General features: G+C 53.2%; 59 protein-coding genes (1 of these 59 only partly in view). 22 read left to right on the top strand and 37 right to left on the bottom strand.

Annotated elements, in window-relative coordinates:
* From QNN86_RS09020 to fkpA, 9 genes are all read right to left on the bottom strand, one after another.
* The coding region (locus QNN86_RS09020; RefSeq protein ID WP_004929415.1) for a GTP-binding protein at positions 1-195 on the bottom strand (195 nt) is incomplete at its 3' end.
* A gap of 70 nt (positions 196-265) precedes the next feature.
* Positions 266-2,380: an elongation factor G gene (gene fusA / locus QNN86_RS09025; RefSeq protein WP_182270818.1), complete on the bottom strand. Its 2,115-nt coding sequence runs from the start codon at positions 2,378-2,380 to the stop codon at positions 266-268.
* A gap of 96 nt (positions 2,381-2,476) precedes the next feature.
* Positions 2,477-2,947, bottom strand: coding sequence for a 30S ribosomal protein S7 (gene rpsG / locus QNN86_RS09030; protein ID WP_016154763.1), 471 nt, complete (start codon positions 2,945-2,947; stop codon positions 2,477-2,479).
* A gap of 95 nt (positions 2,948-3,042) precedes the next feature.
* The gene (gene rpsL / locus QNN86_RS09035) at positions 3,043-3,417 is read right to left on the bottom strand and encodes a 30S ribosomal protein S12 (protein ID WP_003023654.1); all 375 of its coding nucleotides are present in this window, start codon (positions 3,415-3,417) and stop codon (positions 3,043-3,045) included.
* 125 nt (positions 3,418-3,542) lie between these two features.
* Positions 3,543-3,830, bottom strand: coding sequence for a sulfurtransferase complex subunit TusB (tusB, locus tag QNN86_RS09040; protein WP_117342444.1), 288 nt, complete (start codon positions 3,828-3,830; stop codon positions 3,543-3,545).
* 6 nt (positions 3,831-3,836) lie between these two features.
* Positions 3,837-4,196 carry a sulfurtransferase complex subunit TusC gene (tusC, locus tag QNN86_RS09045; RefSeq protein ID WP_182270817.1) on the bottom strand — a complete coding sequence of 120 codons (360 nt, stop codon included), beginning with the start codon at positions 4,194-4,196 and terminating at the stop codon, positions 3,837-3,839.
* Entirely contained in the window at positions 4,196-4,582 is a 387-nt protein-coding gene (gene tusD / locus QNN86_RS09050) for a sulfurtransferase complex subunit TusD (protein WP_182270816.1), read from the bottom strand. The genes tusC and tusD overlap by 1 nt, the downstream gene beginning before the upstream one ends.
* The gene (locus QNN86_RS09055) at positions 4,582-5,304 is read right to left on the bottom strand and encodes a transcriptional regulator (RefSeq protein WP_003023643.1); all 723 of its coding nucleotides are present in this window, start codon (positions 5,302-5,304) and stop codon (positions 4,582-4,584) included. The genes tusD and QNN86_RS09055 overlap by 1 nt, the downstream gene beginning before the upstream one ends.
* Positions 5,305-5,469: 165 nt before the next feature.
* Positions 5,470-6,288, bottom strand: coding sequence for an FKBP-type peptidyl-prolyl cis-trans isomerase (fkpA, locus tag QNN86_RS09060; protein WP_182270815.1), 819 nt, complete (start codon positions 6,286-6,288; stop codon positions 5,470-5,472).
* 231 nt (positions 6,289-6,519) lie between these two features.
* Here fkpA and QNN86_RS09065 point away from each other — a divergent pair, with 231 nt between their 5' ends.
* Positions 6,520-6,738, top strand: coding sequence for a protein SlyX (locus QNN86_RS09065; RefSeq protein ID WP_003023639.1), 219 nt, complete (start codon positions 6,520-6,522; stop codon positions 6,736-6,738).
* Between the two features lie 113 nt (positions 6,739-6,851).
* Here QNN86_RS09065 and slyD read toward each other — a convergent pair whose 3' ends face one another.
* The 4 genes from slyD to kefG all read right to left on the bottom strand — a co-directional run bounded on the left by slyD (position 6,852) and on the right by kefG (position 10,130).
* Positions 6,852-7,469 carry a peptidylprolyl isomerase gene (gene slyD, locus QNN86_RS09070; protein WP_115257335.1) on the bottom strand — a complete coding sequence of 206 codons (618 nt, stop codon included), beginning with the start codon at positions 7,467-7,469 and terminating at the stop codon, positions 6,852-6,854.
* Between the two features lie 94 nt (positions 7,470-7,563).
* Positions 7,564-7,764: a YheV family putative zinc ribbon protein gene (locus tag QNN86_RS09075; protein WP_042322806.1), complete on the bottom strand. Its 201-nt coding sequence runs from the start codon at positions 7,762-7,764 to the stop codon at positions 7,564-7,566.
* 9 nt (positions 7,765-7,773) lie between these two features.
* Entirely contained in the window at positions 7,774-9,579 is a 1,806-nt protein-coding gene (kefB, locus tag QNN86_RS09080) for a glutathione-regulated potassium-efflux system protein KefB (RefSeq protein ID WP_414210980.1), read from the bottom strand.
* A complete protein-coding gene (kefG, locus tag QNN86_RS09085) occupies positions 9,579-10,130 on the bottom strand; it encodes a glutathione-regulated potassium-efflux system ancillary protein KefG (protein ID WP_137398838.1) in 552 nt (183 codons plus the stop codon). The genes kefB and kefG overlap by 1 nt, the downstream gene beginning before the upstream one ends.
* 131 nt (positions 10,131-10,261) lie before the next feature.
* Here kefG and QNN86_RS09090 point away from each other — a divergent pair, with 131 nt between their 5' ends.
* Positions 10,262-12,163 carry an ABC transporter ATP-binding protein gene (locus QNN86_RS09090; protein WP_181618441.1) on the top strand — a complete coding sequence of 634 codons (1,902 nt, stop codon included), beginning with the start codon at positions 10,262-10,264 and terminating at the stop codon, positions 12,161-12,163.
* A gap of 109 nt (positions 12,164-12,272) precedes the next feature.
* Here QNN86_RS09090 and QNN86_RS09095 read toward each other — a convergent pair whose 3' ends face one another.
* Positions 12,273-13,763: a nicotinate phosphoribosyltransferase gene (locus QNN86_RS09095; RefSeq protein WP_279277584.1), complete on the bottom strand. Its 1,491-nt coding sequence runs from the start codon at positions 13,761-13,763 to the stop codon at positions 12,273-12,275.
* 14 nt (positions 13,764-13,777) lie between these two features.
* Entirely contained in the window at positions 13,778-14,638 is an 861-nt protein-coding gene (gene prs, locus QNN86_RS09100) for a ribose-phosphate diphosphokinase (protein WP_414210982.1), read from the bottom strand.
* 192 nt (positions 14,639-14,830) lie between these two features.
* Here prs and QNN86_RS09105 point away from each other — a divergent pair, with 192 nt between their 5' ends.
* The 4 genes from QNN86_RS09105 (at position 14,831) to QNN86_RS09120 (ending at position 17,792) form a co-directional block, all read left to right on the top strand.
* On the top strand, positions 14,831-15,550 hold the full coding sequence (locus QNN86_RS09105; RefSeq protein ID WP_181618438.1) for an NUDIX hydrolase: 720 nt from the start codon (positions 14,831-14,833) through the stop codon (positions 15,548-15,550).
* An 81-nt stretch (positions 15,551-15,631) separates the two neighbouring features.
* On the top strand, positions 15,632-16,648 hold the full coding sequence (locus QNN86_RS09110; protein WP_414210983.1) for a hydrolase: 1,017 nt from the start codon (positions 15,632-15,634) through the stop codon (positions 16,646-16,648).
* A 2-nt stretch (positions 16,649-16,650) separates the two neighbouring features.
* A complete protein-coding gene (locus tag QNN86_RS09115; RefSeq protein ID WP_181618436.1) occupies positions 16,651-16,869 on the top strand; it encodes a YheU family protein in 219 nt (72 codons plus the stop codon).
* Positions 16,870-16,922: 53 nt separating this feature from the next.
* Entirely contained in the window at positions 16,923-17,792 is an 870-nt protein-coding gene (locus tag QNN86_RS09120) for a phosphoribulokinase (protein WP_096759302.1), read from the top strand.
* A 93-nt stretch (positions 17,793-17,885) separates the two neighbouring features.
* On the opposite strand, the gene QNN86_RS09125 is transcribed toward QNN86_RS09120, so the two are convergent.
* Positions 17,886-18,293: an OsmC family protein gene (locus QNN86_RS09125; RefSeq protein ID WP_181618435.1), complete on the bottom strand. Its 408-nt coding sequence runs from the start codon at positions 18,291-18,293 to the stop codon at positions 17,886-17,888.
* 309 nt (positions 18,294-18,602) lie between these two features.
* On the opposite strand from QNN86_RS09125, the gene crp reads away from it, so the two are divergent.
* Positions 18,603-19,235 carry a cAMP-activated global transcriptional regulator CRP gene (gene crp / locus QNN86_RS09130; protein WP_000242758.1) on the top strand — a complete coding sequence of 211 codons (633 nt, stop codon included), beginning with the start codon at positions 18,603-18,605 and terminating at the stop codon, positions 19,233-19,235.
* 51 nt (positions 19,236-19,286) lie between these two features.
* Positions 19,287-21,374: a YccS/YhfK family putative transporter gene (locus QNN86_RS09135; RefSeq protein ID WP_181619440.1), complete on the top strand. Its 2,088-nt coding sequence runs from the start codon at positions 19,287-19,289 to the stop codon at positions 21,372-21,374.
* A gap of 95 nt (positions 21,375-21,469) precedes the next feature.
* Here QNN86_RS09135 and argD read toward each other — a convergent pair whose 3' ends face one another.
* From argD to ppiA, 5 genes are all read right to left on the bottom strand, one after another.
* Positions 21,470-22,687: a bifunctional acetylornithine/succinyldiaminopimelate transaminase gene (gene argD / locus QNN86_RS09140; protein ID WP_135911296.1), complete on the bottom strand. Its 1,218-nt coding sequence runs from the start codon at positions 22,685-22,687 to the stop codon at positions 21,470-21,472.
* 85 nt (positions 22,688-22,772) lie between these two features.
* A complete protein-coding gene (pabA, locus tag QNN86_RS09145; RefSeq protein WP_137399884.1) occupies positions 22,773-23,336 on the bottom strand; it encodes an aminodeoxychorismate synthase component 2 in 564 nt (187 codons plus the stop codon).
* Between the two features lie 31 nt (positions 23,337-23,367).
* Positions 23,368-23,970, bottom strand: coding sequence for a putative adenosine monophosphate-protein transferase Fic (locus QNN86_RS09150; RefSeq protein WP_117342456.1), 603 nt, complete (start codon positions 23,968-23,970; stop codon positions 23,368-23,370).
* The gene (locus tag QNN86_RS09155; protein ID WP_115257317.1) at positions 23,960-24,127 is read right to left on the bottom strand and encodes a YhfG family protein; all 168 of its coding nucleotides are present in this window, start codon (positions 24,125-24,127) and stop codon (positions 23,960-23,962) included. The genes QNN86_RS09150 and QNN86_RS09155 overlap by 11 nt, the downstream gene beginning before the upstream one ends.
* Before the next feature lie 107 nt (positions 24,128-24,234).
* Positions 24,235-24,807: a peptidylprolyl isomerase A gene (gene ppiA, locus QNN86_RS09160; RefSeq protein WP_096759295.1), complete on the bottom strand. Its 573-nt coding sequence runs from the start codon at positions 24,805-24,807 to the stop codon at positions 24,235-24,237.
* 264 nt (positions 24,808-25,071) lie between these two features.
* Between ppiA and tsgA the strand changes: the two genes are divergently transcribed.
* The 6 genes from tsgA (at position 25,072) to QNN86_RS09190 (ending at position 32,200) form a co-directional block, all read left to right on the top strand.
* Entirely contained in the window at positions 25,072-26,253 is a 1,182-nt protein-coding gene (gene tsgA / locus QNN86_RS09165; protein ID WP_115257316.1) for an MFS transporter TsgA, read from the top strand.
* 271 nt (positions 26,254-26,524) lie between these two features.
* Positions 26,525-29,068 carry an NADPH-nitrite reductase large subunit gene (gene nirB, locus QNN86_RS09170; protein ID WP_096759293.1) on the top strand — a complete coding sequence of 848 codons (2,544 nt, stop codon included), beginning with the start codon at positions 26,525-26,527 and terminating at the stop codon, positions 29,066-29,068.
* A complete protein-coding gene (gene nirD / locus QNN86_RS09175) occupies positions 29,065-29,391 on the top strand; it encodes a nitrite reductase small subunit NirD (RefSeq protein ID WP_115257314.1) in 327 nt (108 codons plus the stop codon). Before nirB ends, nirD begins: the two co-directional genes overlap by 4 nt.
* A 206-nt stretch (positions 29,392-29,597) precedes the next feature.
* The gene (gene nirC, locus QNN86_RS09180; RefSeq protein WP_181618433.1) at positions 29,598-30,407 is read left to right on the top strand and encodes a nitrite transporter NirC; all 810 of its coding nucleotides are present in this window, start codon (positions 29,598-29,600) and stop codon (positions 30,405-30,407) included.
* 11 nt (positions 30,408-30,418) lie between these two features.
* Positions 30,419-31,792: a siroheme synthase CysG gene (gene cysG, locus QNN86_RS09185; RefSeq protein WP_414210984.1), complete on the top strand. Its 1,374-nt coding sequence runs from the start codon at positions 30,419-30,421 to the stop codon at positions 31,790-31,792.
* 240 nt (positions 31,793-32,032) lie between these two features.
* Positions 32,033-32,200 carry a DUF4223 family protein gene (locus tag QNN86_RS09190; RefSeq protein ID WP_096759289.1) on the top strand — a complete coding sequence of 56 codons (168 nt, stop codon included), beginning with the start codon at positions 32,033-32,035 and terminating at the stop codon, positions 32,198-32,200.
* A 106-nt stretch (positions 32,201-32,306) separates the two neighbouring features.
* On the opposite strand, the gene trpS is transcribed toward QNN86_RS09190, so the two are convergent.
* From trpS to QNN86_RS09250, 12 genes are all read right to left on the bottom strand, one after another.
* On the bottom strand, positions 32,307-33,311 hold the full coding sequence (gene trpS / locus QNN86_RS09195) for a tryptophan--tRNA ligase (RefSeq protein WP_181618430.1): 1,005 nt from the start codon (positions 33,309-33,311) through the stop codon (positions 32,307-32,309).
* A complete protein-coding gene (gph, locus tag QNN86_RS09200) occupies positions 33,304-34,062 on the bottom strand; it encodes a phosphoglycolate phosphatase (RefSeq protein ID WP_181618429.1) in 759 nt (252 codons plus the stop codon). The genes trpS and gph overlap by 8 nt, the downstream gene beginning before the upstream one ends.
* On the bottom strand, positions 34,055-34,732 hold the full coding sequence (rpe, locus tag QNN86_RS09205; RefSeq protein ID WP_096759286.1) for a ribulose-phosphate 3-epimerase: 678 nt from the start codon (positions 34,730-34,732) through the stop codon (positions 34,055-34,057). The genes gph and rpe overlap by 8 nt, the downstream gene beginning before the upstream one ends.
* A 17-nt stretch (positions 34,733-34,749) precedes the next feature.
* Positions 34,750-35,586, bottom strand: coding sequence for an adenine-specific DNA-methyltransferase (dam, locus tag QNN86_RS09210; RefSeq protein WP_414210985.1), 837 nt, complete (start codon positions 35,584-35,586; stop codon positions 34,750-34,752).
* 117 nt (positions 35,587-35,703) lie between these two features.
* A complete protein-coding gene (damX, locus tag QNN86_RS09215) occupies positions 35,704-37,017 on the bottom strand; it encodes a cell division protein DamX (protein WP_414210986.1) in 1,314 nt (437 codons plus the stop codon).
* A 102-nt stretch (positions 37,018-37,119) separates the two neighbouring features.
* The gene (gene aroB / locus QNN86_RS09220; protein ID WP_181618427.1) at positions 37,120-38,202 is read right to left on the bottom strand and encodes a 3-dehydroquinate synthase; all 1,083 of its coding nucleotides are present in this window, start codon (positions 38,200-38,202) and stop codon (positions 37,120-37,122) included.
* A gap of 55 nt (positions 38,203-38,257) precedes the next feature.
* Entirely contained in the window at positions 38,258-38,779 is a 522-nt protein-coding gene (aroK, locus tag QNN86_RS09225; RefSeq protein ID WP_003023552.1) for a shikimate kinase AroK, read from the bottom strand.
* 403 nt (positions 38,780-39,182) lie between these two features.
* Positions 39,183-40,421 (bottom strand): DNA uptake porin HofQ, encoded by a 1,239-nt coding sequence (gene hofQ, locus QNN86_RS09230; protein ID WP_181618426.1) that lies wholly within the window; start codon positions 40,419-40,421, stop codon positions 39,183-39,185.
* Complete coding sequence (locus QNN86_RS09235) at positions 40,333-40,749, bottom strand: HofP DNA utilization family protein (protein ID WP_182270808.1); 417 nt, start codon at positions 40,747-40,749, stop codon at positions 40,333-40,335. Before QNN86_RS09235 ends, hofQ begins: the two co-directional genes overlap by 89 nt.
* Positions 40,739-41,209 carry a hypothetical protein gene (locus QNN86_RS09240; protein WP_181618424.1) on the bottom strand — a complete coding sequence of 157 codons (471 nt, stop codon included), beginning with the start codon at positions 41,207-41,209 and terminating at the stop codon, positions 40,739-40,741. The genes QNN86_RS09235 and QNN86_RS09240 overlap by 11 nt, the downstream gene beginning before the upstream one ends.
* Positions 41,193-41,732 carry a PilN domain-containing protein gene (locus QNN86_RS09245; protein WP_279277578.1) on the bottom strand — a complete coding sequence of 180 codons (540 nt, stop codon included), beginning with the start codon at positions 41,730-41,732 and terminating at the stop codon, positions 41,193-41,195. Before QNN86_RS09245 ends, QNN86_RS09240 begins: the two co-directional genes overlap by 17 nt.
* Positions 41,732-42,511: a DNA utilization protein HofM gene (locus QNN86_RS09250; protein WP_414210988.1), complete on the bottom strand. Its 780-nt coding sequence runs from the start codon at positions 42,509-42,511 to the stop codon at positions 41,732-41,734. Before QNN86_RS09250 ends, QNN86_RS09245 begins: the two co-directional genes overlap by 1 nt.
* A 120-nt stretch (positions 42,512-42,631) precedes the next feature.
* Here QNN86_RS09250 and mrcA point away from each other — a divergent pair, with 120 nt between their 5' ends.
* Positions 42,632-45,184 carry a peptidoglycan glycosyltransferase/peptidoglycan DD-transpeptidase MrcA gene (gene mrcA / locus QNN86_RS09255; RefSeq protein ID WP_279277576.1) on the top strand — a complete coding sequence of 851 codons (2,553 nt, stop codon included), beginning with the start codon at positions 42,632-42,634 and terminating at the stop codon, positions 45,182-45,184.
* Positions 45,185-45,296: 112 nt separating this feature from the next.
* Here mrcA and nudE read toward each other — a convergent pair whose 3' ends face one another.
* Positions 45,297-45,857 (bottom strand): ADP compounds hydrolase NudE, encoded by a 561-nt coding sequence (gene nudE / locus QNN86_RS09260; protein WP_182270804.1) that lies wholly within the window; start codon positions 45,855-45,857, stop codon positions 45,297-45,299.
* 323 nt (positions 45,858-46,180) lie between these two features.
* On the opposite strand from nudE, the gene igaA reads away from it, so the two are divergent.
* The 4 genes from igaA to hslO all read left to right on the top strand — a co-directional run bounded on the left by igaA (position 46,181) and on the right by hslO (position 50,361).
* On the top strand, positions 46,181-48,316 hold the full coding sequence (gene igaA / locus QNN86_RS09265; protein WP_414210989.1) for an intracellular growth attenuator protein IgaA: 2,136 nt from the start codon (positions 46,181-46,183) through the stop codon (positions 48,314-48,316).
* A gap of 61 nt (positions 48,317-48,377) precedes the next feature.
* The gene (gene yrfG, locus QNN86_RS09270) at positions 48,378-49,046 is read left to right on the top strand and encodes a GMP/IMP nucleotidase (protein ID WP_181618420.1); all 669 of its coding nucleotides are present in this window, start codon (positions 48,378-48,380) and stop codon (positions 49,044-49,046) included.
* Positions 49,047-49,056: 10 nt separating this feature from the next.
* Positions 49,057-49,458, top strand: coding sequence for a ribosome-associated heat shock protein Hsp15 (gene hslR, locus QNN86_RS09275; protein WP_146718096.1), 402 nt, complete (start codon positions 49,057-49,059; stop codon positions 49,456-49,458).
* Positions 49,459-49,482: 24 nt separating this feature from the next.
* Entirely contained in the window at positions 49,483-50,361 is an 879-nt protein-coding gene (gene hslO / locus QNN86_RS09280; protein WP_414210990.1) for an Hsp33 family molecular chaperone HslO, read from the top strand.
* Between the two features lie 50 nt (positions 50,362-50,411).
* Here hslO and QNN86_RS09285 read toward each other — a convergent pair whose 3' ends face one another.
* Positions 50,412-52,130 carry a DUF4153 domain-containing protein gene (locus tag QNN86_RS09285; RefSeq protein WP_182270803.1) on the bottom strand — a complete coding sequence of 573 codons (1,719 nt, stop codon included), beginning with the start codon at positions 52,128-52,130 and terminating at the stop codon, positions 50,412-50,414.
* 378 nt (positions 52,131-52,508) lie between these two features.
* On the opposite strand from QNN86_RS09285, the gene pckA reads away from it, so the two are divergent.
* From pckA to nadS, 3 genes are all read left to right on the top strand, one after another.
* The gene (gene pckA, locus QNN86_RS09290; RefSeq protein ID WP_182270802.1) at positions 52,509-54,131 is read left to right on the top strand and encodes a phosphoenolpyruvate carboxykinase (ATP); all 1,623 of its coding nucleotides are present in this window, start codon (positions 52,509-52,511) and stop codon (positions 54,129-54,131) included.
* A gap of 123 nt (positions 54,132-54,254) precedes the next feature.
* Complete coding sequence (locus tag QNN86_RS09295) at positions 54,255-54,572, top strand: type II toxin-antitoxin system RelE/ParE family toxin (RefSeq protein WP_117342464.1); 318 nt, start codon at positions 54,255-54,257, stop codon at positions 54,570-54,572.
* A 52-nt stretch (positions 54,573-54,624) separates the two neighbouring features.
* Positions 54,625-54,921 (top strand): NadS family protein, encoded by a 297-nt coding sequence (nadS, locus tag QNN86_RS09300; RefSeq protein ID WP_003837894.1) that lies wholly within the window; start codon positions 54,625-54,627, stop codon positions 54,919-54,921.
* A gap of 55 nt (positions 54,922-54,976) precedes the next feature.
* On the opposite strand, the gene envZ is transcribed toward nadS, so the two are convergent.
* Both envZ and ompR read right to left on the bottom strand, forming a co-directional pair.
* A complete protein-coding gene (gene envZ / locus QNN86_RS09305; protein WP_096759268.1) occupies positions 54,977-56,329 on the bottom strand; it encodes a two-component system sensor histidine kinase EnvZ in 1,353 nt (450 codons plus the stop codon).
* A protein-coding gene (ompR, locus tag QNN86_RS09310; RefSeq protein ID WP_001157751.1) for a two-component system response regulator OmpR crosses the window boundary here: on the bottom strand, positions 56,326-57,003 show its 3' portion. The gene runs 42 nt beyond the window's last position; the window shows 678 of its 720 coding nt (coding positions 43-720); its start codon lies off the right edge, out of view; the stop codon is at positions 56,326-56,328. The genes envZ and ompR overlap by 4 nt, the downstream gene beginning before the upstream one ends.

Raw genomic sequence — 57,003 nt, forward strand, 5'->3', positions numbered from 1 at the left:
AGTGTTGATGGTGATACCACGTGCTTTTTCTTCCGGTGCGTTATCGATCTGATCGAATGCACGAGCAGAACCGCCGTAGGTTTTAGCCAGTACGGTGGTGATTGCAGCGGTCAGAGTAGTTTTACCGTGGTCAACGTGGCCGATGGTGCCGACGTTAACGTGCGGTTTTGTACGTTCAAATTTTTCTTTAGACACGGCTATATTCCTTACTATAGTGCTCTCCCCTTATAGAGAGAGCACGGGATTTTGGTTTTTAACCTGCGGCTTATTTACCGCGGGCTTCGATTACGGCCTGAGCAACGTTGTTCGGCGCATCATCATACTTCAGGAATTCCATAGAGTAAGATGCACGACCTTTGGTCAGAGAACGCAGCTGAGTTGCATATCCGAACATTTCAGACAGCGGAACTTCAGCATGAATCTGAACACCAGTAGCGTTAGATTCCTGACCTTTCAACTGACCACGACGACGGCTAAGGTCACCGATGACGTCACCAGTGTTCTCTTCCGGCGTTTCTACTTCAACCTTCATAATCGGCTCAAGCAGAACAGGTTTCGCTTTCTTAAAGCCATCTTTGAAGGCGATAGAAGCAGCCAGTTTAAACGCCAGCTCAGAGGAGTCAACGTCATGGTAAGAACCGAAGTGCAGACGCACGCCCAGATCAACAACCGGATAGCCAGCCAGCGGGCCAGATTTCAGCTGTTCCTGGATGCCTTTATCAACGGCCGGGATGTATTCGCCAGGAATTACACCACCTTTGATGTCGTTGATGAACTCGTAGCCTTTCGGGTTTGAACCCGGCTCCAGCGGGTACATGTCGATAACAACATGACCGTACTGACCGCGACCACCAGACTGCTTAGCGTGTTTACCTTCGATATCGGTAACTTTCGCGCGAATCGCTTCACGGTAAGCAACCTGAGGTTTACCGACGTTCGCTTCAACGTTGAATTCACGCTTCATGCGGTCAACGATGATGTCGAGGTGCAGCTCACCCATACCGGCGATAATGGTCTGGTTAGATTCTTCGTCAGTCCATACGCGGAAAGACGGGTCTTCTTTAGCCAGACGGCCCAGAGCCAGACCCATTTTTTCCTGGTCAGCTTTGGTTTTCGGTTCTACCGCGATGGAGATTACCGGCTCAGGGAATTCCATACGCTCCAGAATGATCACGTGGTCTGGATCACAAATGGTGTCACCAGTTGTCACATCTTTCAGACCGATCGCAGCCGCGATATCGCCCGCGCGAACTTCTTTGATCTCTTCACGCTTGTTGGCGTGCATCTGTACGATACGACCAAAACGTTCACGAGCCGATTTCACTGGGTTGTAAACAGTATCACCGGAGTTAACCACGCCAGAGTACACGCGGAAGAAGGTCAGGTTACCCACGAACGGGTCGGTAGCGATTTTGAATGCCAGAGCAGCAAACGGCTCTTCATCGCTAGCGTGACGCTCAGCCGGAGTATCTTTACCGTCGTCCAGAATACCGTTGATCGCAGGTACGTCGACTGGGGATGGCAGGTAATCAATTACCGCATCCAGCATCGCCTGAACACCTTTGTTCTTGAACGCAGAACCACAGGTTACCAGGATGATTTCGTTGTTCAGAACGCGCTGACGCAGAGCAGTCTTGATCTCTTCTTCAGTCAGTTCTTCACCACCGAGGTATTTCTCCATCAGCTCTTCTGAAGCTTCTGCAGCGGACTCGATCAGGTTCTGGTGCCATTCTTCAGCCAGTTCCTGCATGTCTGCCGGAATATCTTCATAAGTGAAGGTTACGCCTGCGTCTTCTTCGTTCCAGTTGATGGCTTTCATTTTCACCAGGTCAACAACACCGGTGAAATGTTCTTCAGCACCAATAGCCAACTGCAGCGGAACAGGGTTCGCGCCCAGACGGGTTTTGATCTGACCAACAACTTTCAGGAAGTTCGCACCCATACGGTCCATTTTGTTAACGAACGCAATACGTGGAACTTTATATTTGTTAGCCTGACGCCATACGGTTTCAGACTGCGGCTGAACACCACCAACTGCGCAGTAAACCATTACTGCACCATCAAGCACACGCATGGAACGTTCTACTTCGATAGTGAAGTCAACGTGCCCCGGGGTGTCGATGATGTTTACGCGATGCGGTTCATACTGCTTGGCCATACCAGACCAGAATGCAGTAGTCGCTGCGGAGGTGATAGTAATACCACGCTCCTGCTCCTGTTCCATCCAGTCCATGGTGGCTGCGCCGTCATGAACTTCACCGATTTTATGGTTTACACCGGTGTAGAACAGAATACGTTCGGTAGTAGTGGTTTTACCGGCGTCGATGTGCGCACTGATACCGATGTTACGGTAGCGCGCGATGGGTGTTGTACGAGCCATTTGATTCCTCGTTTATCTTTTAGGCGTTCAATTTAAGTAGCCCAAAGCGGGCTGCTTACAAGAAGCGCCCGCCTGGTGACTATTACTCCGAAGGGATTACCAACGGTAGTGTGCGAACGCCTTGTTGGCTTCTGCCATACGGTGAACGTCTTCACGTTTCTTAACTGCAGTACCTTTGTTTTCTGCAGCATCAGAAAGTTCGTTCGCCAGGCGCAGAGCCATGGATTTATCACCGCGTTTACGAGCAGCTTCAACGATCCAACGCATTGCCAGAGCATTACGACGAACCGGACGGACTTCAACTGGTACCTGATAAGTAGAACCACCAACGCGGCGAGACTTAACTTCGACAGTCGGGCGCACGTTTTCGAGGGCTACTTCAAAGGCTTCCAGGCCATCTTTACCAGAGCGCTGAGCCAGGGTCTCCAGGGCGCTGTATACGATGGTTTCTGCAGTAGATTTTTTACCATCTACCATCAGGATGTTTACAAATTTAGCCAGCAGCTCTGATCCGAACTTAGGATCCGGCAGAATTTTACGCTGACCAATGACGCGACGACGTGGCATGGGAATACTCCGTTGTTAATTCAGGATTGTCCAAAACTCTACGAGTTTAGTTTGACATTAATATAAAACGTTTGGCCTTACTTAACGGAGAACCATTAAGCCTTAGGACGTTTCACGCCATACTTGGAACGTGATTGCTTACGGTCTTTAACGCCGGAGCAGTCAAGCGCACCACGAACGGTGTGGTAACGAACACCCGGAAGGTCTTTTACACGACCGCCACGGATCAGGATCACGGAGTGTTCCTGCAGGTTGTGACCTTCACCACCGATGTAGGAAGTCACTTCAAAACCGTTAGTCAAACGCACACGGCATACTTTACGCAGTGCGGAGTTTGGTTTTTTAGGAGTGGTGGTATATACACGGGTACATACACCACGTTTCTGCGGGCAGGCTTCCAGCGCAGGCACGTTGCTCTTTGCAACTTTGCGTGCGCGTGGTTTGCGTACCAGCTGGTTAACTGTTGCCATTAAATAGCTCCTGGTTTTAGCTTTTGCTTCGTAAACACGTAATAAAACGACCTCATACAATATGAGGACGCAGAATTTTAGGTCGGTGTCGAAAAGGTGTCAAGAAATATACAACGATCCCGCAATTACCAGGCAATCTGGTTGGGATGCTTCACCGTAAGTCTGACGAAGTCAGTATAGCTAACCCTGACGACACTGTCTGAAATTTGACCACCCAACCCGCGAGCCTTAATGTCTTCTTCCAGTACATAAACCTTAATGGAGGCATTTTGCAGCGTTTCAAGGAAACGGCTGCCTTCTATGGCTGCAGTCACGCCGTCCTGAAGCAATAAAAGCTCATCATCTGCGCCAACAAGACGCAGCAGGGAGGAGAAGTCGGTCAGCCACGCTGAGCGATGTAGAGTATGCAGCATGCGCGTTTAGAACCTCATAATGACGTCATAGTTGCCCAGTTCACGGCGCAGTTCTTCGGGTTCAAGTACCGTCGCATCGACAACGAATTTCATGTCCGTATCAAGGCCACGTTCGCGCAATGAGGCAGCGCACAGCCAACATTGTTCTATATCGTACAGCCCCAACAATTTGAAGGTCGCAATATAGTCCCGTGCCAGAATGAGATCAGGTTTTTGCTCTGGCAGGATTTGGAAGACGCCGTCCCCGATAAAAAAGACGCCGAGATCTTCTGTTAGTGCTGATGTCGCCAGTAGTGCATCCAGACCTTCACGGCCCGATGAGCTCCCGTGAGGCACGGTGGAAAATACAAAAGCAATTCGATTCATTAGAACTGCACCACGCGATCGCACGTCAGGGATGCCTCAGCGAGCGAACCCAGCCCACTAAGGTTAAAACCCGCTTGTAAATTAGCCCCAGCCAACGCCAACCTCTCAGCTTCCGTTTCATCAACCACACCTCGGCGAAGTGCCGCTGCCACGCAGATATTTAGCTCTACGCCATGCTGTTGATTAAGCTGTTGCCAGGCGCGAACCAGATCAAATTCATCACTGGCGGGCGACGTCAGCAGATTGGCGTTATACACCCCTTCCCGATAGAAAAAGACGCGGCTTAACTCATAGCCTTCTTCAATCAATGCGTGAGCAAATTGCAGTGCGCTGCTCGCCTGCTGCGTGCCATAAGCGGGTCCAGTCACGACGATAGCAAAGCGCATTACTTGTCTTGCCCCTGGAAATCGCCGCTTTTGAACTGGCGAATATAGAGGTAGACCGTATGCTTGGAGATGTTCAGGCGGTCAGCAACCTGGTTAATAGCATCTTTAATATCGAAGATACCTTTCTCATACAAGTTCAGGACAATCTGACGATTCTTCGCATTGTTGGAGACGTTACGATCGGCATTCACTTCTTCAATCGTGAACTCCAGCGTCTGGGTAACCAGATCCTCCACTGATGAGGCGAAGTTCACGGCAGAACCCACTTCTGGGGTTTCCGGTGGAATAAAGGTATTCATTATCTGCGAGAAAGGAACATCAAGGTTCATATTGATACACAGCAGACCAATTACGCGATGCTCACGGTTGCGAATGGCAATCGTCACCGACTTCATCAAGACACCGCTTTTCGCACGTGTGAAGTAACACTTCGACACGCTGCTATCCGCACCCGTCATATCATGCAGCATGCGCAACGCCAGATCGGTAATCGGTGAGCCGATTTTACGGCCCGTGTGTTCACCGTTAGCAATGCGAATAGCCGAGCATTTCAAATCCTGCAAAGAGTGCAATACGATTTCACAATGGGAACCAATGAGCATCGCCAACCCGTCCACTACCGCTTCGTAGGATTTAAGGATATCGAAGTCGGTTTGATCGAAAGGACGTTGATCCAGCAAATCTAGCTCACTGGTTTCGTTGGTTAAAAGCGACCTGGACATGAAAAAAAGCACTCCTTTTCAGGAGCCTGTCGTTATGTTGTCAGGGCAGGCTCATCACTATTAGGGGCATCTAAAGTAATACAGCGCACAAGGCGCTTTCCAGTATTAATTATATCCTGTCGATAATAAAAAACCGCCGCCCTGTGGGCGGCGGTTTTAGGTAACTTATTTTTTGCTGCTGTCTGCAGCTTTTTCAGCCGGGGCAACGGTTGGCTGAGCATCCGCTTTCGGTGCTGGTTTGATGTCCAACAGCTCAACATCAAACACCAGCGTGGAGTTTGCCGGGATACCCGGAACGCCGGTTTTGCCGTATGCCAGATCCGGTGGGATGACCAGCTGGATTTTACCGCCTTTCTTAATGTTTTTCAGACCTTCGGTCCAGCCTGGGATAACACCGTCAAGACGGAAAGAGAGCGGCTCACCACGCGTGTAAGAGTTATCAAACTCTTTACCATCGATCAGGGTACCTTTGTAGTTCACTACAACGGTATCGCTGTCCTTCGGCGCAGCGCCAGTACCTTCTTTCTCTACTTTGTAGACCAGGCCAGTAGCAGAGGTTTTAACGCCTTTCTCTTTAGCAAACTTCTCGCGGTACACTTTACCTTTGGCTTCGTTATCAGCCGCGTCTTTTTCCATTTTCGCCTGAGCGGAAGACTTCACGCGCGCTTCGAACGCCTGCAGGGTTTGCTCGATTTCCTGGTCGGACAGTTTGCTCTTATCTGCAAACGCGTCCTGAACACCCGCGATCAGCTGGTCTTTATCCAGCTTGATGCCCAGTTTTTCCTGCTCTTTCAGGGAATTTTCCATGTAACGACCCAGAGACGCGCCCAGCGCGTAAGCAGATTTTTGGTCGTCATTTTTGAATGCAGCTTTGCTGTCAGCAGTAGCAGCTGGTTTCGCAGCCTCGGCAGCTAAGGTGATCGGGGCATGCAGAGCTACGGCCATTGTGGTCGCCAGCAGCGTTACTTTAAACAGTGATTTCATCCATCTCTCCAGGGCCGGGGCATCTCACCCCAGGGTTAACTAACACAAAAATGTACTATAAAGCGTTGTAGAACAAATCAACATACAGGCACGCCCTATTATCACCACTTTTCAGACTCTTTTTGTTTAAATTAGTTTCGTCGCGAAGGAATGAGTGCTGTGCAAACAGGCAAATTTGAGTAGAATTCGCCGCAGTCCGCGATCTGCCGGAAATAACAGAAGAGGTGAATCATGCAGGATACAACGATGGAAACCCGCCTGGCTGAGCTGGAAAGTCGCCTGGCATTTCAGGAAATCACCATTGAAGAACTCAACGTGACGGTCACCGCTCACGAACTGGAAATGGCCAAACTGCGCGATCATCTGCGTCTATTGACGGAGAAGCTTAAAGCAACGCAGCCATCCCATATTGCGTCGCAGTCTGAAGAGACGCCACCACCGCATTATTAAGACGTAAAAAAAGCGGGGTTTCCCCGCTTTTTTTGTGCCGGATGACGACGTAAACGTCTTATCCGTCCTACGGTAGGCCTGATAAGCGTAGCGCCATCAGGCAATCATACCGATTAGTGGCAACCGCAGCCGCCGCCGTTACCTTTGCCTTTACCGCCGCCACCGCAGCAGCCTTCGCCGCCGTGTTCATGACCATGATCGTGGTCATGGCCGTGACCGCCGCAGCAACCATCGTGACCATGTTCGTGATCGTGGTCATGGCCGTTTGCACCGTGAACGTGGCCGTGAGCCAGTTCTTCTTCGGTTGCTTCACGGATAGCGATAACTTCTACGTTGAATTTCAGATTCTGGCCAGCCAGCATGTGGTTACCGTCAACCACGACGTGGTCATCTTCCACTTCGGTAATTTCTACCGGTACTGGACCCTGGTCGGTTTCCGCCAGGAAACGCATACCAACCTGCAGTTCGTCAACGCCCATGAAGACGTCTTTCGGTACGCGCTGCACCAGGTTTTCATCATACTGACCGTAAGCGTCGTTTGCGCCAACAGCAACATCGAATTTATCGCCAACTTCGTGACCGTCCAGCGCTGTTTCCAGGCCAGAAATCAGGGAACCGTGACCATGCAGGTAGTCCAGCGGTGCACTCACCGGAGACTCATCAACCAACACACCGTCTTCTGTACGTACCTGATAGGCCAGGCTGACCACCAGGTCCTTTGCTACTTTCATGATATCTCCTGAGCATGGAAAGAATAGTGGCGCAGATTGTAGCGGAATTCTGCACCTGTGTACCCTCTAGCTTAAAAAAAGCTGCGGCATATCGCTAGTCCGGATGAAAAATCCCTATCACTTGCTCTTCTTTGCGAACGTGATCGCGGGCTTCTTTATCCGCTTCCCGCATCTGATGACCACACTTAACACACTCAACAATATCGATATTATTTTCGCGCCACATCGCCAGTGAATCCTGCGCCTGGCAGGATGGGCATTTTGCACCTGCAATAAAACGTTTACGAATTGCCATGGTTATCCTCTACTCAAATTCATCCCAGCCGTCCGGCTGACGTCGCTCTCGCTGCATTTCACGCTGGAAAATCTCTTCCAGTTCGCGCCTGGCTTCTCGGGCTCGAGAGATTTGTACCGTATCTGTGTGGATAGGGATCAGCTCCCGCAACATGCTCATGTCCAGCCGACGAAAATGCAGCTGGGCACGCTGCGCCTGATGCGGGTGCATCCCCAATGACACCAGCGTTTTTCGCCCCAACGCCAGTGCGCTGGAGAAGGTTTCGCGGGAAAACTGTGTCACACCAGCCTGTATTAACTCATGCGCCTCTACTCGTCCGCGCGCGCGCGCAAGAATATGCAAATGAGGAAAATGCTGTTGGCACAATTCCACTAACTTCATCGTGTCTTCGGGTTCGTTACAGGTAATGACGATCGATTGTGCCGCTTCTGCACCGGCCGAACGTAACAGTTCCACCTGAGTGGCATCGCCGTAATACACCTTATAACCGTATTTACGCATCAGGTTCACCGCGCTGATATCCCGCTCCAGCACGGTAATACGCATTTTGTTCGCCATCAGCAAACGGCCAATTACCTGACCAAAGCGGCCAAATCCCACCACAATCACCTGCGGCTTATCGTCTTCCACCCAGGGTTTTTCATCTTCTTCATCCGGGCCGTTAATCTGGCGGGAGAGCCATTTATCAATCAGCTTCATCAATAGCGGCGTGGTCATCATCGATAGCGTGACGGCCACCAGCAGCAGCGCCATTTGATCGCCCTGAAACAGTCGCTGCGAGGACGCGGTTGAAAACAGTACGAACGCGAACTCGCCCCCCTGGCTTAATACTCCGGCAAACTGCATCCGTTCCGAACTTCTCATGCCATTCAGGCGCGCCAGCACATACAGTACCAGCGCTTTAACCACCACCAGCACAATAACGCTTACCGCCACCCACAGGATATGGGTATACAGCACGCCAAGATTGAGCGACATCCCCACAGAAATAAAGAACAGCCCCAACAGCAGCCCCTTGAAGGGATCGATAGCCGTTTCCAGCTCGTGTCGGTATTCGCTTTCCGCCAGCAACACACCGGCGATAAACGTCCCCAGCGCCATCGACAGCCCCAGCGCGTCCATGAATAAAGCAGAACCGAGCACCAACAACAGCGTGGCGGCGGTGAACACTTCCCGCACGCCGGAATCCGCAATAAAGCGGAAAACGGGGCGCAGCAAATAGCGTCCACCAATCAACATGCCAGCAAAAGCCAGCACCTTCATACCCACTTTGATCCAGTCAAAATGCTCATCGGCAGAGCCAGCCAATAACGGCACCAGCGCCAATGCCGGGATCACCGCCAGATCCTGAAACAGCAGTACCGAAAAGCCCAGCTGTCCAGATTCGCTGCGGTTCATCCCCTTTTCCCGCATTAACTGGAGCGCCATCGCAGTGGACGACATCGCCAGACCAATCCCCCCCACCACGGCTGCTTGCCAGGAGAAGTGGGTCAGCATCAGCAGCCCGGCCAAAATCACCGCGCTGAGCATCACCTGCGCGGCGCCGACGCCAAAGATAGAGCGCCGCAGTTGCCACAGTTTGGCCGGGTTAAGCTCCAGCCCAATAATGAACATCAGAAAGACCACACCCAGCTCGGAGAAATGGAGAATTTCATCCACATCGCTGATGAATCCTAATCCCCACGGCCCAATCGCCATCCCTGCAAGTAAATACCCTAACACCGGGCCGATACCCAGTTTTGACGCCAGCGGCACCGCCGCTACCGCCGCGAAGAGGAACAGCACTCCCGCAGTCAATAAATCAGAACCTTCCATCAGCGGCCTCCCACAGGGATTGGATTTGCCAGCCATTCACCATACGCTTTGGCATGGCTGTCCAGTTCCTGCTTCGTTTGCCGTCTGGCCCAGTAAACGATGATGGGGCTCATCCAATGCATTCGACACATACCGGCCGTCAGCTCAAAGGGGCGTAGCACATCGCTCATTGGATAGCGGTTCAGCGCGTCATAACGGTACGCGCTTTCGGGTTCACCGGTGGTGATGACGCTCCGCCAGTACTTTCCCGCCAGCTGGTTTCCTCCCAACCCGCTGGCAAATCCCCGGCTCAGCACGCGGTCAAACCACTCTTTGAGCAGCGCTGGACAGCTATAGGTATAAAGCGGATGCTGAAAAACAATCACATCATGGTCACGCAGCAGCGCCTGCTCATGCGGGATGTCGATAAAAAAATCAGGATAGTGCGCATAAAGATCGTGCACGGTAACATTACTGAGCTGCATGGCCGGTTTAAGCAGCACCCGGTTCGCGACCGAGTCCTGAGATTCCGGATGGGCATACAGCAGCAAAACTTTCGCTGGCTGGAACATCATCCCCCTCCCGGTTATGTCTTTGTCTATTGTCGGCGTTTTGGGCTACCATTGCGCCTCGGTGCGGCAAACCGCCCACACATTACATTATCATAATGATAAATTAACATAGTCTGAACATACGGCGCCTTATGATTGTTTTCTCCTCGTTACAAATTCGTCGCGGCGTGCGCGTCCTGCTGGAAAATGCCACGGCCACCATTAATCCAGGTCAGAAAGTGGGCCTGGTGGGTAAGAATGGCTGCGGTAAATCTACCCTGCTGGCATTGCTGAAAAATGAAATCAGCGCCGACGCTGGCGGGTTTACATACCCAGGTAACTGGCAGCTCGCCTGGGTAAATCAGGAAACGCCCGCGCTGGCTCAGCCAGCGCTGGAATACGTCATTGACGGCGACCGCGAGTATCGTCAACTGGAAGCGCAGTTAAACGAGGCTAACGAACGTAACGACGGGCATGCAATTGCCACCGTGCACGGCAAACTGGACGCCATCGACGCCTGGACCGTGCGCTCGCGTGCCGCCAGCCTGCTGCACGGCCTCGGTTTTTCTAACGAACAGCTTGAACGCCCGGTCAGCGATTTCTCCGGTGGCTGGCGCATGCGTCTCAACCTGGCGCAGGCGCTGATTTGCCGTTCAGACCTGCTGCTGCTCGATGAACCAACCAACCACCTCGATCTCGACGCCGTTATCTGGCTGGAAAGATGGCTGAAAAGCTATCAGGGCACGCTAATCCTTATCTCTCATGACCGCGACTTCCTCGATCCAGTGGTCGATAAAATTATTCATATCGAACAACAAACGATGTTCGAATACACCGGGAACTACAGCGCGTTTGAAGTGCAGCGTTCCACTCGTCTGGCGCAGCAACAGGCGATGTACGAAAGCCAGCAGGAGCGCGTGGCACATCTGCAAAGCTATATCGACCGATTCCGTGCGCAGGCCACCAAAGCCAAGCAAGCGCAGAGCCGTATCAAGATGCTGGAACGCATGGAGTTGATTGCCCCAGCCCATGTTGATAACCCGTTCCACTTCAGCTTCCGCGTGCCCGAAAGCCTGCCTAACCCGCTGCTGAAAATGGAGAAGGTCAGCGCCGGTTATGGCGAGAACATTATTCTCGACTCCATCAAGCTGAACCTGGTGCCAGGGTCACGCATCGGCCTGTTAGGCCGTAACGGCGCGGGTAAATCCACACTGATTAAACTGTTGGCAGGAGAACTGGCACCTATTAGCGGTGAAATCGGTCTGGCGAAAGGTATTAAGCTCGGTTACTTCGCCCAGCATCAGCTGGAATTTTTACGCGCGGATGAATCGCCCATTCAGCATCTGGCCCGCATGGCGCCACAGGAGTTAGAACAGAAGCTGCGTGATTACCTCGGCGGCTTCGGCTTCCAGGGCGATAAAGTCACCGAACAGACCGCTCGCTTCTCGGGGGGTGAAAAGGCACGACTGGTACTGGCGCTGATCGTCTGGCAGCGTCCGAATCTACTGCTGCTCGATGAACCGACTAACCACCTGGATCTCGACATGCGTCAGGCGCTGACCGAAGCGTTGATCGACTTTGAAGGCGCGCTGGTCGTGGTATCGCACGACCGTCACCTGATTCGCTCCACCACCGATGACCTCTATCTGGTTCATGATAAAAAAGTTGAGCCATTCGATGGTGACCTGGAAGATTATCAACAGTGGCTGAGCGACGTACAAAAGCAGGAAAGTCAAAGCGACGAACCGGCAAAAGAGAGCGTCAACAGCGCCCAGGCGCGTAAAGACCAGAAGCGCCGTGAAGCCGAACTGCGCACCCTGACCCAGCCGCTGCGTAAAGAGATCACCCGCCTCGAAAAAGAGATGGAGAAACTGCAGGCACAGCTGGCACAAGCGGAAGAAAAACTCGGTGACAGCGAGCTGTACGATCAAAGCCGCAAGGCCGAACTGACCGCATGTTTACAACAGCAAGCCAGCGCTAAATCCGGGCTGGAAGAGTGTGAAATGGCCTGGCTGGACGCGCAAGAGCAACTTGAGCAGATGTTGGGTGGGTGAGGTTTTGCCGGATGGCGACGCTGCCGCGTCTTATCCGGCCTACATAAAGCGTCCGGCCTGCTGCCCGTTGGCCGGATAAGGCGAAGCCGCCATCCGGCAAAAGCACAGCTTAGCGTTGCATCGCCAGACGCTGGCGGATATCTTCAAAATGTTCACGGTTAAACAGCTTGCCGTTGAGAAAACGGGTTTTCAGCTCTCCTTCCTGCTCTTGCTCCCACGTTTGTTCATCATGCAGACGCAATTCCCCCTGCTCATCGCGTGCTACGCGAAGCAAACCGCGGGCAGAGCGCTTTAAGCCATTGTCGGTTTTCGGCACTTTGAAAATCGTCCGGCCTTTGCCGTCAACCTCTCCCCAGGTCGCTTTCATCGCGAAGCCAAAGGTATCTCGCGTGTTGTACTGATAAGTAAACGATCCCACCCCGAACACTACGTTTGAGCTGGCAAAACCTTTAGCCTCGAGGCGACGCAAGATTTCATTTGCCCGCGCCAGCGTAATGGAGTCGCCATAAATCAGCCCCACATGCGGGTCGAGCACCTTATACCCTTTGGCGTTTACCGTGCCGCCAAAAATCTCCCACAGCACTTCCACGGAACCTTTTTCCTCTGGTGTACGTTCGGCACGATTATCGTCATCTAGCCCAGTGCCACACAGAATATCGACCGGATTACCGCTGTCCGGACGGAACACCACCCGCCCCTCACGCGCCAGAATAGTATGCTTCAGTTCCCGGGTATATTCCGTCAGCACCTGCCAGTAGTCCCAGGTATCGGAGACTATCGACACAAATCCCTGCGGGTACAGATCGGCAATCAGACGACGGAAGGTTTCGATCTCATGTTCACGCTCGCCCATGCACATCACGCTGTGCTCGGTGGCTGGAATGCTGGCGCCGATGAAATACGCCTCGCCGTCGGTGTAGTAATCACGGGCGTACAGCAGCGACGGAATACTGTCGGTGCCTTTAAAGCTCAGCAGATGCCCGCCGCCCGTCTGCATGGTGTCCTGCAATCCTGACATACCGCGAAACGAAAAGTCATGGCACTGGAAGTCAAGGTGCGTCATATCGCTACAGGTTTTTTCTGCCCAATGCGCACAGATTTTGCGGTAGTGGTGTGCGATGGTGGCATTGGTTGACGCTTTCCACAGCTCAGCCGACAGCACCGTTTCAAGGTAATTTACCAGCCAAAAAAACTCAGGTTGAGTATTGATGATGGTTAATACCGGCACCGCCATCGGCACTTTGCTGCCTTCATCCAGTGCTTTAATGTGCAACGGCAGATAGCCCAGTTGGTGCAGCGCACGAATGTGATCGACCGCCACGGCATCTTTTCCCAGATAACCGTCCATCACCTGCTTGTATTCACTGACCACCTCTTCCTGCGGTCGGGCAAAGAACGCCTCGTTAAACAAATCAACCAAAAACCACTGCAAAAAGCCCTGCAGACCGAAGAACACCAGCTTGCCATCCGGCAGCGGCGACGAGAAAAAGCGATCGCTGCGCGGGGTAAAGTTGGAATAGACCCGGCTGGTGCCCTGCGGATACTGCATGCGGTGAGACACTTTGTAGCCATCAATAGCCAAGATTGGATTCATTTTCATAACAGGTGTCTCCCTCAGGCGCGGTAAATCGCGTCAATGTCGATAAGTTCAAGCTGCGGATGGGCCAACGTCGAGGCCGCTAACGATGTGGTGGTGTAGAGGGCGTCAATGCCGTTGGCAAAAAGGTGCTCAACGCCCTTAGAAAAGATCCCGTGGGTGACGTACAGGCTGACACTGCACGCGCCGGCATCGCGTAAAACCTGGGCAGAGCCAATGAAGGTGCCGCCAGCGTCGCACAGGTCGTCGACAATCAGCACATCACGGTCTTTAACATCCCCGGCAACCAACGCGAAACCCGTCAGGTTGCCGCTGGCGACATCGCGTTTTTTGCTCAAAATGGCGTATTCAGCAACCCCTGCGGCTCTGGCGACAGCATCAATTTTCTTTAATGCTCCGGCATCCGGAGCCACCAGCATCAGCGCATTTTGCTGGAACTGGCGCTGCAAGGTCGCGCTTTGCAGCAGACAGACTTCCTGGGGAAGAGTGATGAAATTATCGATAGCCGCTGCCGCCGCGTCGCTGTGTGGGTCAAGGACCTTCACCTTGTCGAACTGCAACGTATTGAGCTGACGGGCAAAAACCTTCAGCGCAAAGCTGTCGCCCGCCACCATATGTCGGTCCTGGCGCGCCCACGGCAGCCAGGGAAGTTCAAGATGGCTGACCCGTACATCGGTCTGATGGCGCACCGCGTCGACCAACTGCGCCAATAGCATAAAGTCGTTCATATCGCGCATCGCCGTGGCACGAATGCGCATCTGGTGAGCGAAGGATGGCAATGCGTCGGTGACTTTCAACCAGACGGCCCCATCAGGAAAAATGCCGCTGGCAATAGCGTAAGCCTGGTCATCCAGCGTTAAGGTTAATTTTACGCTCATCTCGCTTCCCCTTTAAATTGTGTCCCTTCGACACAATAAATAATGTCCCTAAGACAATTATTAAGCAAGCATAAAATAAAGTATTTTTGAACATACGCTAATCATCTGATAATCAATGGAAAAAAAACGCACCTTGCCCACCGATACCGGACTGGTACACTTGGCAGCGTTGCACATCATCGTGAGTACCTTATGACCACCGAAGCCGACTACCTGAATCAGTACGATGCCCGCCGCTTTCCCTCCCCGCTGGTAACGGTGGATAGCGTGTTGTTTACCGTGCATCAACAGGCGCTGTGCGTGCTGCTGGTCGAACGGGCAAACCAGCCGCAGAAAGGACGCTGGGGATTACCCGGCGGCTTTATTGATATGGCACACGATGATTCCACTCGCGCCACAGCGCTGCGTAAACTCACTGAAAAAACAGGCGTTTCGCCTTCGTGGCTGGAACAGCTGGACACGTTTTCCGGGCCAGATCGTGACCCGCGTGGCTGGAGCCTGACGATCACCTGGTTTGCGCTGATCGCCTGGGTGGACTGCGAACCGCATATTGCCAGCGTCAGCGATGCCCGCTGGGTCCCGGTTGATAAGCTTGCCGACTATCCGCTGGCCTTTGACCACCAGGCGATCATTGATGCAGCCCTGAACCGGCTGCGGCAAAAAACGAAGTATTCTTTACTGCCCGTTTATTGTTTGCCGGATACCTTTACTCATGGTCAGCTACAGGAAGCCACAGAGGTTATCCTCGGCCAGCCGATTCAGCGCAAAAGCCTGATCCGCCGCTTTGAGGCCTCAGATATGTTTGAAGATACCGGTGAAAGCATGGCCACCGGCACGCGGAAAGCCCGCCTGTGGCGACGTAAACCGGGTGTGGATTTTCATCTTTTCTCACGTAACCTGCTGGCTGAATAAGTACAAAATCACATATTGGCTAACCCGCAGGCCCTGCGCGCGGTATAGTTGCTGTTTTCGATGATTAATTGCTCTGGTGTTATGGTTGAAATCACTCCAACAGAAATGAATCTCCCTGCCGATGATTCGCGAGAATTCCGCCCGATGCGCGGGATAAGTAATCGCCATCTGCAAACCATGCTGCCGCGTTTAATTCGCCGTAAGGTGAAGTTCGACGCCCACTGGCAGCGTCTGGAATTACCCGACGGCGACTTTGTCGATCTGGCATGGAGTGAAGATCCGCATCAGGCGAAGCACAAACCGCGTCTGGTGGTTTTTCACGGTCTGGAAGGTAGCCTGAACAGCCCGTACGCCCACGGTCTGATTGAGGCGGCGCAAAAGCGCGGCTGGTTAGGCGTAGTGATGCATTTTCGCGGTTGCAGCGGCGAGCCGAATCGCCTGAACCGCATTTATCACTCCGGCGAGACCGAGGACGGTACCTGGTTTTTACGCTGGCTGGAGCGCGAGTTCGGCCGCGTGCCAACCGCAGCGGTCGGCTACTCGCTCGGTGGCAACATGCTGGCCTGCCTGCTGGCAAAAGAGGGCACCGACATTCCAATTGATGCGGCGGTTATCGTCTCTGCGCCGTTCGTGCTGGAAGCCTGTAGTTATCATATGGAGACCGGTTTCTCCCGCGTCTATCAGCGCTATTTGCTCAATCTGTTGAAAGCCAATGCCTCGCGTAAGCTCGAAGCTTATCCTGGCTCGCTGCCGGTAAGCCTAGCACAGCTGAAGTCCCTGCGCCGCATTCGTGACTTTGACGATCTGATCACCGCCAAAATCCACGGTTTTGCCGATGCGATAGACTATTATCGTCAGTGTAGCGCCATGCCACTACTCAACCTGATCGCTAAACCGACGCTGATTATTCACGCCAAGGACGATCCGTTTATGGATCACCACGTGATCCCCAAACCGGAAAATCTGCCCTCACAGGTGGAATATCAGTTAACCGAGCACGGTGGACACGTCGGGTTTATTAGCGGCACGCTGCGCCATCCTGAGATGTGGCTGGAATCCCGTATCCCCGACTGGCTGACAACGTATCTGGAGGCATAAACATGATCATCCCCTGGCAGGATATCTCCCCCGACGCGCTGGACAATCTGATTGAAAGCTTTGTCTTGCGCGAAGGCACCGATTATGGTGAACATGAACGCTCGCTCGAACAAAAAGTTGCCGACGTCAGACGCCAGCTACAATCAGGTGAAGCCGTGCTGGTGTGGTCCGAACTGCATGAAACGGTCAATATCATGCCGCGGGGGCATCTTCACGAGTAACCTGCTGCCGTTGGCCGACTATAATAAAAATCCAACCTATTTATGGAGTTGTTATGTCTGCCAAACATCCGGTGATTGCGGTAACAGGATCCAGCGGCGCGGGGACCACCACCACCAGCCTCGCGTTTCGTAAAATTTTCGCTCAGTTAAATCTGCGCGCTGCCGAGGTGGAAGGCGACAGTTTTCACCGCTATACCCGTCCGGAAATGGACATGGCGATCCGCAAAGCGCGGGATGCCGGGCGGCACATCAGCTATTTTGGCCCCGAAGCCAACGACTTCGGCCTGCTGGAACAAACCTTCAGCGAGTATGGTCAGACCGGCAAAGGCCAGTCACGAAAATATCTGCACACTTACGATGAAGCCGTACCGTGGAATCAGGTGCCGGGGACGTTTACCCCGTGGCAACCGCTGCCTGAACCGACGGATGTCTTATTCTATGAAGGCCTGCACGGTGGCGTGGTGACGCCTCAGCAAAACGTGGCGCGGCACGTTGATCTGCTGGTCGGCGTGGTTCCGATCGTCAATCTTGAGTGGATCCAGAAGCTGACCCGCGACACCAGCGAGCGTGGACATTCCCGTGAAGCGGTAATGGACTCGGTGGTGCGCTCCATGGACGATTACATCAATTACATTACGCCGCAGTTTTCCCGTACGCATATTAACTTCCAGCGCGTACCGACCGTCGACACGTCAAACCCCTTTGCCGCCAAAAGCATTCCGTCACTGGATGAAAGCTTTGTAGTGATTCATTTTCGTAATCTGGAAGGCATCGACTTCCCGTGGCTGCTGGCGATGCTGCAGGGCTCATTCATTTCCCATATCAATACATTAGTGGTGCCGGGCGGCAAAATGGGTCTGGCAATGGAATTGATTATGCTGCCGCTGGTCCAGCGACTGATGGAAGGTAAGAAGATCGAGTGATGTGGTCTTTTGCCGGATGGCGGCTGATGCCTTATCCGGCCTACGCGTTTATATCATGTAGGCCTGATAAGTGTAACGCCATCAGGCATGGCATCACGCAGCAGCAATCACTTCATAGGAATGGGTAATATTCACCGCTTTTTCCAGCATCAGCGCCACGGAGCAGTATTTCTCTGCGGAGAGGTCAACGGCGCGAGACACCGAAGCGTCTTTCAGATCGTTGCCGGTAACGATGAAATGCAGATTAATATGGGTAAACAGACGCGGCGCTTCTTCACGACGCTCGGAAGTGAGCTTCACTTCGCAGTTGGTCACATCCTGACGACCCTTTTGCAGGATCGACACCACATCAATTGCGCTACAGCCACCCGCAGCCATGAGTACCATTTCCATCGGGCTCGGCGCTTTATCACCGGAGTTACCGTCCATCAAGATTTGGTGGCCTGAGGCGGACTCACCGAGGAAGGTTAACCCCTCAACCCACTTTACACGCGCTTGCATATTTCGTAACTCCAATGTTTCAATTTTCCTGACAGATTACGCGTACATAACAATTCTCGCAACGGAAGGCGACCTGAGTCATGCTGAAGCGAGACACCAGGAGACACACGGCGAAAGCTATGCTAAAACAGTCAGGATGCTACAGTAATACATTGACGTACTGCATGTATGCAGAGGACATCACATTACAGGCTGCAGTTCACTTTTTAGCAGCCCCTTTCCCAGGTAGCGGGAAGCATATTTTTGCAACCCCAGAGGCAGCGTCGTGTTCTGACTCTGGAGACAGCTTATAACAGAGGATAACCGCGCATGGTGCTTGGCAAACCGCAAACAGACCCGACTCTCGAATGGTTCTTGTCTCATTGCCATATTCATAAGTACCCATCGAAGAGCACGCTGATTCACCAGGGTGAAAAAGCGGAAACGTTGTATTACATCGTTAAAGGCTCAGTGGCAGTGCTGATCAAAGATGAAGAAGGGAAAGAAATGATCCTCTCTTATCTGAATCAGGGCGATTTCATTGGTGAATTAGGCCTGTTTGAAGAAGGCCAGGAACGTAGCGCCTGGGTACGTGCCAAAACCGCATGTGAAGTTGCTGAAATTTCATACAAAAAATTTCGTCAATTAATCCAGGTTAACCCGGATATTCTGATGCGCCTGTCTTCTCAGATGGCTCGTCGCCTGCAGGTAACGTCCGAAAAAGTGGGCAACCTGGCCTTCCTGGATGTCACCGGTCGTATCGCCCAGACCCTGTTGAACCTGGCGAAACAACCTGATGCGATGACCCACCCGGACGGCATGCAGATCAAAATCACCCGTCAGGAAATTGGCCAGATCGTTGGCTGCTCCCGTGAAACCGTTGGTCGTATCCTGAAAATGCTGGAAGATCAGAACCTGATCTCCGCACACGGTAAGACCATCGTCGTCTACGGCACGCGTTAACCTCATCGAAATGGCGCGTTACCTGGTAATGCGCCATTTTTGTTTGCACCGATGTGGCGAAGACTGATTTATCACCCAGAGATCAACTACGCACTACGACAAACGCTGGTGCTGTGTTTACCCGTGGCTGTAGGTCTTATCATCGGTCAGCTTCATCTGGGGCTGCTGTTCTCCCTCGTCCCCGCCTGCTGCAACATTGCCGGTCTTGATACCCCGCATAAGCGATTTTTTAAACGCTTAGTTATTGGCGCGTCACTGTTTGCCGGATGTAGCCTGATCATGCAGCTATTGCTGGCAGAAAGCATTGCGCTCCCGCTGATCCTTACCGGCCTGACACTGATTCTCGGCGTGACCGCCGAGTTAAGCCCGCTGCATGCACGACTGCTGCCCGCCTCACTGATTGCGGCAATTTTCACGCTAAGCCTGGCTGGCAACATGCCGGTCTGGGAACCGCTGCTGATCTATGCGCTGGGAACATTGTGGTACGGCGCGTTCAACTGGTTCTGGTTCTGGCTGTGGCGTGAGCAGCCGCTGCGCGAATCGCTCAGCCTGTTATATCGCGAACTGGCCGATTACTGCGAAGCGAAATACAGCCTGCTAACCCAGCACGTCGATCCCGAAAAAGCGCTGCCCCCGCTGCTGGTTCGCCAGCAAAAAGCAGTGGATCTGATCACCCAGTGCTATCAGCAAATGCATATGCTGTCGGCACATCACAACAACGAGTACAAACGCCTGCTGCGGGCCTTTCAGGAGGCGCTGGATTTGCAGGAGCATATTTCCGTCAGCCTGCATCAACCGGAAGAGGTGCAGAAGCTGGTCGAACGCAGTCATGCAGAACAGGTGATTCGCTGGAATGCGCGCACCGTCGCCGCGCGCCTGCGTGTGCTGGCAGACGACATTCTGTATCACCGCTTGCCAACACGCTTTTCGATGGAAAAACAGATTGGCACGCTGGAGAAAATTGCCAACCAGCACCCGGAAAATCCGGTCGGGCAGTTTTGCTACTGGCACTTTAGCCGCATTGCCCGCGTGCTGCGCACCCAGCGTCCGCTGTATGCCCGGGATTTAATGGCCGACAAACAGCGCCGCCTGCCGTTACTCCCGGCCCTGAAAAACTATCTGTCGCTGAAATCTCCCGCGTTGCGTAATGCCGGGCGTATCAGCGTCATGCTGAGCATCGCCAGCCTGATGGGCAGCGCCTTACACCTGCCCAAACCTTATTGGATCCTGATGACGGTCCTGTTCGTCACGCAAAATGGCTACGGTGCCACACGGGTACGCATTCTGCATCGTTCGCTGGGCACGCTTGTCGGGCTGGTGATTGCCGGCGTCACGCTGCACTTTCATATTCCGGAAGGGTTTACGCTGGCGGCCATGCTGGTCATCACCCTCGTCAGTTATCTGATCATGCGCAAAAACTACGGCTGGGCCACCGTCGGCTTTACGGTTACGGCGGTGTATACCCTGCAGTTGCTGACGCTGAACGGGGAACAGTTTATTGTGCCGCGTTTTGTCGATACGGTGCTGGGCTGTTTGATTGCCTTTGGCGGCACGCTGTGGCTGTGGCCACAGTGGCAGAGCGGCCTGCTGCGAAAAAACGCCCACGATGCGCTGGAAGCCGACCAGGAAGCCATTCGCCTGATTCTCAGCAACGATCCGCAGGCCACACCGCTGGCGTATCAGCGTATGCGGGTCAACCAGGCGCATAACACGCTGTTTAACTCACTGAACCAGGCGATGCAGGAGCCAGGATTTAACTCACATTACCTGGCCGATATGAAACTGTGGGTCACGCACAGCCAGTTCATCGTCGAACATATTAATGCGATGACCACGCTGGCCCGGGAGCACACCATGTTGACGCCGGATTTGGCGCAGCGGTATCTGGAATCCTGCGAAATTGCAATTCAGCGCTGTCAGCAGCGGCTGGAATATGACGGGCCGGGAAGCTCTGGTGATGTGAACATTCTCGAGTCGTCGGAAATGCTGTCCCACGGTCCATTAAGTACCCTGGAGCAGCATCTGCAACGTATACTGGGGCATCTGAATACCATGCACACCATTTCGTCGGTGGCATGGCGTCAACGCCCGCACCACGGTATCTGGCTGAGCCGCCGGTTGCGGGATATGAAAGGTTAAGAGATTTGCCGGATGGCGGCGTAAACGCCTTATCCGGCCTACGGAGTAAGGTGTGATTCGTAGGCCGGATAATCGTAGCGCTATCCGGTAATCCATCAACCAATAACTTTCGCTACCGCCTGCGCAAAGCGCTGCATCCCTTCATCGATATCCGCCTCTTCCACCACCAGCGATGGCGCAAAACGCATCACGTCCGGCCCCGCGTTCAGCACCATAACGCCTTCATGGGCGGCGGCGTAGAGGAAATCACGCGCCCGACCTTTGAACTGCGGCTTCAGCTCCGCGCCAATCAGCAACCCCATACCGCGAATATCGCTAAAAATGTCATACTGAGCATCTATTTTCTGTAAATGCGCAACAAATGCCTGACGTTTGACCTGAATACCGTCCAGCACGTCCGGCGTGTTGATAATGTCGAACGCCGTCTCTGCAACCGCACAGGCCAGCGGGTTACCGCCGTAGGTTGAACCGTGCGAACCGACATGGAACGCAGAAGCGATTTCCTGAGTGGTCAACATCGCGCTCACCGGGAAACCGCCGCCGAGGGCTTTGGCGCTGGTCAGGATATCCGGCGTCACGCCGTAGTGCATATAGGCAAACAGGTCGCCGGTACGCCCCATACCACACTGCACTTCATCAAACACCAGCAATGCCTGATGCTGATCGCACAGTTCGCGCAGGCCCTGCAGGAATTCCGGCGTGGCGGCCATAACGCCACCTTCGCCCTGAATCGGCTCGACCACCACCGCGCAGGTGTGATCGTCCATCACCGCTTTTACCGCATGCAGGTCGTTAAACGGGACATGGATAATGTCCGCCGGTTTTGGCCCAAAGCCGTCAGAATATTTTGGCTGCCCACCGACGGAAACGGTAAACAGCGAACGGCCATGAAACGCATTATGGAAGGCGATAATTTTGGTTTTGAACGGACTATGGCGCACGCAGGCATAGTGGCGTGCCAGCTTAAAGGCGGTTTCGTTGGCTTCGGTGCCAGAGTTCATGAACAGCACGCGTTCGGCAAAGGTCGCATCAATGATTTTGCGGCCTAAGCGCAGTGCAGGCTCATTGGTGAAAACGTTACTGGTGTGCCACAGGGTTTCGCCCTGCGTTTTTAACGTTTCGACCAGGGCCGGATGGCAATGCCCTAACGCGGTAACGGCAATACCACCCGCGAAATCAACATACTCTTTACCCTGTTGATCCCAGACTCGACTTCCTTTCCCTTTGACCGGGATAAACTCTGCCGGTGCATAAATCGGCAGAATCACTTCATCGAATGTCGCGCGCGTAATTGCAGTTTGTTCAGTTGCCATGTCATTACCACCTAGTTAAGCAGAAATGCTAGTGAAATTACAATCACAAAATATGAATAAAAAATCACTGAATAGCAACTACAAATCACCGATTGAGGAAATTAGCCAGCAGCTGATGCCCCTGCTCACTGAGGATACTCTCCGGGTGAAACTGCACGCCTTCCAAATCCCACTCGCGGTGGCGAATGCCCATAATCTCCTGCGTTTCACTCCAGGCCGTTACCTCAAAGCAGGCCGGCAGCGTCTCAGGTGCAACCACCAGAGAGTGGTAGCGCGTCACCGTTAGCGGGTTCGCCAGCCCCTGAAAAACGCCCTGCCCGGTATGCGTAATCGGGGAGGTCTTACCGTGCATGACTTTCGCCGCCCGCACGACGCTGGCACCAAACGCCTGCGCCATCGCCTGGTGGCCCAGACAGACGCCCAGCATCGGGGTTATTCCCGCATAGTGACGGATGACATCCAGCGAAATCCCGGCATCATCCGGCGTGCAGGGACCGGGGGAAATAACGATTTTTTGCGGACTTAACGCATCAATTTGCGCCAGCGTCAGCTCGTCGTTGCGCCTGACAAGGACCTCTGCGCCCAGTTCGCAGAAATATTGATACAGGTTCCAGGTAAAAGAATCGTAGTTATCGATAAGCAGGATCATGGCGGCTCCGGTACAGAAAAACCGCGCTATTCTACCCAGTTTCTCGGGCTTCGCTTACCACTTTACGAAATATCGCCCGCAGCGCCGACAGGTCGCCCATCGCACCACTCTGGTTGGCCTGATTCCACTCTTCGACCGGGATACCCTCCCAACTGAGCATATACCCGGCATGAACCGCTAACTGTTCGAAGAAAATACGTTGGGCCAGACCGCTGCCAATACGAAATGGGTGTAGCACATTAATTTCGCAATAATAATGCGCAAGTCGGTCGATAAACTTATCCGCCGACAGCCCCACCAGCCAGGACTCGTCTTCCAGGTCCTGCATCAGCGCGTTGCCCTCTTTCTCGATATAAGCAAAGTGGCAGAAGCGGGTATCGCCTTGGTAAATATCGACCTCGCGCAGATGGCCCGCCCAATCAAAAATATCCTGATAGAGCTGGCGATGAATAGCGCACAGATGCGGCAGACCGCGTTTTAGCGGGCCCAGCCCAATCGTCGCCGCCCGCAGCGCCGTCAATTCGTAGGCCGCCTGCGCCAGACGCTGGGCCTGATGGACCCCGAGACGATTACGCATCACGTTCAGGCCCGGATACAAATAGGGATCTCGCCCATCACCGAATTTATCGCTCATAGTGCCTCCTCAATTCTTCAAGGCGCGCCAGGGCATCTTCAGCGCTCAGCGTAACCCGTGGAATCTCCACGCCTTCCAGACGTCGGCTAGCCTGGAAATTGCCGTTTCGCAGTTGCTCCCAAAGACAGGACTTTTGTTTATCGGTGAGTTTTTTCACGTGACCTCCCTGAATGAGCCAGCACTTGCCACAAGTATAAGCAGCAATTTCGGGTTACGCAGAGAAGGGAGAGAACGCGGGCAGGAACCGCCCGCGCAAAAATACGATTACGGCAGGACTTTCGCAGACAGGATAACAATCGGTTTGGACGGAACGTTCTGGTAAGGGCCGACGTCGTGGGTCGGTACCTGAGCTATCTTATCCGCGACATCCATCCCCTTCACCACTTTACCAAAAACGGCATAGCCGAAGTCACGCTGGCCGTGATCGAGGAAAGCGTTGTCCGCAATGTTGATAAAGAACTGGCTGGTCGCGCTGTCTTTGTCTGCGGTCCGCGCCATGGCAATGGTGCCACGGGTATTGCGCAGCCCGTTATCGGCTTCATTTTTGATAGGCGGGTTAGGTTTCTTCTGCTGCATCTGCTCGGTAAAACCGCCGCCCTGTACCATAAACCCAGGGATCACACGGTGAAACGTGGTGTTGTTATAGAAACCACTATTTACATAATCGACAAAGTTTTGCACTGAAACCGGGGCCTTTTGGCTGTTCAGCTCCAGCTCAATGTTACCAGCAGAGGTCGTCAGCAGTACACGTGGGTCACCTTTCGCTGCCAGTGCTGCGGGAGAGAGGGCAGAAAGAGCGAGAACAGCTGCAACAGCCGCCAGAGTCGATTTGAGCATGAGAATTCCTTTACAAGAGCAGAAATGAAGCAAGTGAATTGATTCTAAAGAGCCTTCCATGACAAGGCCATCCCTTTACTTAATTTTACGAACCTGAAACAAATGTAAATGCTTTGCAACGCGCATCAATGTGATCATGATCACATTGAAATATGTAATAGAAACAGCAGTTGCTAAAAAATATTTAAATACATCAACAAAACGCCTAAAATCCGCCCGCTCACGGCGCCTTCAATGCGCCTTACACTTCTATACAGGCCAGTCATGACTAACAGCAATCGTATCAAGCTCACATGGATCAGCTTTCTCTCCTACGCCCTGACAGGCGCGTTGGTTATTGTCACCGGGATGGTGATGGGAAACATCGCAGACTATTTCCATTTGCCCGTTTCCAGTATGAGTAACACCTTCACCTTTCTGAATGCCGGTATTCTGATCTCTATTTTTCTGAATGCGTGGTTGATGGAAATTGTCCCGTTGAAAACGCAACTACGTTTTGGCTTTATTCTGATGCTGCTGGCTGTCGCCGGACTGATGCTCACGCATAGCCTGGCGCTGTTCTCCGCCGCCATGTTTGTGCTGGGGGTCGTCAGCGGGATCACCATGTCGATTGGTACTTTCCTGGTCACCCAGATGTATGAAGGTCGCCAGCGTGGATCTCGCCTGCTGTTTACAGATTCCTTCTTCAGCATGGCGGGCATGATTTTCCCGATGGTTGCCGCGTACCTGCTGGCGCGTAGCATCGAATGGTACTGGGTCTACGCCTGTATCGGCCTGGTGTACGTCGCCATTTTCCTGCTGACCTTTGGCTGTGAGTTCCCGGCGCTGGGTAAACATGCGCAGCAACCGGAAACACCGGTGGCGAAAGAGAAGTGGGGCATCGGTGTGCTGTTTTTGTCCATCGCCGCGCTGTGCTACATCCTCGGTCAGTTGGGTTTTATCTCCTGGGTGCCGGAATACGCCAAAAGCCTAGGCATGAGCCTGAACGATGCAGGTAAGCTGGTCAGCGATTTCTGGATGTCCTACATGGTGGGTATGTGGGCGTTTAGCTTTATCCTGCGCTTCTTTGATTTGCAGCGTATCCTGACCGTGCTGGCAGGACTGGCAACCGTATTGATGTATCTCTTCATCACCGGTACGCCAGAGCACATGCCGTGGTTCATCCTGACGCTGGGCTTCTTCTCCAGCGCCATCTATACCACCATTATCACCCTCGGCTCCCAGCAGACTAAAGTGGCCTCACCGAAGCTGGTTAACTTCGTCCTGACCTGCGGCACCATTGGGACCATGTTAACCTTCGTGGTGACGGGTCCGATCGTTGCCCACAGCGGTCCTCTGGCCGCACTACAAACCGCGAATGGCCTGTATGCTGTGGTATTCGTGATGTGCTTTATCCTTGGGTTTGTCACGCGTCATCGCCAGCATAACGCACCGGCTGTGCAGTAAACCTGAATGCCGGATAGCGGCTCTGATTATCCGGCATTTATCACTCCCCTTTCTAACCCTTAGGATCCTGACCTATTCACACTAAAACCCCTTAATTTGTACGCTAATCATACAAACATGAAAAGCCTGTCAATTCCGTGACTTATAAAAACGCTGACAAATCAGTTATATACCTCTTAAGGAGTATATAAGGGCGAAATTGATTTGTATCAATAAGCGGGGTTGCTGAATCGTTAAGGTAGGCAGTAATAGAAAAGAAATCGAGGCAAAAATGAGCAAAGTCAGACTCGCTATTATCGGTAATGGTATGGTCGGCCATCGCTTTATTGAGGATCTTCTTGATAAATCCGATGCGGACAAGTTTGATATTACCGTCTTCTGTGAAGAACCCCGCAAAGCATACGACCGCGTACACCTGTCTTCTTACTTCTCTCACCACACTGCTGAAGAGCTGTCTCTGGTGCGTGAAGGCTTCTATGAGAAGCACGGCGTTAAGGTATTAGTCGGCGAACGCGCGATTACCATCAACCGCCAGGAGAAGGTGATCCACTCCAGCGCCGGTCGTACGGTTTATTACGATAAACTGATCATGGCAACCGGCTCCTACCCATGGATCCCGCCGATTAAAGGTTCGGAAACGCAGGACTGTTTCGTTTACCGTACCATTGAAGACCTCAACGCCATTGAGTCTTGCGCTCGTCGCAGTAAACGCGGCGCCGTTGTCGGTGGTGGCCTGCTGGGTCTGGAAGCCGCAGGTGCCCTGAAAAGCTTAGGCGTTGAAACCCACGTGATTGAATTCGCCCCGATGCTGATGGCTGAACAGCTGGATCAGATGGGTGGCGAGCAGTTACGTCGCAAAATTGAAAGCATGGGCGTGCGTGTGCACACCAGCAAAAATACCAAAGAGATCGTCCAACAAGGCACTGAAGCGCGTAAAACTATGCGCTTTGCCGACGGCAGCGAACTGGAAGTCGACTTCATTGTCTTCTCCACCGGTATTCGCCCGCGCGACAAACTGGCAACCCAGTGCGGCCTTGATGTCGCACAGCGTGGCGGTATCGTGATCAACGACGCCTGCCAGACCTCTGACCCGGATATCTACGCTATCGGCGAATGCGCCAGCTGGAACGACCGCGTTTATGGCCTGGTCGCGCCGGGGTACAAAATGGCGCAGGTCGCCGTTGACCATATTCTCGGTAGCAAAAACGCGTTCGAAGGCGCAGACCTGAGCGCCAAGCTTAAACTGCTGGGCGTAGATGTCGGCGGTATCGGCGACGCACATGCGCGTACACCGGGCGCCCGTAGCTACGTTTACCTCGACGAAAGTAAAGAAGTCTACAAACGCCTGATCGTCAGCGAAGATAACAAAACGCTGCTGGGCGCGGTTCTGGTGGGTGACACCAGCGATTACGGCAACCTGCTGCAGCTGGTGCTGAACGCCATCGAACTGCCGGAAAACCCGGACTCACTGATCCTGCCAGCACACTCAGGCAGCGGTAAGCCGTCCATCGGCGTGGATAAACTGCCGGACAGCGCGCAGATTTGTTCCTGCTTCGACGTCACCAAAGGCATGCTGGTTGCCGCCATTAACAAAGGCTGCCACACCGTTGCAGCGCTGAAAGCCGAAACCAAAGCCGGTACTGGCTGCGGTGGTTGTATTCCGCTGGTTACCCAGGTGCTGAATGCCGAACTGGCGAAACAGGGCATCGAAGTCAACAACAACCTGTGCGATCACTTCCCGTACTCACGTCAGGAACTGTTCCATCTCATCCGCGTGGAAGGCATTAAAACCTTCGAGGAATTGCTGGCGAAACACGGTAAAGGTTACGGCTGCGAAGTATGTAAACCAACCGTCGGTTCCCTGCTGGCCTCCTGCTGGAATGAATACATCCTCAAGCCGCAGCACACGCCGCTGCAGGATACCAACGACAACTTCCTGGCCAACATCCAGAAAGACGGTACCTACTCCGTTATCCCACGCTCTGCCGGTGGCGAAATTACCCCGGAAGGTCTGGTTGCCGTGGGCCGTATCGCTCGTGAGTTCAATCTGTACACCAAGATCACCGGTTCTCAGCGTATTGGTCTGTTCGGCGCGCAAAAAGATGACCTGCCGGAAATCTGGCGTCAGTTGATTGAAGCGGGCTTCGAAACCGGTCATGCGTATGCTAAAGCGCTGCGTATGGCGAAAACCTGCGTGGGTAGCACCTGGTGCCGTTATGGCGTCGGCGATAGCGTAGGCTTCGGCGTTGAGCTTGAAAACCGCTACAAGGGCATTCGTACCCCGCACAAAATGAAGTTTGGCGTCTCTGGCTGTACCCGTGAGTGCGCAGAAGCCCAAGGTAAAGACGTGGGTATCATCGCCACTGAAAAAGGCTGGAACCTGTACGTCTGTGGTAACGGCGGGATGAAACCACGCCATGCGGATCTACTGGCAGCGGATCTCGACCGTGAAACGCTGATGAAATACCTTGACCGCTTCATGATGTTCTACATCCGTACTGCGGACAAACTGACCCGTACCGCACCGTGGTTAGATAACCTGGAAGGCGGCATCGAGTATCTGAAGTCTGTCATCATTGACGACAAACTGGGCCTGAACGAGCATCTGGAAGAAGAGATGGCGCGTCTGCGTGAAGCCGTCGTATGCGAGTGGACAGAAACCGTCAACACGCCGTCCGCGCAGGTTCGCTTCAAGCACTTTATCAACAGCGATAAACGCGATCCGAATGTCCAGGTTGTGCCTGAACGTGAACAACATCGCCCGGCCACGCCGTATGAGCGTATCCCGGTCACTCTGGTGGAGGAAAACGCATGAGCCAGTGGAAAAACATCTGCAAAATCGATGACATTCTGCCTGCAACAGGCGTCTGCGCCCTGTTAGGTAAAGAGCAAGTCGCGATTTTCCGTCCTTATCACAGCGACCAGGTGTTTGCGATCAGCAACATCGACCCGTTCTTCCAGTCCAGCGTACTTTCACGCGGGATTATTGCTGAGCACCAGGGCGAGCTATGGGTTGCCAGCCCGCTGAAAAAACAGCGCTTCCGCCTCAGCGACGGTCTGTGCATGGAGGACGAAAGTCATTCCGTGGCGCACTACGAAGCCCGGGTGAAAGACGGCATGGTGCAGTTGCGCGGTTAGTAAATTATTGGGAGGCGCAATGCCTCCCTTTTTAGATTTTTATTTTTGTTCCACTTTTAATCATTATCACAAAATCATTTGTGCTGCATCGCGGCGGCAACCGCGCAAATCCCCTGGAGCATAGTTCACTATGTGACTGGGGTGAGCAAGGGCTGCCAACAAAGAGGCAGTGCAAAGGATGAAGTGAGAAAAGGATAATCAAACACATGTTTACAGACACTATCAATAAGTGTGCGGCTAACGCTGCGCGCATTGCACGCCTGTCGGCCAACAACCCATTCGGTTTCTGGGTCAGTTCCGCCATGGCGGGCGCTTATGTCGGTCTCGGCATCATTCTTATTTTCACTCTCGGCAATCTGCTTGATCCATCCGTACGTCCGCTGGTGATGGGTGCAACCTTTGGTATTGCCTTAACGCTGGTGATTATTGCCGGTTCAGAGCTGTTTACCGGGCACACCATGTTCCTGACGCTTGGCGTCAAAGCGGGCACCATCAGCCACGGTCAGATGTGGGCCATTCTGCCGCAAACCTGGCTGGGAAATCTGCTCGGTTCCGTGTTCGTCGCCCTGCTGTACAGCTGGGGTGGCGGTAGCCTGCTGCCGGTCGATACCAGCATCGTACATAGCGTTGCCCTGGCGAAAACTACAGCCCCTGCCAGCGTACTGTTCTTTAAAGGTGCGTTGTGTAACTGGTTGGTTTGCCTGGCAATCTGGATGGCGATCCGTACTGAAGGCGCGGCGAAGTTCCTCGCCATCTGGTGGTGCCTGCTGGCGTTTATCGCTTCCGGCTATGAACACTCCGTTGCCAACATGACGCTGTTTGCGCTCTCCTGGTTCGGTCATCACAGCGAGGCTTATACCTTATCCGGAATTGGCCATAACCTGCTGTGGGTAACACTCGGTAATACTTTGTCCGGTGTCGTATTCATGGGGTTGGGTTATTGGTATGCTACGCCAAAATCGGAGCGTCCCGTTCCGGCAAAAATCAACCAAACTGAGGCTGCTGCCAATAATTAAGGGGTAATGTCGTGGATCATTTGCCTATATTTTGTCAACTACGTGACCGCGACTGCTTGATCGTCGGCGGGGGTGATGTCGCAGAACGCAAAGCGCGGTTACTGCTGGAAGCAGGCGCCCGTTTAACGGTTAATGCGCTGGCGTTTATTCCACAGTTCACCGTATGGGCAAATGAAGGCATGCTGACGCTGGTTGAGGGGCCGTTTGACGAAGCCCTGCTCGACTCCTGCTGGCTGGCGATCGCCGCCACCGATGACGATGCCGTCAACCTTCGCGTCAGCAACGCCGCTGAATCACGCCGCATCTTCTGTAACGTGGTCGACGCCCCAAAAGCGGCCAGTTTCATCATGCCCTCCATTATCGACCGTTCGCCGCTGATGGTGGCGGTCTCCTCCGGCGGGACATCGCCGGTGCTGGCCCGTCTGCTGCGTGAAAGGCTCGAATCCGTACTGCCTCAGCATCTGGGTCAGGTGGCGCAGTATGCCGGCAAGTTGCGTTCCCGAGTGAAGCAACAGTTTGCCAGCATGGGTGAGCGTCGACGCTTCTGGGAAAAGCTGTTTGTGAACGACAGGCTGGCGCAGTCTCTGGCAAACGACGATCGGCAGGCAATAGAAGAAACGACCGAGCAGATGCTCAGCGAACCGCTGGACCATCGTGGCGAAGTAGTGCTGGTTGGTGCCGGTCCAGGCGATGCCGGACTGCTGACGCTGAAAGGGCTGCAACAGATCCAGCAGGCCGATGTCGTGGTGTATGACCGTCTGGTTTCTGACGATATTATGAACCTTGTACGTCGCGATGCCGATCGTATTTTCGTCGGCAAACGCGCGGGTTATCACTGCGTTCCGCAGGAAGAAATCAACCAGATCCTCCTGAACCAGGCGAAACAGGGCAAGCGCGTGGTACGCCTGAAAGGCGGCGACCCGTTCATCTTTGGTCGCGGTGGCGAAGAGCTGGAAACCCTGTGCCACGAAGGTATCCCGTTCTCTGTTGTTCCCGGTATTACCGCGGCGTCCGGCTGTTCTGCCTATTCCGGCATTCCGCTGACGCATCGAGATTACGCCCAGAGCGTACGCCTGGTCACCGGACACCTGAAAACCGGCGGCGAGCTGGACTGGGAAAACCTGGCAGCAGAAAAACAGACGCTGGTGTTCTATATGGGCCTGAATCAGGCGGCCACTATCCAGGAAAAATTGATCGAGTTTGGGATGCCAGCAGACATGCCGGTTGCGCTGGTCGAAAACGGGACCTCCGTGAAACAGCGCGTTGTCAATGGTGTACTGACGCAACTCGGTGAACTGGCGCAACAGGTGGAAAGCCCGGCGCTGATCATTGTTGGTCGCGTGGTTGGCCTGCGCGATAAGCTGAACTGGTTCTCAAATCATTAATATTCAGGCGCTATGTTTTCTGCATAGCGCCGTTTTTTGATTACCCTTCCAGTCATTATTCTTCATCTTTAATCATCATCAATTATTATTTTTTAAAAATTCTTAAATCTACTATTAAGTTAAAAGAACAAGTAATAACTTCCTGGTCACGTTATATATAGCAAGCTTAATTCACTACGTGTTTTTCGAAGCATATGGAATTGGCATACTGATGTTTTATTGATTGATAGGGATTATTAAATGAAAAACATGCTTAAAGCTGCTGCAGTACTGCTGGCTCTCTCCACATTGACTGCCTGCACCGGTAGCGTTCAGAACAAAAACAAGACCTGTGATTACGATTATTTCCTGCACCCAGCCATTTCTATTTCTAAAATCATTGGCGGCTGCGGTGACACTGCACTGTAATTATTTATATTCCGTATAAATATATAAAGCAGGGTTATCTCCTATACCGTTATAATATTAAACAGTATGGGAGATAACCCGGCTTTTATTTTAGCCGCACGTTATCTTACGGCTTCGCAACAAATCCAATTGCTTCATACACCGCTTTCAGTGTTTCGGCTGCGCGCGCACTGGCTTTTTCTGCACCATCTTTCATCACTTGCTGCAAGAAGGCTTCATCGTTACGGAAACGGTGATAACGCTCCTGAAGCTCAGTCAGCATACCGGACACGGCGTCTGCGACTTCACCCTTCAGGTGACCATACATCTTGCCTTCAAAGTGCTGCTCCAGTTCTGGGATGCTCTGGCCGGTCACGGCAGAGAGAATATCCAGCAGGTTAGCGACACCCGCTTTATTCTGCACATCGTAACGAACAACAGGCGGCTCGTCGGAATCCGTCATGGCGCGTTTGATTTTCTTCACCACAGATTTCGGGTCTTCCAACAGGCCGATCACGTTATTGCGGTTTTCATCCGACTTGGACATTTTCTTCGTCGGCTCCAGCAGCGACATTACACGCGCGCCGGATTTCGGAATAAACGGCTCAGGCACTTTGAAGATGTCACCATACAGAGCGTTAAAACGCTGGGCAACGTCACGGCTCAGTTCCAGGTGCTGTTTCTGATCTTCCCCTACCGGTACCAGATTGGTCTGGTACAGCAGAATATCGGCAGCCATCAGTACCGGGTAGTCGAACAGACCGGCATTGATGTTTTCAGCGTAACGGGCAGATTTATCTTTGAACTGAGTCATGCGGCTCAGTTCGCCGAAATAGGTGTAGCAGTTCAACGCCCAGCCTAACTGCGCATGTTCCGGTACGTGGGACTGAACGAAAATGGTGCTTTTCTCAGGATCGATACCACACGCCAGATACAGCGCCAGCGTATTCAGCGTGGCATTACGCAGCTTCTGTGCATCCTGGCGGACGGTGATAGCATGCTGGTCCACGATACAATAGATGCAGTGGTAATCATCCTGCATGTTTACCCATTGACGCAGCGCACCCATATAGTTGCCAATGGTCAATTCACCTGAGGGCTGTGCGCCACTAAAAACGATGGGCTTAGTCATTTTTTAATTCCTGATTTTCGCTATGCGGAAGCCCGAGAGCGGGCAGTAGTTCATTAATACGGTCATAAATGACGTCGGGCTGGCTCAGCGCGATCGACTCGCCGTAGTTGTAGCCATAGGTCAGGCCAACGGACAGACAGCCAGCAGCTTTTGCCGCCTGAATATCATTGCGTGAATCCCCTACGAAGAGCATTTGCTCAGGCTTGATGCCAAGCTTACTTGCCACCAGCAGCAGCGGATCCGGATGCGGTTTTTTATTCTGCACGTCGTCACCACCGATGACCACGCCAAAGTATTTGGCGATATCTAACGCTTCGAGCAATGGCGCGACAAACGGGGTCGGTTTGTTGGTCACCAGACCTAACGGCAGGCCTTTCGCATGCAGCGCGCCCAGCGTATCGGCAACGTGGGGAAATAAGAACGTCCCTTCTTCAGCAACGTCACCGTAATAGCGGTCAAACAGCTTACGTAAAATACGCACCTGCTCAGCAGCAGGAATGTCATCATCGACGGGCGGTTTACCCGTGGTTTTACGCAGCGTCGCGCGCTCAAGGCGAGCCCAGGTGAGCGCACGCTCCATCAATACATCCGCACCATTACCAATCCAGGTAATCACACGTTCTTCGCCTGCAGTGGGTAATTCCAGCGCGTACAGCGCCATATCCACCGCGGCGGCTAATCCCGGCGCGCTATCAACCAGCGTACCGTCGAGGTCAAAAGCTACGCCCCGAATATCCTGAAATTTATCCATGACTTACCTTCGCCAGTTCATGGCGCATTTCATCAATGACTTTTTTGTAGTCAGGTTGGTCGAAAATCGCGGAACCTGCGACAAACATATCCGCACCCGCTGCGGCGATTTCGCCGATATTGTTCACCTTCACGCCGCCATCAACTTCCAGGCGAATGTCATAGCCAGACTCATCAATACGACGGCGGACTTCACGCAGTTTTTCCAGCGTTTGCGGAATGAAAGATTGCCCGCCAAAACCGGGGTTAACGGACATCAGCAGGATCACATCCAGCTTATCCATAACGTAGTCCAGGTAGCTCAGCGGCGTGGCCGGGTTGAACACCAGGCCCGCTTTACAGCCATTCTCTTTGATCAGCTGTAAGGTGCGATCGACGTGTTCGGAGGCTTCCGGGTGAAAAGTAATGATGCTGGCGCCAGCGGCAGCGAAGTCCGGGATAATACGGTCAACCGGCTTCACCATCAGATGCACATCAATAGGGGCGGTAATCCCATATTTGCGTAGCGATTTCAGTACCATCGGCCCGATAGTCAGGTTAGGTACATAATGGTTGTCCATGACGTCGAAGTGCACGACATCGGCACCGGCGGCCAGAACGCTCGCGGTGTCCTCACCCAGGCGGGCAAAATCAGCCGACAGAATTGAGGGGGCAATCAAATACTGTTTCATCCGCTTCTCCTTGAGAATTATTTTTTCGCAGGCGTTACGACTCCTGGTTTGTACAGAGCCAGCAGTTCATTCACCTTTTTACGTGTGCCGCCGTTGCTGCTTATACTGCGCCGCACTTTGACCTGAAAATGCTTCGCCGCTCGGTACCACTCGCGCGTATCGGGCGTGTCATGGTTCGAAATTAACACCGGGATCTGCTTACTGACCAGCTTTTCTGCCATTTCGGCCAGATGCGCCTGCTCTTTCGGGCTAAAGCTATTGGTGTGATACGCGGTGAAATTCGCCGTCGCCGACAGCGGCGCATAAGGCGGGTCGCAATAAACCACAGAGTTGATATCAGCACGCTCCATGCACTCTTCATAGGAGAGGCAATGAAACTCTGCATTCTGCGCTTTTTCGGCAAAATGATACAACTCTGCTTCCGGAAAGTAGGGTTTTTTATAACGGCCAAACGGCACGTTAAATTCGCCACGCAGGTTGTACCGACACAGGCCGTTGTAACCAAAACGGTTGAGGTATAAGAACAATACCGCACGTCGGAACGGATCCTGGCTGGCGTTAAATTCTGTCCGGAACTGATAGTACACCTCAGACTGATTGGTCTCAGGGACAAACAGCTCGCGCGAAGCCTGCACATACTCATCGGTACGTGACTTCACGATGTTATAGAGACTGATGAGGTCGCTGTTGATATCGGCAAGAACATAACGAGAAAAGTCGGTGTTAAGGAACACCGACCCGGCACCCACGAAGGGTTCGACAAGACATTCGCCCTGGGGCAAATGCCGTTTGATATCATCAAGCAGGGGGTATTTTCCCCCTGCCCACTTCAGAAAAGCGCGATTTTTTTTCATGCTGACTAACTAATTACACCTTCTCCGGCTGTGGAGAAAGCTCCGACAGCATCCTGCGCTTTAGTCTTTGTCCCGCAATTGGGCGAAACATCAAACCATTGCAGAACATATCCTATCTTACTTCAGATCGGCCTGAACCTGATGCAGCGGTTTCGCCCACGGGTTTTTCGCCTGAATGTCAGCTGGCAACGTAGACACCGCACGTTTTGCATCGTCTTTAGACGCATATACGCCCGTCACCAGAACATACCACGGTTGACCGTTACGCGTCGTCTGATACACCACGTAGTTCTTCAGATTCTCTTTCTTCGCCCAACCGTTCAGGTTGTCGTAGTTAGAAGAACTGCTGAGCTGCAGAGTGTAATGACTGGATGGAGCTGATTTTAACGCCCCAACATTACCTGCCGTTTTTGCTCCGCCTGCTACAGGCGTTGCCGTAGTTGGCGCAGGAGTAGCAGTCTGCGCAGGTGTGGTGGTACTGACGGTTGCTTTAGGCTCAGCTGTCGCTTTAGGCGCAGTCGTTGCCGCAGGTGCTTTGGTCGTAGTGGCCGGAGCAGTCACTGCCGCTGTTGGTTCAGTACGCTTCGCCTGAGCAACCGGTTTCGGCTCGGTCGGCGTTGCTTTCACGGTCGTCTGCGTTTTGCTCTTCGGCTCAATAACGGCCTGTTTGCGTTCCGGACGCGCAGTCGCGTGACGCTCAGCAGGCTCAGTTGTTGCAGCCTGACGCGGCGCAGTGCCATTGCGAACGGGCGCAACGGTAGCAGGTTCGGTTGGCAGCGTGGAGTTCACAACCACGTTGTTCACCTGTTCCTGACCTTGCGGTTGCGTCAGGGCATTATTCAGATCGCCCTGAACTTCAACACGCTGTTGACCTTCAGCGGCAGCAGGGGCTTGCCCCTGAGTTGGCGTAGAAGAAATCGGCGGCAGAGAAACATCCTGCTGCGCATTACCTGCCGGCTGCTCAGCCCCCGTCGCAGGCTGAGTGGTGCTCGCCTGATCGGTCGCGTTACTGCCAGAAAGATCGATACTCTTCTCACCAGACGCCGTCTGATCGCTGGAAGAAGGGGATGAGGGGGCTTTCAACGCAGAACCGATACCGACGATCAACAGCAGCAACACCAGAACACCCACACCCATCATCATATATTGACGAGAGGCAGGCTTGCTGGCCGCTTTCTTACGCTTACGCGGACGGCGTTCTACACGCTCTTCATCCACGGTATCGTCATCAGATTCATAGTCTTCTTCAATGTCTTGCTCTTCGTCACGTTCTTTACGCGCGCGCGCTGGACGACGATCGTCAGTATCCAGATCAACATCATCAAAATTGATTTGCGGCTCATTATCGCGTTCAGACGATTGACGAGAACGACCAGTACGACGATCGCTGGGATCGGGTTTCAGCTCGTCTTCTGGTTTGAATTCATCCATTTAACACCCCACTCAAAGGTTAATGCTTACGACGTTGCACATAACCTGAAGCTAAAAGACTTACGCCTTACAACGCAAGCCGGACCTTTCTTGTTGTTACGCCTACTGGCAATCAGCAATAGCGTTAAGAACCACCTCGTGCGACACTCCGCCGCGCACTTCACTCTTCCCTATTGCCAACGGAAGCACTAAACGCATCTCCCCCGCCAACACTTTTTTATCTCGCAGCATGTGCGGTAAATAGGCCTGAGTGGACATCTCACGTGGTCCATTAACCGGTAAGCCTGCCCGCTTCAGCAGCGTAATGATGCGCTGCGTGTCCGCGGAGCAAAACTGACCCAGACGTTCTGACGTACGAGCAGCCATTACCATACCTGCGGCCACCGCTTCACCATGTAACCAATTGCCATAACCCATTTCAGCTTCGATTGCATGGCCAAACGTATGTCCCAGATTCAGTAAAGCACGTAAGCCCATTTCGCGCTCGTCTGCTGCGACAACTTCTGCCTTCAGCTCACAACAACGGCGGATACAGTACGCCATTGCCGGACCGTCCAGATGCAGTAATGCGTCCAGATTTTCTTCCAGCCAGCTGAAAAATTCACCGTCAAGGATGATGCCGTATTTGATAACCTCCGCCAGACCCGACGCCAGTTCACGCGCAGGAAGCGTTTTCAGACAGTCGAGGTCCACCACCACGGAAGCGGGTTGGTAAAAAGCACCAATCATGTTCTTGCCGAGGGGATGGTTTACGGCGGTTTTGCCGCCAACGGAGGAATCAACCTGCGACAACAGCGTTGTCGGAACTTGAATAAAACGTACGCCGCGCTGATAGCTGGCGGCTGCAAAACCGGTAAGATCGCCAATCACGCCGCCGCCAAGAGCAACCAGCGTGGTATCGCGACCGTGCGGTTTTTGCAGTAATGCTGTGAATACCGTATCCAGCACCGTCAGGCTTTTATACTGCTCGCCGTCGGGAAGGATGACGCTATCAACATTAACACCCGCCTGTTCAAGTACGCCGCGAATCTTATCGAGATAAAGGGGAGCCAGGGTTTCGTTGGTCACCAACATAACCTGATCGCCCGATTTCAGCGGTAAGAATGAAGCCGGCTCATTAAACAAACCAGCCGCGATGGTGATAGGGTAACTACGTTCCCCGAGAGTGACTGTAATCCTCTCCATGACGCGACATCCACCTTAGTTACTTGTACCCGCAGACGAGTGTATTAAGCCAGAATCAGTTGCTTTCCAACATATGAATAATCTGGTTTGCCACGACTTTAGCGCTCTGATCATCGGTGCGAATGGTCACGTCAGCAATCTCTTCATACAGAGGATTGCGTTCGTCAGCCAACGCTTCCAGAACTTCGCGAGGTGGTGATTCTACCTGCAGCAGTGGGCGTTTCTTGTCGCGTTGAGTTCGCGCAAGTTGTTTTTCAATTGTCGTTTCAAGATAGACCACGACGCCACGCGCGGAAAGACGGTTACGTGTTTCACGTGATTTAACAGAGCCACCGCCAGTTGCCAGCACAATACCCTGTTTTTCCGTCAACTCGTTGATGACTTTTTCTTCGCGATCGCGGAAGCCGTCTTCACCTTCTACATCGAAGACCCAGCCCACATCAGCTCCGGTTCGTTTCTCAATCTCTTGATCAGAATCGTAAAATTCCATATTGAGTTGTTGAGCTAACTGGCGCCCAATAGTGCTTTTTCCGGCACCCATAGGCCCAACCAGAAAGATATTGCGTTTCTCTGCCATTTTTTCGGTACTACTAAGACTATTCGTTAATGGTAAACCCGCTTCGCAGACACTCAGCGCAGCAGGACATGAACTGAAACCTCATAAGATATTGCGAGAGTCAGACTGAAAATTATCTCAATACTCAAGCGGGTTTGGCAACTGAATAAATCACCAAACCTTTCGCATTTCTGGTCGTGGCAGGCGTATTGCCCTGCAAACATCAGGCCTGGCAACGAATCGCACGGCCAAATGACGCCAAATCAACCCATGACACACCACCAGAAAGGCAAAGCGTATTACCGGTGCACAAGTAAAGAAAACGACCGACGCTCAAATCGGTACTCCTTGTATGCTAAATACACCCGCACGTCAAATTTCTGAAACATGTCCAGTGCAAAAACAATGGCTTTTCATGCATAAATTATTCGCTCGAGACCAGTCTGGGCGTGATAAAAACCACTAACTCGCGCCGCTCATCCTCTTTACCGTCATGGCGAAATAAATATCCAAGCCAGGGGATATCGCCTAACAACGGCACACTGTCCGCCGCAGATTTATTTTTATGCGAAAAAATCCCACCCAGCGCGATTGTCTCTCCGCTTTTTACCTCGACCTGCGTTTCAATTTCCTGCTTATCGATAGCCAGTACTTCGCCATCCGCCTGCTGTAACACCTGCCCGGGGACATTCTGGCTGATATGCAACTTTAGTCTAATTCGCCCTTTTTGCAGCACGGTTGGCGTCACCTCCATTCCCAGCACGGCTTCTTTGAACTCAACGGACGTGGCTCCGCTTTCCCCGCTGGAGACCTGATAAGGGATCTCGCTGCCCTGCTTAATACTGGCAGGTTGCAGGTGGGAAGCCAGCAATCGTGGGCTGGCGATGATATCAAGCTGCTGTTTTTGCTCCAGTGCAGACAGCTCCAGTTCCAGTAGACGACCATTGATACGACCAATGTTAAACCCCACACGCGACGTCGCTGCGGACACGGAGAGATCGCTGGTCATTGTGGTGACGCTGCCCACCGTCCCCGCTTGCGTGGCGTCGGCCAGCGACCATTTCACGCCCAGCTCACGCAGACTTTTTTCGTTAATCGTCACAATGTGTGCCGCCAGTTCGACCTGTTCAACCGGCAAGTCCATCTGCGCCACCCACGTTTCCAGCGCCATCAGCGCAGGTTTGTTATCGCGAAGCAGCAGTCGATTGGTGCGTTTATCTACCGTCATACTGCCTTTGGCGCTCAGCAGTTTCTCACCCGCTTTTGCCAGTTCGGCGGCATCAGCGTACTGCAAAACAATGCTGCGATGCTCCAACGGGAGACTGGCCTGCCGCCTCGCCTGCTCGCTCTCCAGTCGTGCCACATTTTCATTCTGCCAGCCTACCGAATGCACATGCAGGATGTTCCCCTCCTGGCGCAACACCAGCCCGGCGCTTTTTACCACCGTCTGAAATGCCTGCTTCCACGGGACATCAGTCAGGTGCAACGACAGCACACCGCCAACATCGGGCGAAATCACCAGATTTTTTCCTTCCTGCTCAGCCATCGCCTGCAATACCTGAACCACGGGAACATCATCCACCACCAGCGTCACGTTTGGCGCTTTTCCCGCCAGCACGCTGGGGATGACGACCATCAGCACCACGGCTATCCATCGATTCATTCCCTTCTCCTTCTCCTTGTCCTTGTCGTTGCCACTGCCAGCGTGACGGCTCACAGTCTTTACCCATCTCAATAGTTATGCTTTGTGCCGAGATATGAGAAACCGTCCATCCCCCCTTCAGCACCTCATACAGTTCGATCCGCCGCCATGTATGTTCACCATCCTGAACCAGGCCAATCAGGCGCCCTCCCCGACTTACCGCGCCTTGATAACGCCACGTCGATAGCTCAGTGATATGGCAACGATCCTCCGGCGGCTGGAAAGGATCACGCATCCCGGTCAGTATCAGCAGGCTAATCCCCACCAACAGTCCACGCTTAACCGTCATTCAGGCGCTCCAGTTGCAGTGTTAGCATCAACTCGGCATTCTCCAGGTGAAGAGAAAAACCGTTGACCTGCATCCCCCGCTCAGCCAGCCGAACAAACAATGGTGGAACAGCATCCCAGGCAGGCTTCAACGTCATCTCCCCTCCCTGCGCAGAAGGCTGCCAGTGAATCAGGCGTGAAACAGGAGTCTGAAAATCCAGAGCGGAAAAAGGCATCGTATTCTCGTCATTAGCCCAAAGTGTGGGGTCAGCCGGTGTAACCAGTTGGTAAAGATTCCGCCATTGCGCCTGGTTCGCCGCATGTTGCTGCCGCAGAACCTCCCGTTGTACGTTCCATTCTTGCCGTAGCGGATAAAGCAGGCACAACATGGCCATCAGCGCCATGGCGACACTCCAACCGCCCCAGCAGACAATTCGACAACGCGGCGACAAGGCCAGCCAACGATCACAGAGTACGTTCATGCATTACGCTCCGCGTCAGACGATAGTGAAATTGCCAACGTCCCAACGCATCCTTCTGAGTTTCGCCGGGGTCGCCTAAGCGAAAAAAGGACTGTTTGCGTAATTGCTTTTCCAGTGCGTTGAGGGCGCTAAAGTTCTGCGCCATTCCGCTCAGTTCCAGCACTTCATGTTGCCAGGTCAGGGTTGTCAGCCACACCTGCTCGGGCAGTAAATTTGCCAGTCCTTCGAGCATCGGTTGCCAGCTTCGCGTCTGATCTCGCTGCGTTTTACGCAGCTGTCGCTGTTGCCATTGTTGCTGGCGCAGGAGTAAATGCGGTTTTTGGGCCACAAGCATCTCGCCCCGCATTTTCTCAGCAGCTATCTTCACCGTTTTTGCCCGGTTGTCTTCGATGACGACAGCGTAATAGCTCAGTACACAGCCAACGATCAACAGCAGCGATCCGCTAAATAAAACAGCCCAAAACCGCAGGCAGGCGCGCCGCTGTGCCTGACGCCAGGGGAGAAGGTTGATGGTCGCTATCATCAGTCTGTTCCCCCCATTGCCAGTCCAAGCGCAATAGTAAAGATATGACTTTCAGGCGGAATGGGCGGCTGACGAACAGACACCACGCTTAAAGGGTCAAAATGGCCTGACTCGCACAACGCAATTTCTTCCGGGGAAAGCGATAATGTTGCGGCAAGATCGTCGATAGCGTGACTGTCGCCCGCTGGTTTACGCCCCCACGCATAACGAGTCGCCCACAACCACTGCACGTCATCGCGCCAGGCCAGGCACTGCTGATGCGCCAATAAGTACGGTATAAAGCGCTGTAACGCGCTGGCATCCGGCGTAATGGCAGTTATCTGTACTTTCAGCGTTTGCATCAGCGTCAGGAGGCTCGACACCTCTTTGCTTTGCGCGGCGGTCACGTTAAAGGCCGGACTTAAGGTGTCTTCGCTATAATCGAATTGCAGCGCATCTGGGTCCATATCCAGCTCACGCGCCATCGACCCAGACAACCATGCCGTTTGTTCTGGCTCACGCAGCGTCATGACTGGGCGGGGGATCTTTTTTTGTAACGTCCTGTGGGCGGGAAAGGACAGATGAATGTGGTGTCTGCGAGGAAGTTCACGACTCCACGGCAATAACACCTTGCTGAGCTGTTCAGGTGCGCGAATGTGCCCGTCGACAATCGTCTGGTTCGCCAGCGGCAACCGCCACCAGCGCTGTAGAAACCAACCGGAGGCGTCGCGAACGACGGCCACAGCCAGCACTTCATGTTGCTGAATATGCAGACCAATTTGCCAGATATTGAAAGCCATTGCTGATGATCTCCTTATCACCCGTTGCTTTAACGGGTATATCAATGCGTCTGGCTTGCCTTTATACTACCGCGCGTTTGTTTATAAACTGCCCAAATGCCACTAAATGGGAAATCTCCAGTGAAGTTCGTAAAGTATTTATTAATCCTTGCAGTATGTTGCATCCTGCTGGGAGCAGGCTCGATCTATGGCCTCTATCGCTATATCGAGCCGCAATTACCTGACGTCGCGACGTTAAAAGATGTGCGTTTGCAGATCCCGATGCAGGTTTACAGCGCTGACGGCGAACTGATCGCGCAATATGGCGAGAAACGTCGTATTCCGGTCACGCTGGATCAGATGCCGCCGGAAATGGTCAAAGCCTTTATCGCCACCGAAGACAGCCGCTTTTATGAGCACCACGGCGTTGACCCGGTGGGGATCTTCCGTGCGGCCAGCGTTGCGCTGTTCTCCGGGCACGCGTCGCAAGGGGCGAGTACCATCACCCAACAGTTGGCGAGAAACTTCTTCCTCAGCCCGGAACGCACGCTGATGCGTAAGATCAAAGAGGTCTTCCTCGCGATCCGCATCGAGCAACTGCTGAGTAAAGATGAGATCCTCGAGCTTTATCTGAATAAGATCTACCTGGGGTATCGCGCCTATGGCGTTGGTGCCGCAGCACAAGTCTATTTCGGTAAGACGGTCGACCAGCTCAGCTTAAGCGAGATGGCAGTCATTGCAGGTCTGCCAAAAGCACCGTCAACCTTCAATCCGCTCTATTCAATGGACCGGGCTACCGCGCGACGTAACGTGGTGCTGTCGCGTATGTTGAGCGAAAACTACATCACGCAGGCCCAGTACGATCAGGCACGCAGCGAAGCTATTGACGCCAACTATCACGCGCCGGAAATTGCCTTCTCTGCGCCGTATCTGTCTGAAATGGTGCGCCAGGAAATGTATAGCCGTTATGGTGAAAAAGCCTATGAAGACGGGTATCGCATCACCACCACCATTACGCGTAAAGTCCAACAGGCGGCCCAGCAGGCGGTCCGTAATAACGTCATGGATTACGACATGCGCCACGGCTACCGTGGCCCGTCAAACGTGCTATGGAAAGTGGGCGAAAGCGCCTGGGACACCAAGAAAATCACCGACTCACTAAAAGCGCTGCCGACCTACGGACCGCTGCTGCCGGCGGTGATCACCAACGCAAATCCACAGGAAGCGACCGCCACGCTGGCGGACGGCACATCGGTGGCGCTGCGTATGGAAGGCATGCGCTGGGCGCGTCCTTACCGCTCCGATACCCAACAGGGACCAACACCGCGCAAAGTAACCGATGTTGTCCAGACGGGTCAGCAAATCTGGGTACGCCAGGTCGGTGACGCCTGGTGGCTGGCGCAGGTTCCTGACGTCAACTCCGCGCTGGTCTCCATCAATCCGCAAAACGGTGCGGTAATGGCGCTGGTTGGTGGCTTTGATTTCAACCAGAGCAAGTTTAACCGTGCCACCCAGGCATTACGCCAGGTCGGTTCGAATATCAAACCGTTCCTCTACACCGCGGCAATGGATAAAGGCCTGACGCTGGCCAGTATGCTGAATGACGTCCCGATTTCCCGCTGGGATGCGGGCGCAGGTTCTGACTGGCAGCCGAAAAACTCACCGCCGCAATATGCCGGCCCTATCCGCTTACGTCAGGGGCTGGGTCAGTCGAAGAACGTGGTGATGGTCCGCGCCATGCGCGCGATGGGTGTAGATTACGCAGCAGAATATCTGCAACGTTTTGGCTTCCCGGCGCAAAATATTGTTCATACCGAGTCGCTGGCGCTGGGTTCCGCCTCGTTCACCCCGCTGCAGGTTGCCCGCGGCTACGCGGTGATGGCCAACGGTGGTTTCCTGGTTGATCCGTACTTCATCAGCAAGATTGAAACCGATCAGGGCGGTGTTATCTTCGAAGCGAAGCCCAAAATTGCCTGTCCGGAGTGTGATATTCCGGTGATTTATGGCGACACCCAGAAATCTAACGTGCTGGAAAACAGTAACGTTGAAGACGTTGCCATTTCTCAGGAACAGCAGAATGCCGCAGTGCCAATGCCGCAACTGGAGCAGGCGAATCAGGCGCTGGTCGCGCAAAGCGGGACCCAGGAATACGCCCCGCATGTGATCAACACGCCGCTGGCGTTCCTGATTAAAAGCGCGCTGAACACCAATATCTTTGGTGAGCCAGGCTGGATGGGTACCGGCTGGCGTGCAGGTCGTGATTTACAGCGTCGGGATATCGGCGGTAAAACCGGGACTACCAACAGCTCGAAAGATGCCTGGTTCTCCGGCTACGGCCCAGGAGTCGTGACCTCGGTATGGATTGGTTTTGATGACCATCGCCGTAACCTTGGACACTCTACGGCCTCGGGTGCGATCAAAGATCAGATCTCCGGCTATGAAGGGGGGGCGAAGAGTGCCCAGCCAGCGTGGGATGCCTATATGAAGAGTGTGTTAGAGGGCGTACCAGAGCAGCCGCTGACGCCACCGCCAGGTATCGTAACGGTCAATATCGATCGCAGCACCGGTCAACTGGCGAGCGGCGGCAACAGTCGCGAAGAGTATTTTATTGAAGGGACTCAGCCCACGCAGCAGGCGGTACATGAAGTGGGGACCACCATTATCGATAATGGCGAGGCTCACGAACTGTTCTGATCTATTGCCGGATGGCGCTTCGCTTATCCGGTCTACATTTTCGGCGCAATTATTTGATATTGCTGGATGTTGTAGGCCGGATAAGGCGTCAGCCGACATCCGGCAACATAAACTACAGTCGCCCCTGCCCTTTTAGCCATTCACGCACCAGAAACAGCGCGCTCACATTACGCGCCTCGTGAAAGTCCGGCTCTTCTAACAAGTCCATCAAATGCGCCAGCGGCCAGCGCACCTGCGGCAACGGCTCGGGTTCATCACCTTCCAGCGATTCAGGATACAGGTCCTCAGCCACAACGATGTTCATCTTGCTGGAGAAATAGGACGGTGCCATGCTGAGTTTTTTCAAAAACGTCAGGTCATTTGCCCCAAACCCGACCTCTTCTTTCAGCTCCCGATTCGCCGCTTCAAACACGCTTTCACCGGGATCGATTAACCCTTTGGAAAAACCAAGCTCATAAGATTCGGTCCCGACCGCGTATTCGCGGATGAGAATCAGATGGTCATCAACAATCGGCACAATCATTACCGCTTCGCGCGTGGACGGACGCATACGTTCGTAGACGCGGCGTACGCCGTTGCTGAACTCAAGGTCAACACTTTCGACTTTAAACAGCCGGGATTGTGCGACGGTTTCCACTTTCAGAATCGTGGGTTTTTGTAATGATTTGCTCATCGTGAGAGTCTTTGCCGTGAAATCTGGGGTCATTGTGCGATATACCGCACGGTTTCGGCAATGTGAATTGCCGTTTATTTACATTTATGTAACGTACTAAAAGTTAATTCCCATTTCAAATTAAAAGTCAATAGGTTGAAATAACTCCAGGAATTTGCTGATATGCCGTTTTTGGTGATTTTGCTATGATTCGCATTTACTGGGCTGTACTTTAAAGATGCTCAAGTTCAACTCCACGCTTGCCGATAGCCAACGACAGAATCACGATTATTTTCCAGGGTGCGACTGACCACGCCTGACAGACTAAGTAAGATGGGGAAAGCATGAGCACCATTCTGATTTTTTTAGCTGCTTTGCTGGCCTGCTCGTTACTTGCAGGGTGGCGACTCAGATCAAAATCCAGGCGGCAAAAACTGCCCTGGAGTAACGTTTTCTCAGACGCCAATAAGCGTAAACTGACGCCCGAAGAGCGCAGCGCAGTCGAAAACTACCTGGAAAACCTGAGTCAAAATCAGCAGATACCTGGCCCAACAGGCGCCAGTACCGCCCCTGTATCGCTCACACTGAATGCCCAAAGTAATAGCGTCATCGTGCTGACCCATTCGATTACGCGCTACGGTATCACCACGGACGATCCCAATAAGTGGCGTTATTATCTGGATTCCGTCGAAGTGCATTTGCCTCCCTTTTGGGAACAATACATCAATGACGAAAATAGCGTTGAGCTGATCCACACAAATACGCTACCGCTGGTGATCTCGTTAAACGGTCATACGCTGCAAGAGTACATGCAGGAAGCGCGTGGCTATGCGCTACAGCATACTGCATCGACGCAGGCCTCTATTCGTGGTGAAGAAAGCGAGCAAATTGAGCTGCTAAATATTCGCCAGGAAACCCATGAAGAGTATGCGCTGAGCCGCCCGGCAGGACTCCGCGAGGCGTTGCTGATTACCGCATCTTTCCTGCTGTTCTTCTTTTGCTTAATCGTGCCGGATGGCTTTGTACCGTGGCTGGCCGGTGGTGCGGTATTGTTGTTGGCAGCGGGACTGTGGGGACTGTTCGCCCCGCCGTCTAAAACCGCCCTGCGGGAGATCCACTGCCTGCGCGGAACGCCACGCCGCTGGGGACTGTTTGGTGAAAACGACCAGGAGCAAATCAATAATATCTCACTGGGTATTATCGATCTGATTTATCCGCCTCACTGGCAGCCCTACATTGCGCAAGATCTCGGGCAACAAACGGATATCGATATTTATCTCGATCGCCACGTTGTCCGCCAGGGGCGTTTTTTATCCCTGCATGACGAGGTAAAAAACTTCCCCTTGCAGCACTGGCTACGCAGCGCGGTTATCGCAGGGGGATCGTTGCTGGTCCTGCTGATGCTGCTGTTCTGGATCCCGCTGGATATGCCGATAAAATTCACGCTGTCCTGGATGAAAGGCGCGCAAACTATCGAGGCCACCAGCGTTAAGCAGCTCGAAAACGCCGGGGTTCGCGTCGGCGATACCCTGCATCTGAGCGGTACGGGAATGTGCAACATTCACACATCCGGAAGCTGGAACGCACAGCCCACCACGCCTTTTCTACCTTTCGATTGCTCACAGATTATCTGGAATGATGCACGCGCGCTGCCGCTGCCCGAGTCCGATTTGGTGAATAAAGCGACGGCACTCACGCAGGCCGTCAGCCGCCAACTACACCCCAAACCCGATGATGATTCCCGTGTCAGCGCATCGTTACGATCGGCCATTCAGAAATCCGGTATGGTATTACTGGATGACTTTGGTGAGATTGTCCTGAAGACTGCCGACCTGTGCGCCGCCGAAGATGAATGTGTGCGCCTGAAAAATGCGCTGGTCAATCTGGGTAACAGTAAAGACTGGACCGCGCTGGTGAAGCGGGCCAACGCAGGTAAGCTGGATGGTGTAAACGTGTTGCTGCGCCCGGTCAGCGCCGAGTCGCTGGATAAACTGGTCAATACCTCCACCGCGCCGTTTATTGCACGTGAGACCGCCCGCGCCGCTCAGGCACTGAACAGCCCTGCGCCTGGCGGCTTCCTGATTATCAGTGACGAAGGCAGCGATCTGGTCGATCAGCCCTGGCCTGCCACATCGTTGTATGACTATCCGCCTCAGGAACAGTGGAACGCCTTCCAGCGTCTGGCGCAGATGCTCATGCAAACGCCGTTCCGCGCGGAAGGGATCGTCACCAATATCACGACCGACGCCAACGGAACCCAGCACATCGGCCTGCACCGGATCCCGGATCGTTCAGGGCTATGGCGTTATCTCGGCACCACCTTGCTGATGTTTTCCATGCTGGGTTGTGCGCTCTATAACGGCATTCAGGCGTTCAGACGCTACCAGCGCCACCGCTCACGCATCGCAGAAATTCAGGGATACTACGAAAGTTGCCTGAATCCCACGCTGATTGACGATCCGGAAAGCCTCATTCGATAACACGCCCGCGCGACAGGATATGCTACCCTGTCGCGCATCTGTTTTCCTTTGAGAGTTCCTAATGCATATTGATATCGCCTGGCAGAACGTCGACACCGTGTTGCTGGATATGGACGGCACACTGCTCGATCTGGCGTTCGATAACTATTTCTGGCAAAAACTGGTGCCGGAAACGTATGGCGCGCAGCAGGGGATCTCTCCCGAGGAAGCCCAGAACTATATTCGCCAGCAATATCACGCCGTGCAACATACGCTAAACTGGTACTGCCTGGATTACTGGAGCGAACGCCTGGGTCTGGATATTTGTGCCATGACGACAGCCCAAGGGCCACGCGCCGTGCTGCGCGAAGATACTGTCCCCTTTCTTGATGCCTTAAAGGCCTGCGGCAAGCGCCGTATTTTGCTAACCAACGCGCATCCACATAACCTGGCGGTGAAGCTGGAGCATACCGGTCTGGCCTCACACCTTGATTTATTACTTTCCACCCATACATTTGGTTATCCCAAAGAGGATCAGCGGTTATGGCACGCTGTAGCTGAAGAAACGGGAATGCGTGCTGAGAAAACGCTGTTTATTGACGACAGTGAAGCCATTCTCGACGCCGCTGCTCAATTCGGCATTCGTTACTGCCTCGGCGTGACCAATCCCGATTCAGGTATTGCGGAAAAACAGTATGCACGCCATCCGTCACTGAATGACTACCGCCGACTGATCCCCTCACTGATGTGAAGGAGATGCCATGAAAGAGAAGCCCCCTGTTGACGTCAGGCTGGATAAATGGCTGTGGGCTGCGCGTTTTTATAAAACGCGTGCGATAGCTCGCGAAATGGTTGAAGGCGGTAAGGTGCATTACAACGGGCAGCGCAGTAAGCCGAGCAAGATTGTCGAGCTGAATGCCACCCTCACCTTGCGCCAGGGAAATGACGAGCGGACGGTGATTGTGAAGGCCATTACCGAACAGCGTCGCCCGGCAACGGAAGCCGTTACGCTGTACGAAGAAACCGCGCAAAGCGTGGAAAAGCGCGAAAAAATAGCGCTGGCACGTAAACTTAACGCGTTGACCATGCCGCACCCGGACAGGCGACCGGACAAAAAAGAGCGCCGCGACCTGTTACGATTTAAACACGGCGACAGTGAATGACTGTCACCCGCAAGAGAGATGATTATGCCGCAACATGACCAATTACATCGTTATCTGTTTGAAAACTTTGCCGTGCGCGGCGAGCTGGTAACCGTTTCACAAACCCTGCAACAGATCCTCGAAAACCATACTTACCCACAGCCGGTTAAAACCGTACTGGCCGAGCTGCTGGTCGCCACCAGCCTGCTGACCGCTACGCTAAAGTTTGCCGGTGATATCACCGTACAGCTCCAGGGCGATGGCCCGCTGAGCCTGGCGGTGATTAACGGTAACAACAAGCAGCAGATGCGCGGTGTCGCGCGCATTCAGGGCGATATCCCTGAAGATGCAGATCTGAAAACGCTGGTCGGTAACGGCTATCTGGTGATCACCATTACACCGGAAGAAGGTGAACGCTATCAGGGCGTGGTGGGTCTGGAAGGTGACACGCTGGCCGCCTGTCTGGAAGATTACTTCCTGCGTTCAGAACAGCTGCCAACGCGTCTGTTTATCCGCACTGGCGACGTCGATGGCAAGCCAGCAGCAGGCGGTATGCTGTTGCAGGTGATGCCAGCACAAGACGCGCAGGCCGATGATTTTACCCACCTCGCCACGCTGACGGAAACCATCAAAACCGAAGAGCTGCTGACGCTGCCAGCGAATGATGTGCTGTGGCGTTTGTATCACGAAGAAGAGGTGACTCTGTACGATCCGCAGGACGTGGTGTTCAAATGCACCTGTTCACGTGAGCGTTGTGCAGATGCGCTAAGAACCCTGCCGGACGAAGAAGTGGACAGCATTCTGGCTGAAGAAGGCGAGATCGATATGAATTGCGATTACTGCGCGAGCCACTATCTGTTTAACGCGATGGATATTGCTGAGATCCGCAACAACGCATCCCCTGCTGACCCACAAGTACATTAAGTTCATAGCCCGGCAGACAGTCCATTCTGCCGGGCTACTTATTCCAGCTTTTACTCAGCGTAGTAGTTAATCTCTAACCGTTCCCCATCAAGGGTGATATCCCGCCAGATTCTGGGGGCTGTAGTCAGCCTGTGATTTTCCACCGCCTGCAAAAGCATCGCTTTCGTGAATCCTTCAGGTAACTGGGCTGCGCCGAGCAAAGACCATTGCTTTTCCTTCATGCCAAAGATCAGACTTTCTCCCTCGCCAAAAGCATAGAGCACCTGCTCCGGCTGACCATCTGCGTTAAGATCCTGATTCACTAGCACGCATGCATCCTGCTCAACACAGGAGTTAATGCGGTAGCTTTGCTGTTTTACAAACCGCCAGAATGCGTCATCGGGTTTTTTGCTACCCGGCGCAATCATCACCATCGGTGCCAGTTGCGTTGTGGTTAGTTCCCGCATGGGATCGAGGTTCCCGCGTAGAATGGCGTTTAAATCACGTCTGCGCTTACTGTCCTTAGTGAAAGCGTCATCTTTTTGTAACGCCTCCAACGCAGCACGCCCCGGTTTTCCGCTATTACGCAACATGTACAGGCTGACCTGATCCGGTGAAATTTGGCCACTATGATAACGGGACATATGGCTGTTGACGCTAATACGCCAGACGTCAATGACCGGCGACGTCAGCAGAATCAACAGTCCCAGAGACAGTAACGAAACACCGAGGATGACTTTGCTCTGAATTTCCAGTGGATTGTGTCCACGGCGCATAATGCTCGCCATGTAGCCGAATGACCAAACCAGCAGCACTGCGATGATCAGCGCACCATGCAGACGCTCAGGCGTCCAGCCATACTGATTGACGCGGACCCAGAGCGCCCAGCTGGCTATCAACATATAAACCGGGGCGACGAGAAGTGAGGTGTTAATCAGATAACGTAATGCCCCTGGATAGGGTAAGTCGCGTTTTTGCGGCTCGCGCACAACGACCATCAATAGCAGGAGCAGCAACGCCAACGTCGACATCAGCCCCGCCGCAGACACCCGTTGCGAAATCGCCTCCAGACCGGTAAAGGGTAATGTCAGCATAAACATCAGCGCTAACAACGCGACCAGAGGCAGCAGACCCGTGGCGATCAACGTCAGAAGCTTTTGTACCGCCGTCACCAGGCGTGACTGCGTACGTGCCAGAATCACCGCCAGCGCGGTAATAAGGCCAAACGTTACATAACCAAACCAGTCGGTCTCAAAGAATAGCGTGTTAAAAAAGGGAATACCGACCAGCTTAAACATCTCGCTCCACAGCAGGAGGACCATCCAGAACAGGCCGTTGGCGACGAAGACGATCAGCAATGTCAGAACATTCAGCCATATCTGGCTGTAAAACTGCGGATAGCGCGCCTGGTCGGTACGCGCATGGAGTTGGTACTGGATCCAGGGTAACGCCAGCATAGCCATGAGAAAGAGGCGCCAACCGTAAACAAAGAAAATCTCATCCTCATTCCACCGGTTCCCTCCTTCAACGTGCCCCTTCAACCAGATGCTCATCGCCAGTACGACGCAGCAGATCACCGCCATCCAGCACCACAGCGCGCGCTGTTTAAACGAGACCACAGAAAGCAGAATCGCCGACGTCAGCGCTATCGTTACAGGCATTCCATAGAACAGCCAGCTACTGTTATGGGGGATGAGGTAAGTCATCAGCAGGTAACACACTACGCCTTGCAGCAGGCCAATAAACATCATGCCCCAGCGGGTCGTACGTGAAAGCTCAACACTGTCCATGTCGTAATCCAGAATGAAGGGAAAAGATCATTATCGCATCAACATCACAATTATTGGCACTTACCGGTGTCTTTCAGCCCCTCACAACGCGACGTGAATCGATATTTCATATGTTTGAGTTACGTTATTTTCCTACATGAATGCGATTACACTCACAAGATTCCCGCCAAATATACTCTCCATTAACGTTTTAAGAACATTTTCCACAACAAAAAAGGGTTTCCTGCCATAATATCCGCCTCTTTGTGACAGGAGTCGCAGCGTATTCAGTTATCTGTGATTTTGCCGGATGCGTAAATCTATGAGCCTTGTCGCGGTTAGCAATCCCTAAAAAACCTTACTATTCCAGGTAATACATATTGGCTAAGGAGCAGTGAAATGCGTGTGAACAACAGTTTAACCCCGCAAGATCTCAAGGCTTATGGTATCAATGACGTTCAGGATATCGTTTACAATCCCAGCTATGACCTGCTGTACCAGGAAGAACTTGATCCGAATCTGGAAGGCTACGAGCGCGGAGTGCTAACTAATCTGGGCGCCGTTGCTGTTGATACCGGTATCTTTACCGGGCGTTCGCCAAAGGATAAGTACATTGTCCGTGACGACACCACGCGAGATACGCTCTGGTGGTCCGACAAGGGTAAAGGTAAGAACGACAACAAGCCGCTTTCCCAGGAAACCTGGCAGCACCTGAAAGGATTAGTCACCCAGCAACTCTCAGGCAAACGCCTGTTTATCGTTGATGCATTCTGCGGTGCGAACGCCGATACCCGTCTTTCCGTGCGCTTTATTACCGAAGTCGCCTGGCAGGCGCATTTCGTTAAAAACATGTTCATCCGCCCAAGCGATGAAGAACTGGTTAATTTTAAACCAGATTTTATCGTGATGAACGGTGCGAAATGTACCAACCCGCAGTGGAAAGAACAGGGGCTCAACTCTGAGAACTTCGTGGCTTTCAACCTGACTGAACGTATTCAGTTAATTGGCGGGACCTGGTACGGCGGAGAGATGAAAAAAGGCATGTTCTCCGTGATGAATTACCTGCTGCCGCTGAAGGGTATTGCCTCCATGCACTGCTCGGCAAACGTCGGTGAAAAAGGTGATGTAGCGGTGTTCTTTGGCCTGTCCGGTACCGGTAAAACCACGCTGTCTACCGACCCGAAACGTCGCCTGATTGGCGATGATGAGCACGGCTGGGACGACGACGGCGTGTTCAACTTCGAAGGCGGCTGCTACGCGAAGACCATCAAGCTGTCTAAAGATGCAGAGCCAGAAATCTACAATGCGATTCGCCGCGATGCGCTGCTGGAAAACGTCACCGTACGTGAAGATGGTTCTATCGACTTCGATGACGGTTCTAAAACCGAGAATACCCGCGTTTCCTACCCGATTTATCACATTGATAATATCGTTAAACCAGTGTCAAAAGCGGGCCATGCCACCAAGGTTATCTTCCTGACCGCCGATGCGTTTGGCGTTCTGCCACCGGTATCCCGTCTGACCGCAGATCAAACCCAGTACCACTTCCTGTCTGGCTTCACCGCCAAACTGGCCGGAACCGAGCGCGGTGTGACTGAACCGACCCCAACGTTCTCTGCCTGTTTCGGTGCGGCCTTCCTGTCACTGCACCCGACGCAGTACGCAGAAGTGCTGGTGAAACGCATGCAGGCTGCTGGCGCACAGGCCTATCTGGTTAACACCGGCTGGAACGGTACCGGCAAACGTATCTCGATTAAAGATACCCGCGCCATTATCGATGCCATCCTGAACGGTTCTCTGGATGACGCAGAAACGTTCCGTCTGCCGATGTTTGACCTGGCGATCCCAACCGAACTGCCGGGCGTAGACACACGTATTCTCGATCCGCGTAATACCTACGCGTCACCAGAACAGTGGCAGGAAAAAGCCAATGCGCTGGCGAAACTGTTTATCGAAAACTTCGAGAAGTATACCGATACCCCAGCGGGTGCCGCGTTAGTCAGCGCCGGTCCGAAGCTGTAATTTTTGATTCGTTATATAGCCCCTTATCCGAGAGGATAAGGGGCTTTTTATTGTATTTACTCTTTTAAAATGTACTCTGTACACCTATAATTTGTACTATTAGCCCCATGCGCAGGAAGCGCCATGTTCACATTTATTGAGCTACAGGGATTTAGTAAACGCCGTCCGTTACTTTTACCTGACGATGAGTTTCGTGCCTTTCAAGAGGCGCTTATTGAAAACCCTGAGGCAGGGGATACTATCGCTGGTACGGGGGGATTCAGAAAAATTCGCTGGAGTCGCTCTGGTATGGGTAAGCGCAGCGGTATTCGGGTTATCTATTACAACGTGACGCGTAAAGGTCGAATCTATCTGGCTTTGCTCTATCCTAAGAATGAACAGGATGATTTAACCGAAGAGCAAAAAAGAGTTTTAATGCACTTATCCGATATGCTGATTTAATTATGAGAATTTTAATCATCAGGACACCGCGATCCGGTGTGGTGGGGCCAAAATGAAAGACGAATTATTTGCCGATTTGCTGGCCAGTGCAGAAGAAATGGTACGTATAGAGAAAGGTGAAGAAACACCTAAACCTGAACATGTGCATACTTTTAGCGAAATTGATGTTAAAGCCATCCGCGAAGCAACAGGGTTACGCCAACAGGATTTTGCCATAGCGGTTGGTGTGAGTTATGACCTGGTTAAAAGCTGGGAAACGAAACGACGCCAACCCACTGGAGCACCAAGAAAACTGCTTTTATTAATTCAAAAAAACCCATTTATAATTAATCAATTAAAAGCAATTTAAGCCAGAGGTTTTACTGTTTACCCCATAAACAGAGGGAGGCTTTCGCCTCCCTTTTTTACGCGTCTTTGGTTGTTCCCGGCACACGGGAGACAGGAACCGGAAGCCAGGCGCGAATCGACAGCCCACCGCGTTCGCTGGTGCCGATTTCCAGCATGCCGTTATGGTTATCGATGATGCGCTGCACGATCGCCAGGCCCAGACCGGTACCGCTGGTACTACGGGCACTGTCGCCGCGTACAAACGGCTGGAACAGATGTTTACGCTGCTCCGGTTTGATGCCCGGACCATCATCCTCGACCTGGAACCAGGCGCGATGTGGCTCTGTGCCACTGCTAACCTTAATCCAGCCGTTACCATAGCGGGCAGCATTGACCACCATATTGGCGACCGCGCGCTTGATCGACAGCGGATGCATCTTCACCTGAATGAGGCCAGGCTGCAGCGCGGTATCAATCTCACGTTCATAACCGCTTTCTGCGGCAACGACTTCTCCTAACACCGCGTTCAGATCCGCCATCTCCATCGGCATCTCCTGCCCGGTGCGCAGATAGTCGATAAACTGTTCGATAATGGCGTTACACTCTTCGATGTCCTTATTAATGGACTCCGCGAGGTAGCCGTCTTCTTCACCCATCATTTCCGTCGCCAGACGAATACGCGTTAGCGGAGTGCGTAAATCGTGGCTCACCCCGGCCATCAGCAGCGTTCGGTCATCGGCCAGCTGCTTCACGCCCGCCGCCATATGGTTGAAGGCTCGGGTCACCGAGCGCACCTCAGAGGCGCCATATTCGCGCAGTGGCGGCGGAATAATGCCTTTACCCACCTGCAACGCCGCATGTTCCAGATCCACCAGCGGCCGGTTCTGGATACGAATAAACAGCCACGCACCACCGATTGCCAGCAGCATGATCGCCAGCGTATAGCGGAACAGCGGCGAGAAATCGCCCTGATGAATTTCAGTGAGAGGAACGCGAACCCAGATATTCGGAGACAGCCAGGTTTTCAGCCATACGACCGGCGAGCTTTTGTTGACCTCAACGCGAACTTCCGTCGGGCCGCCCAGCTGCTGCGCCATCTGATGACTTAAGAATTCATAGTGCTGCGCCCAACGCAACCCCGCTTCTTCAGCAGCTTCGTTGGAATAGAGGGAAATCCCCAGCTCACGGTAAATTTCCCGGCGGAATGCGGGAGGCACCACCAGTTGCGTGCCGTCCTCCAGCTGCAGTTTATCGGTCATCAGCATACGGACTTCGTAGGCCAGGACCTTATTAAACTGCTGGAGGCTCGGCAGGATCGCGAAGTTCAGCACCACCAGATAAGTCGTCACCAGGCTGGCGAACAGCAAGGTGACGATGAGCAATAACGTGCGAGCAAACGAACTTCGTGGCGAGAAGCGCATTCGCCTCATGCTTTAGAACCGTCCGGGACAAAGACGTAGCCCAGACCCCATACGGTCTGAATGTAACGTGGATGAGCCGGATCTTCTTCCACCATACGACGCAGACGGGAAATCTGCACGTCAATAGAACGTTCCATCGCGGAGTACTCGCGACCACGGGCCAGGTTCATCAGCTTATCGCGGGACAACGGCTCACGCGGGTGACTGACCAACGCTTTCAGCACGGCAAATTCACCGCTGGTCAGCGGCATAGGTTCATCTTCACGGAACATCTCACGGGTGCCGAGGTTCAGTTTGAACTTACCAAAAGCGATAACCGCTTCTTCCTGAGACGGCGCGCCCGGCAGTTCATTCGCCTGACGACGCAGTACGGCACGAATACGCGCCAACAGTTCACGCGGGTTAAACGGTTTCGGGATATAGTCGTCAGCGCCGATTTCCAGCCCAACGATACGGTCAACCTCTTCCCCCTTCGCCGTCACCATAATGATCGGCATTGGGTTGCTCTGGCTACGCAGGCGGCGGCAAATCGACAGACCATCTTCACCTGGCAGCATCAAATCCAGTACCATAAGGTGGAAGGATTCACGGGTCAGCAGACGATCCATCTGCTCAGCGTTTGCGACGCTTCGAACCTGGAAGCCCTGCTCGGTCAGATAACGTTCCAGTAGCGCGCGCAGGCG

The sequence above is a fragment of the Citrobacter sp. C348 genome, assembly GCF_047467975.1.
GTDB classification, from domain to species: Bacteria; Pseudomonadota; Gammaproteobacteria; order Enterobacterales; family Enterobacteriaceae; genus Citrobacter; species Citrobacter gillenii.

Excerpts from the sequence above, each read along its gene's own strand:
- hslR (WP_146718096.1), top strand. The coding sequence starts at position 49,057 with ATGAAAGAGAAGCCCCCTGTTGACGTCAGGCTGGATAAATGGCTGTGG.
- QNN86_RS09110 (WP_414210983.1), top strand. The coding sequence starts at position 15,632 with ATGGTTGAAATCACTCCAACAGAAATGAATCTCCCTGCCGATGATTCG.
- hslO (WP_414210990.1), top strand. The coding sequence starts at position 49,483 with ATGCCGCAACATGACCAATTACATCGTTATCTGTTTGAAAACTTTGCC.
- yrfG (WP_181618420.1), top strand. The coding sequence starts at position 48,378 with ATGCATATTGATATCGCCTGGCAGAACGTCGACACCGTGTTGCTGGAT.
- tusC (WP_182270817.1), bottom strand. The coding sequence starts at position 4,196 with ATGAATCGAATTGCTTTTGTATTTTCCACCGTGCCTCACGGGAGCTCA.
- kefG (WP_137398838.1), bottom strand. The coding sequence starts at position 10,130 with ATGTTCCAGCCAGCGAAAGTTTTGCTGCTGTATGCCCATCCGGAATCT.
- nirC (WP_181618433.1), top strand. The coding sequence starts at position 29,598 with ATGTTTACAGACACTATCAATAAGTGTGCGGCTAACGCTGCGCGCATT.
- aroK (WP_003023552.1), bottom strand. The coding sequence starts at position 38,779 with ATGGCAGAGAAACGCAATATCTTTCTGGTTGGGCCTATGGGTGCCGGA.
- trpS (WP_181618430.1), bottom strand. The coding sequence starts at position 33,311 with ATGACTAAGCCCATCGTTTTTAGTGGCGCACAGCCCTCAGGTGAATTG.
- tusB (WP_117342444.1), bottom strand. The coding sequence starts at position 3,830 with ATGCTGCATACTCTACATCGCTCAGCGTGGCTGACCGACTTCTCCTCC.
- slyD (WP_115257335.1), bottom strand. The coding sequence starts at position 7,469 with ATGAAAGTAGCAAAGGACCTGGTGGTCAGCCTGGCCTATCAGGTACGT.
- QNN86_RS09235 (WP_182270808.1), bottom strand. The coding sequence starts at position 40,749 with ATGACGGTTAAGCGTGGACTGTTGGTGGGGATTAGCCTGCTGATACTG.
- fusA (WP_182270818.1), bottom strand. The coding sequence starts at position 2,380 with ATGGCTCGTACAACACCCATCGCGCGCTACCGTAACATCGGTATCAGT.
- nirB (WP_096759293.1), top strand. The coding sequence starts at position 26,525 with ATGAGCAAAGTCAGACTCGCTATTATCGGTAATGGTATGGTCGGCCAT.
- prs (WP_414210982.1), bottom strand. The coding sequence starts at position 14,638 with ATGAGCGTAAAATTAACCTTAACGCTGGATGACCAGGCTTACGCTATT.
- crp (WP_000242758.1), top strand. The coding sequence starts at position 18,603 with ATGGTGCTTGGCAAACCGCAAACAGACCCGACTCTCGAATGGTTCTTG.
- envZ (WP_096759268.1), bottom strand. The coding sequence starts at position 56,329 with ATGAGGCGAATGCGCTTCTCGCCACGAAGTTCGTTTGCTCGCACGTTA.
- QNN86_RS09285 (WP_182270803.1), bottom strand. The coding sequence starts at position 52,130 with ATGGACAGTGTTGAGCTTTCACGTACGACCCGCTGGGGCATGATGTTT.
- nirD (WP_115257314.1), top strand. The coding sequence starts at position 29,065 with ATGAGCCAGTGGAAAAACATCTGCAAAATCGATGACATTCTGCCTGCA.
- QNN86_RS09125 (WP_181618435.1), bottom strand. The coding sequence starts at position 18,293 with ATGCAAGCGCGTGTAAAGTGGGTTGAGGGGTTAACCTTCCTCGGTGAG.
- pckA (WP_182270802.1), top strand. The coding sequence starts at position 52,509 with ATGCGTGTGAACAACAGTTTAACCCCGCAAGATCTCAAGGCTTATGGT.
- tusD (WP_182270816.1), bottom strand. The coding sequence starts at position 4,582 with ATGCGCTTTGCTATCGTCGTGACTGGACCCGCTTATGGCACGCAGCAG.
- QNN86_RS09095 (WP_279277584.1), bottom strand. The coding sequence starts at position 13,763 with ATGAAAATGAATCCAATCTTGGCTATTGATGGCTACAAAGTGTCTCAC.
- igaA (WP_414210989.1), top strand. The coding sequence starts at position 46,181 with ATGAGCACCATTCTGATTTTTTTAGCTGCTTTGCTGGCCTGCTCGTTA.
- QNN86_RS09135 (WP_181619440.1), top strand. The coding sequence starts at position 19,287 with ATGTGGCGAAGACTGATTTATCACCCAGAGATCAACTACGCACTACGA.
- fkpA (WP_182270815.1), bottom strand. The coding sequence starts at position 6,288 with ATGAAATCACTGTTTAAAGTAACGCTGCTGGCGACCACAATGGCCGTA.
- QNN86_RS09115 (WP_181618436.1), top strand. The coding sequence starts at position 16,651 with ATGATCATCCCCTGGCAGGATATCTCCCCCGACGCGCTGGACAATCTG.
- hofQ (WP_181618426.1), bottom strand. The coding sequence starts at position 40,421 with ATGAATCGATGGATAGCCGTGGTGCTGATGGTCGTCATCCCCAGCGTG.
- QNN86_RS09245 (WP_279277578.1), bottom strand. The coding sequence starts at position 41,732 with ATGATAGCGACCATCAACCTTCTCCCCTGGCGTCAGGCACAGCGGCGC.
- QNN86_RS09150 (WP_117342456.1), bottom strand. The coding sequence starts at position 23,970 with ATGAGCGATAAATTCGGTGATGGGCGAGATCCCTATTTGTATCCGGGC.
- QNN86_RS09120 (WP_096759302.1), top strand. The coding sequence starts at position 16,923 with ATGTCTGCCAAACATCCGGTGATTGCGGTAACAGGATCCAGCGGCGCG.
- QNN86_RS09190 (WP_096759289.1), top strand. The coding sequence starts at position 32,033 with ATGAAAAACATGCTTAAAGCTGCTGCAGTACTGCTGGCTCTCTCCACA.
- QNN86_RS09295 (WP_117342464.1), top strand. The coding sequence starts at position 54,255 with ATGTTCACATTTATTGAGCTACAGGGATTTAGTAAACGCCGTCCGTTA.
- QNN86_RS09055 (WP_003023643.1), bottom strand. The coding sequence starts at position 5,304 with ATGTCCAGGTCGCTTTTAACCAACGAAACCAGTGAGCTAGATTTGCTG.
- dam (WP_414210985.1), bottom strand. The coding sequence starts at position 35,586 with ATGAAAAAAAATCGCGCTTTTCTGAAGTGGGCAGGGGGAAAATACCCC.
- QNN86_RS09090 (WP_181618441.1), top strand. The coding sequence starts at position 10,262 with ATGATTGTTTTCTCCTCGTTACAAATTCGTCGCGGCGTGCGCGTCCTG.
- ppiA (WP_096759295.1), bottom strand. The coding sequence starts at position 24,807 with ATGCTCAAATCGACTCTGGCGGCTGTTGCAGCTGTTCTCGCTCTTTCT.
- QNN86_RS09105 (WP_181618438.1), top strand. The coding sequence starts at position 14,831 with ATGACCACCGAAGCCGACTACCTGAATCAGTACGATGCCCGCCGCTTT.
- QNN86_RS09065 (WP_003023639.1), top strand. The coding sequence starts at position 6,520 with ATGCAGGATACAACGATGGAAACCCGCCTGGCTGAGCTGGAAAGTCGC.
- nudE (WP_182270804.1), bottom strand. The coding sequence starts at position 45,857 with ATGAGCAAATCATTACAAAAACCCACGATTCTGAAAGTGGAAACCGTC.
- gph (WP_181618429.1), bottom strand. The coding sequence starts at position 34,062 with ATGGATAAATTTCAGGATATTCGGGGCGTAGCTTTTGACCTCGACGGT.
- pabA (WP_137399884.1), bottom strand. The coding sequence starts at position 23,336 with ATGATCCTGCTTATCGATAACTACGATTCTTTTACCTGGAACCTGTAT.
- tsgA (WP_115257316.1), top strand. The coding sequence starts at position 25,072 with ATGACTAACAGCAATCGTATCAAGCTCACATGGATCAGCTTTCTCTCC.
- aroB (WP_181618427.1), bottom strand. The coding sequence starts at position 38,202 with ATGGAGAGGATTACAGTCACTCTCGGGGAACGTAGTTACCCTATCACC.
- rpsL (WP_003023654.1), bottom strand. The coding sequence starts at position 3,417 with ATGGCAACAGTTAACCAGCTGGTACGCAAACCACGCGCACGCAAAGTT.
- damX (WP_414210986.1), bottom strand. The coding sequence starts at position 37,017 with ATGGATGAATTCAAACCAGAAGACGAGCTGAAACCCGATCCCAGCGAT.
- QNN86_RS09075 (WP_042322806.1), bottom strand. The coding sequence starts at position 7,764 with ATGGCAATTCGTAAACGTTTTATTGCAGGTGCAAAATGCCCATCCTGC.
- rpsG (WP_016154763.1), bottom strand. The coding sequence starts at position 2,947 with ATGCCACGTCGTCGCGTCATTGGTCAGCGTAAAATTCTGCCGGATCCT.
- QNN86_RS09240 (WP_181618424.1), bottom strand. The coding sequence starts at position 41,209 with ATGAACGTACTCTGTGATCGTTGGCTGGCCTTGTCGCCGCGTTGTCGA.
- QNN86_RS09250 (WP_414210988.1), bottom strand. The coding sequence starts at position 42,511 with ATGGCTTTCAATATCTGGCAAATTGGTCTGCATATTCAGCAACATGAA.
- nadS (WP_003837894.1), top strand. The coding sequence starts at position 54,625 with ATGAAAGACGAATTATTTGCCGATTTGCTGGCCAGTGCAGAAGAAATG.
- kefB (WP_414210980.1), bottom strand. The coding sequence starts at position 9,579 with ATGGAAGGTTCTGATTTATTGACTGCGGGAGTGCTGTTCCTCTTCGCG.
- argD (WP_135911296.1), bottom strand. The coding sequence starts at position 22,687 with ATGGCAACTGAACAAACTGCAATTACGCGCGCGACATTCGATGAAGTG.
- rpe (WP_096759286.1), bottom strand. The coding sequence starts at position 34,732 with ATGAAACAGTATTTGATTGCCCCCTCAATTCTGTCGGCTGATTTTGCC.